Source organism: Streptomyces showdoensis, from assembly GCF_039535475.1.
Taxonomy (GTDB): Bacteria; Actinomycetota; Actinomycetes; order Streptomycetales; family Streptomycetaceae; genus Streptomyces; species Streptomyces showdoensis.
This window is the reverse complement of record NZ_BAAAXG010000026.1, coordinates 3167190-3223031: the sequence shown is the minus strand read 5'-3', so window position 1 is coordinate 3223031 and position 55842 is coordinate 3167190. Positions and strand designations below refer to the sequence as shown.

Sequence of the window (55842 nt, the reverse complement as noted above, 5' to 3'; positions counted from 1 at the left end):
GTGGACTCTGCCGCAGCTAGGCGGGTGAGGTAGCCGAAGGGCACGCCAGTCCTGTCAGCTGCTTCACGCAGCTGTTCCATGTCGTAGGGCATGCAACGGAGTTAACCACAGATAATGCCCTATTATCTGCGGTACGGCGGAAGTTGAGCTGGATGCATGCCGCCCAACGGCCGCGCGAACCCACCCTGTTATCTGCGGCAAGGAGAATCGTGGGCAACGTCGTGCAGCTCCCGACCGGCAAAGCACTCACCATCCAGGCAGCGGCAGACCGCTACCTGGACGCACTGAACAACCCCAACACGGCACGGAACTACGGCATTGGCGTCCGCAAGGCCGTCGAGCACATCGGGGCTGGCCGACCACTGGACTCCATCACCGATGACGAAGTTGGCCAAACTTTGGAGCAACTCTGGGGAACGTCTGCTGTCAACACGTGGAACGCCCGTCGCGCGGCGGTGCAGTCCTGGTTCACGTGGTGCCAGGAGCGCGGATATGGCGGCCCGTCCGTACCGCCTTGGTCGAAGCGCATCACCCCACCCGACAGCGACACCCCCGCGCGATCCAAGACGGAGATCGACCGCCTCATCGGTCGGCGCGACATCCATCTGCGCGAGAAGACGCTCTGGCGCATGCTGTACGAGACGGCAGCCCGCTCCGACGAGATCCTTGCCCTCAACATCGAAGACCTCGACTTCGCCGGCCGCCGCTGCCAGGTGAAGGCGAAGGGCGCCAAGGCCAAGACGCGCCGCCGCGGAGAAGCTCGGGACGACTTCGTCCTTGAGACGGTCTACTGGGATGCCGGGACAGCCCGCCTGCTCCCACGCCTCCTTAAGGGGCGAACCCGGGGCCCGGTCTTCGTGGCTCACCGCAAGCCGGGCCCAGGCAAGGTCGTCAGCGCCCGCGATGTCTGCCCCGACACGGGACTCGCCCGCCTCTCCTACGGCCAGGCGCGCGCTCTACTCGACGAGGCGACCGCCACCTCTGGCGAGGGCAGCGGATGGGATCTGCATGAGTACCGGCACTCGGCGCTTACTCACCTCGGCGAGCAGGGCGCATCCCTGCTGATGTTGATGGCGAAGTCACGGCACAAGAAGCCCGAGAACGTCCGCAAGTACTTCAAGCCGTCCCCTGAGGCCATTGCCGAGCTCACTAGCCTGCTCGCCCCCGGAACCATCCAGCGTTGACGTCGGCCGTGCGCGACACTCCGAACAACTTTGTAGAGGTGCGGAGTCCGACCTTCCTCGGTTCAACTGGGACACGCAAAAGCGACCTCACATAGGAGTCTCTGTGGCAGACGAAGCCCCCATCACCTCCATCTGTGGCTGCGGCCAGCCGATCGTGGTCCCGCCGCACACCCCCAGCGAGCTGCCGAAGCAGCCGCGACACATCGGGATCCCCGGCGAGCCGACGGAGTGCCCGAAGTAGGAGCCGCACGGCGAAGCCCGCCCACGGCCATACCGTCGGGGCGGGCTTCGTCATATGCCGCCGTCTCTTTCGTGCACGCCTCTAGCGCTTCGCCTGCCGACGGGTGCAGTGTGGCGGCAGCGGCTCACCCCCATTGGCGACATCCCCCAGGTGGACCGCACCGGCCCCGCCCTGCGTCGCCCGCGTGGGCGGGGCCGCGCCGCCTCCCGGCTCCCCACGGGAGGCCAGGCGCATGCCCTACGCGGCCTCATAGCGGTGGGCGCGCCCGCCTCGCCATTCGACCCACTGCGGATCGTCGAGGAGCTGCTCAGCGTCCGGCAGGCCGGCTCGCCGCAGGAATTCGAGGACGTCGCCATCGCTGTGTGCGAGGCCGAGGATTTCGTCGCCGACGGTGACGCGCCGGCCGCCGGAGGGGCTGGGGCGGTGGACGACTATCGGGGCACCCATGCCTCCAGGGTGCGCCGTGGCTAGCTGTCGAGCACGCCGAGGGTGGAGTCGGGCCGGCAGATCTCGCAGGCCCGGATCCCGCCCCCGGTGATGGCCTGGAGGGCTTGCTCGCGGGTGAGGGGCCGGGTGTGGTGGCTGACCTGCTTGCAGTCGCCGAGGTGGACGCTGTCGGCGACGGGCTGGCCGCGTTCGCGGAGGTAGGAGAGGACGTACTCGGGTTTGTCGGGGAGGGCCTGGCGGGGTGCGCTGGCGGCCTGCTGCTGCTCGATCTTTCCGATGCGGTCCCGGACGTCGCCGAGGAGCATGGCGAGGTAGGTCTCCAGGGTGCGGAGACGCGGCAGATCAGGCGGCAGGTCGTACACAAGTTCGAGTCTAGGCGCCTGCTGGCCCGCCAGTCACCCGGGACTGTCAGTGGCGGGTCGTACCCTGCTCTCATCCATCCGCGTCTTCTGGCTGGCGCGGCTACCGAACCCGCCCGTCGGGCCCCACTGGGGCACAGCGACCGACGGGCGGGGCGCTTCCCGGAGGTGACCGTGGACCTGGTGGAGTTCCTGAACGCCCGCTACAGCGAGGAAGCCGCCCCGGTCGCCATGCCCGCGTGGCATGAGCCCTGGTGCCTCGCCCCTACCGGCGGCACGTGCTTCTACTGCGGAGAGCAGGAAGACCCGACCAACGTGGACTACCTGCCGCAGTCCCCGAAGACGCTCGCCGACATCGACGCCAAACGGAGGATCGTCGAGCTGCACGGCCCGGCCGACTTCGAGTACTCCGACGAGGCCGTCTGCTCGACGTGCGATCGGGGCGGCCCGCTGCCGTACCCGTGCCCGACGCTGCGCCTGCTTGCCCTGCCGTATGCCGGCCACGCCGACTTCGACGAGGCGTGGCGCCCGTAGCCGCGCAGCACAGAGCCCCCACCTCCGCCGACGTGCGGGAGGTGGGGGCTCTGTCGTGTATACCGGAATCCGCAGCGGCCGGATGCGCCGCCTACTTGCCGGCCGCGGCCTTCTCGGCGGCCTTCCGCTCGCGCTCCGCATACTCCTCAGGGTGAAGGACCCGGAACTTGAGCTCCTTCTCGACGTCGAAGCGCAACAGGTGCTTCTCCGCGGCGTAGGCCGTAATGGCCGCCTGGAGAGCGTCCGCCGCGTCGATCCACGGCTGCCACGCCTCAGCCGAGTACGACCCGGCGGTTGCCGCCGCACGCGCGTCCACGGCCTCCTGCTGGAGCCGGATGAGTTCGTCAGAGAGTTCGATCGCCACGGCGGGATACTAGGCTGCGAGGGCCTGCTCGGCGCGCATCGCCTCGGCCCAGGCGACCACGAGTCGCTGATACTCCTCGGCGGCGGCCGGCAGCCCGCGGCGGACGAGCACGCGGATCTGCTCATTGAGCTCCGCAGCCGTCAGGCGGGGCATCTCGATCGTCTCAGGCATGAGTGCAAGCCTACGGCGAGGGTCTGACAGCGCGCCGAAGTTGGAGGGTTGCCTTCGCAGGGCAGCCGAAGTCGCGCCGGGCTTTGTCGGCAGTGCATAAATGCGGGGTGCACCCTTCCGTCAGCACCGTGTTTCGGCCAGACTCGTGACCAGTTCTTTACGGTCGGCTACCCTCCGACCGTCCACCTGTCCGCGGGGAGTACGAGATCAGCCACCTCTGTCACGGACCCCGAGGCGTCCAGGCGTGTCCGGTCCACAAGCAGCGCCAGCGCACCTGCAGGCATGCCGAGCATGTGGGCTTCCTCGGGCGCCATCCGGTGCAGGGACACCACGTACCGCATGGCTGCGTGGGGCCGGCGGCGCCCTCTCCACCACGAGGTGACAAGCATGGCGGGTCGACCGTCGGGGTCGAGCAGCTCGACCCTCTCGCGCGACACCTGCGCACCCGGTTCGCAGCGCAGCCGAAGGGCGAGCTCTGCGGAGACCCTGGGGCGCGAGCGCTCGGTCTCGCCGTGGCCGAAGGGCCACTCGGCATCGGGGTCGGCGAGGGTGCGCACACCAGGAGGATGGCGGACGGTGAGCCGGCCGCGCGGTCGCCCTTCGAGATGTCCATTCGTGCGGAGTATCTGCACGGCCCGATAGGCAGCACCGTGGCCAGCGCCGAACTCGGCGGCGAGGGCGCGGTAGGAGGGGAAGGCGGCGCCGGGCGGGTAGATACCGTCCTGGATGCGTTGCAGCAGCTGGGCGGCGAGCCGGTGCTGCTGCGCTTCTGGCATGTGCGACCCCTGAGACGATCTTGGAGACGTCACGTTAAAGGGGGCTGGCTGAGCTGCTACGTGGCAGATAGCCTCAGGTAATCACCCGGGCCCTGCGAACCGCATGGCGGCCACCGCGGGGCTAGGTGTAGTGTGCAAAATTCGAACATACGTTCACTCGAATGGGTGAACACTTCGGAGCCCCTGCATCCGTTAGTCACAGCAGGGCGTCATCCCTCACAGACGTGCCGGGTGCCAGCTTGGTTGGCCCCATAGTCGGCGCCCCGGCACACAAGGCGACCCCCCTTCCTCGGCTGAAGGGGGGTCGCCGCTTATGTGGCCTCACCTGCGGTTACGGCCCTGAGTTTTAGGAGCCATTTAGGGGCCGCGGCCCTGTAGCGAGGACGGTTGAGAGCGTAGCCAACGTGCAGTCAGGCTGTAGTGAAACGAACGAGGCCCAGGCGAGACAGTTCTCTGACCTGGGCCTTTGCCGACCTAACGCGAGGTCAACCAGGTGGGCGCGGACGGTTTCGAACCGCCGACATCTGCTTTGTAAGAGCAGCGCTCTACCCCTGAGCTACGCACCCGTGGAAGGAAGCAACAGCGTACATGGCGGACGGGTGGGGACCGCAAACCGATCCGAGCGGGGAAGTCGGGGGGCTTCCGGTGAACTGATCGGGCCGTGTCTTCGTCCCTAGCGGGTGGGAGAATGAACCGGACCGGGCAGGGCGGACACAGCACGGGAGAGGAAACGTGGCGGCGAGCGAGGACAGGGGCAGGGCTGCGCCCGGGATCACCACCACGTTTCGGCTGGGGCTCGCCCTGCCGCTGCTCGTCGTCGCGCTGGTGCCGCAGGCCTTCGCCGGGGGCGGGACGCGTCGGTGGTTCGGGGGGCGGGACGAGAGCCGGCGGGCCGAGGCGCAGGCGGCCAAGGACGCCGCCGCCGCGGCCTTCTACGAGCTGGACACCGCGCAGCGCGGGCTGCGGATCTCCATCGAGACGATCACCGCCGCCGACGACTCCGCCGAGGCCGCTCGGGCCGTGGAGGGGTTCGCCGCGCTCGGGCGGCGGATCGACGAGGTCAGCCATGTCTACATCAGTGCCGTCGACGCCCATGACCTCGACGGGGATCTGCTCGACGCCGCCGCGGCCGGGCGGGCCAAGAGCGAGCTGGAGCGGGCCCGGGACGAGCTCGTGCGGGTCAAGGGCGAGCTCGACCGGTTCGAGCAAGGGCTCGCGCCGCTACTCGGCCGGGCGGAGACCCAGCTGGCCCGGCTCGCCCCCGCCGTCGAGCGGGCGCGGCAGGCGCTGCGGGCGGCCGGCGAGGCCCTCGACGGCACCCGGGAGCGGGGCTTCCGCGCGGACGACCTGGCGCGGCGGCTCGCACTCCTCGGGCCCGAGCTGACCCGGCTCAACGAAGGGGCCGGGCGGCACGGCGTGGCCGAGACGCTGCAACGCGCCGACCGGGTGCTCCGGGAGGCCGAGGCGGTACGGGCCGAGGCCGCCCGGGTGCCCGAGCGGGCCGCCGAGATCGACAAGCGGCTCGTCTCGCTCCGTACCCGCGCCCAGGCCCTCGCCACCCGTGCCGAAGGGGTCGAGCCGGTCCTCTCCGAGCTGCGCCGCCGGTTCTCCGCGGCCTGCTGGCAGGACCTCCAGCACGTGCCCGAGCAGGCCGCCGGCGCCGCCCGGCAGGCCGAGGAGCGGCTGGCCGAGGCCGCGAAGGCGCGCGACGAACAGCGCTGGCCCGACGCCACCTCGCTGCTGGCCACCGCCCGCGCCCTGCTCGACAGCGCCGGCGAGGGCGTGGCCGCCGCCGGGGACCGGCTGAGCCGCCTGAACGCCGTCGCCAAGGACCCGCAGGCCGAGATCGACCGCACCCGCTTCGCCGTACGCGACGCCCAGCGGCTCGCCATGGCCGGGCGCAGCACCCCCGAGCCCCGGCACGCCCGGCCCCTCGACGAGGCCGTGGCGCGGATCGACCGGGCCGTGGGGACGCTGGAGGGCGGGCGGCATCCCGACTACTGGGCCTTCCTCACCGAGCTGGAGGCGATCCGGGCGAGCGCCGGGCGGGTCGTCGAACAGATCCGGGAGGAGCGGGGGAAGCCGTAGGCTTCGCCCATGCCTCGTTACGAGTACCGCTGCCGGACCTGCGGCGACACCTTCGAGCTCAGCCGTCCCATGGCCGAGTCCTCCGACCCCGCCGCCTGCCCCGCCGGGCACGACGACACCGTCAAGCTCCTCTCCGCCGTCGCCGTCGGCGGCGGCGGCGGGAAGGGCTCCGCCCCCGCCCCCAGTGGTGGTGGCGGCGGAGGCGGCTGCTGCGGGGGCGGGTGCTGCGGATAGCGGTAGAGGGATGAGGGCCGGTCAGGGCCGGGCGCCGGCGCGGCCGGTCAGGGCCGGTCCGTGACCGCCGCGGCGTCCGGCCCGGGCGCCGCGTGCGCCCTGGCCGTGGCCCGGAAGCGGCGCAGGATCTCCTCGCCCGCCGCCACGCCCCGCTCGGCCAGCGCCTCCACGTGGGGCGCCGTCCAGTCGTCGTCGGCGAGTTCGCCGTGCCCCGGGCGCCAGGCCCGGTCGGCGGCGAGCAGCAGATCGGCGTCGAGGAGCGAGTCCCCGGCGGCGAGGGTGAGCGTGGCGCCGACCCGGCGGGCGACCTCGCGGACGGCCGCGCTCTTGGTGAGCGGCTTCGGCACGGCGTACACCTTGCGGCCCTGCAACGAGACCGTCCAGCCGCGCTCCCCCGCCCACTCGGTGAAGCGGGCCAGCCACTCCTCGGGCAGTCGCTCCCGCTCGACGACGAGATAGGCGAACAGGTCCTCGGCGACGCGGTGCTTGCGCACCCAGGACAGGTCCGTGGTGGCGGTGAAGTAGGCGCGGACCTCGGCGAGCGGGGCGCAGGACTCGGCGACCCGGCGGAGCACCTCGGCGTGCCAGTCGGGGTCGGAGACGCCGTCGACGAGCAGGTGCCCGCCGTTGGCGCAGATCGCGTACTTCGGCGGGGTGTCGCCGAGCAGCCGGATGCGCTGGTACTGCTTGCGGGTGCGGGTGGTGGTCGGCACGAAGACCGTTTCGGCGGCCAGCGCCCGCAGTTCGGCGGAGGCCTTCTCGGTCAGGTACGAGAGCGGCTTCGACTCGTGGACCTCCACGCACAGCAGCCGGGGCGCCTGGGCGTCGGGCATGCCGAGGGAGAGGGCCGCGGTGGAGTAGATGAGGGTGCGGTCGAGGTCGCTGGCGACCAGGACGGTCGGCGCCGCGGCGCCCCGGCCCCGGCCCGGGCCCGGGCTCGGGGCAGCGGTGCCGGATCCGGTGCCCTCGGCGTCCTTGTACGCGGCGTTCATCGGGACACCACCGCCGTGCCGTCGGCGCCGGTCGCCCCGCGCGTGAACCGGGGGTGGATCAGTCCGACGCAGCTGTACGGCAGGTCGTCGACCTCCTCTACGGGGACGCCCCGCTGTTCGGCGAGCAGCCGTACGTGCGCCAGGTCGGCGCCCGCGCCCCGCTTGGCCAGGATCTTCCAGGGGACCCGGCGCAGCAGCACCCGGGTGGTCTCGCCGACGCCCGGCTTGACCAGGTTGACGTCGTGGATGCCGTACTCCTCGCTGATCCGCTCGACGGCGCTCCAGCCCTCCCAGGTGGGGGTGCGGTCGGCGGTGAGGAGGCGGGTGACGTCCTCGTCGACCTCGGCGGCGACCTCGTCGAAGCGGGCGGCCACGGCGTCGAGGAAGGCGACGGAGACGTCGGCGCCGGTCAGTTCCCGGTAGAACTTGGCGCCGTGGAAGTCGTGCGGGCCGACCAGGTCGGAGCGCAGGACGGTGCGCGAGATCAGGCCGGAGACGGTGGAGTTGAGGCAGGCGGAGGGGATGAGGAAGTCCTCGCGGGTGCCGTAGGTGCGGACGCAGGAGCCGGGGTCGGCGAGGACCGCGACCTCCGGGTCGAAGCCGTCGAACTCCTTGAGGGCCTCGGCGAGCTCGCGGGTGATGGCGCCCTTTCCGGTCCAGCCGTCGACGAACACGACGTCGGCCGGGTCGTGGTGGGCGGCGAGCCAGCGCAGCGCGTTGGCGTCGATGCCGCGGCCGCGCACGATGGAGACGGCGTAGTGCGCGAGCTCCAGGCCGTGCCGGTGCTGCGCCCAGCGGCGCATCAGGACGCCCACGGGGGTGCCGGCGCGGGCGAGGGAGACCAGCACGGGCTGCTTGCCGCGCTCGGCGAGGACGGTCTCGGTGACGGTGCCGACGGCACGGGCGATCCGGGCGGCGGAGCCGTCCAGGGCGGCCTGGAACAGCTCCTGGTAGCGCTCGCTGGGCTGGTACTCGACCGGGAGCGACTCGGCGTAGTGCGCGCCGCCGCTCTGGATGGCCTCCTCGCGTTCCTCGGTCGGGGCCTCCAGTTCCACGTCCGAGAGGTCCTGGAGCAGCCAGCCGACCTCCTCGGGCGCGTACGAGGAGAAGGCGGGGCCGCGGAGGGGCTCGGGCAGCATGGAGCTCCTTTCGGGAGCTTCGGTGACCTGGGGGGTGTACGAGGGGACGACGGCCAGCACGACCCTGGGTATGTGCGCCGCGAGCTGGGCGAGCAGCCCGTCCGGCGCGTGCAGCTCGGGGGTGTCGGCGACCGAGTCGACGACGGCGACGACCGCGTCGAAGCCGCCGCCGGCCACGTTGTACGCGTACCGCTCGCCGGGGCCGTCGGCGGGCTCGTCGTGCGCGGGGAAGACCAGCCGGGTCCTTATGGCGTAGCCGGGGTCGTCGACGGCGAGGACGGGCGAGCGGGTGGTGGTGGAGTAGCGGACCTCGGCGCCGCCGGTCCGCTCCAGCTCGCCGGCCAGGCGCAGCGGCGCGTACATGAGCTCCTCGAAGCCGAGGACGAGCACGCGGGGGACCCGGGACGACGGGGCCGGGACGACGGGGGCGGCCGGGGCCTGCGGGGCGCCAGGGGACTGCTCCGGGTCCACCGGGACCTCCAGTGTCTCCAAGGCCCCCGAGGCCCCCAGGACCCCGAGCCCCTCCAGGGCTCCCAGGCTCTCCAGAGCCTCCAGGCCCCCCGGGACCTCCAGGGCCTCCGGATCCTCCAGGGCCTCCGGATCCTCCTCCAGCGCCTCCGCGATCCGGGCCGCCATGCCCGGCAGGGCCTCCTCCAGGCGCTCCCGGTGCTCGGGCGTGAAGCCGTGCCGGCCGCCGTCGGGCACGCCGGACGGCCAGTCGAGCGCGACCCGGCGTATCCCGGCCCCACCGCGCCGGGCGCGGGGCGTGGGTACGGGGGCGGCGGGGGTCGCGGCCTCGTGGCGGGCCACCAGCTCCTGCCCCTTGGCGAGGACGCCGTCCGGGAGGTCCACGGTGCCGGCCGCGAGGGTGATCAGGTCGACGCGGGCGCCGAGGGCCTCGGCGAAGTCGGTGAGCCTGGCCCGGTCGGCGGGGGTGCGCATGTCGACGAGCGCGACCACCACATAGCGGTCGCGCGGGTGGCGTTCGTGCAGGTCACGGATGGTGTTGAGGACCGTGTTGCCGGTGGAGAACTCGTCGTCGACCAGGACCAGCGGGCCGAAGCCGGCGAGCAGCTTGGGGTCCTCGGGGAGCAGCAGGTGGGAGGTGGCGTGGGAGTGGGACTCCTCGAAGCCGCCGGCGGTGGCGACGCCGTCGACCGGGCGGCGGGTGGAGTGGAGGTACGGGGCGAGCGCGAGGCCGTCGGCGACACTGTGGCCGAGGCCGGTGGCGGTCTCGGCGTACCCGAGGACGACGGCCCGCGCCGCCTCCTCGTCGCCGAGCAGCCGCCGTACCCGTACGCCCAGGTCGTAGCCGGCGTCCCGGACGACCGAGGGGCGCTGCGGCACGTGCTTGCCGAGCACGTTGGAGACCAGCAGGTGCGCGCGCTTGGGGTTGCGGCGCAGGGCGAGGCCCAGCAGCCCCGGCAGCTCCTCGTCACCGGTGAGGCCGACGCCCAGTCGCTCCGCGACCCAGGTTCCCGACCACACCGTTTCCATCGGATCCATCGGAGTTCTTCAGCCTTCCGTCAGCCGGCCAGGCCGGCGGTGAGCAGCTCCACGAAGCCGACGTCCTCGCGCGCGACGCCGAAGACCTCGGCGCGCAGCAGGGTCCGTTCGGCCCACGCGCGGTGCGGCTTCACCTCGTTCATCTTGTTCGTGTACGCGGAGCGGAGCACCCCGCCGCCGCCGCGTTCCGGCCGCAGGATGTCCTGGGCGTCGCTGAACTCCTCGTGGCTGACCACGGAGAGTGCGTGCACCGGCAGGACGTGGGTGGGGTGGATGCAGGTCTTGCCGAGCAGGCCGTTGGCGCGGTCGAGCTCGATCTCGCGCAGCAGCCCGTCGAGGTCGTGCTCGATGAGCGCGGTCCGCAGGTCCTCGGCGCGGCCCTCCAGGAAGGGGCTGCGGCGCAGCTGGGGCTTGAACATGCGCTCGCCGGGCCGGAAGTACTCCCAGACGGGTCCGGTGATGGTGAAGCCGGTGCCGTCGGAGCGGCCGAGGACGTTGACGACGTCGGCGATGACGTTCGCGACGAGTTTGACGTCGTACGCGGTCATGTCGGGCGAGCGGCGCAGGCCGTAGTTCGAGCAGAAGTCGGTGACGCCGAGGCGCAGCGCGAGGACGCGGTCGCGGTGCTTGCCGGTGATCGAGGCGATGCCGGCCAGGGTCTCGGCCCGGGTCTCCAGGTGGAGCAGCTCGGGGGACTCCAGGACGGGCATGGCGAAGAGCCGGCGGCCGCAGTCCCGCTCGGCGACCGCGAGCGCTTCGAGGAAGGCGCGGCCGCGGGTCTCGGTGAATTTGGGGAGTACGAATCCGGACAGCAGCCGGACCGTTTCGCCGAGGCGCTCGACGAGGTCGGTGATCTGCCGGGGCTCGCGGACCCGGATGAAGAGCAGGGGCACATCGGCGCCGTCCGGCCCGCTGCCGGCGGCGAGCTCGGCGAACTGGTGGACGAGGTTGGCCTCGCCGGCCTCCACCTCGGCGTCGCTGATGGAGTCCTCCAGGCAGAGCACCATGGAGGCGACTCCCCGCGCGGCCTGTTTGCGCACGTCGTCGGCGAGCCGCGGCCGGGTGGCCGGGCTGTAGAGCGTGGCGCCCAGGGCCACGGCGAGCGTGCGCGCGGGAGAGTCGGCCGTGAAGGCGGCCGGCTCCTGGTGGAACAGCCTGGTCCGCGATGCGGCCGGGATGTGCCCGAAATGACGCATGTATCTCCCCCGACTGGCCCGGGAGGCCCTGATGAGATGTGGCCGGTAATAGTACGTAGATGTGGGTGTCCGTAGTTCCCCACGTGCGTGAAGTTCAGGTAACTCGTCCGCATCCGGCCCCCCGCGTTGTCCGGAAGGCGGCCGGGCAGGAATGATGACGGGCATGACGCACGCGATGCTGAAGGGCTCCAACGTCCCTCTCGACACCGCGGCCGTACGGGCCGTGCTCCGCTGGACTCCGGGCCCCGGGGTGCCCGACGTGGACGCCTCGGCCCTGCTCCTCGGTGCGGGCGGCCGCGTGCGGTCGGACGAGGACTTCGTCTTCTACAACCAGCTCCGGCATCCCTCGGGGCTGGTCCGCAGGCTGCCCCACAAGAAGCGGGAGCCGGAGGGCCTCACGGACGTCGTGGAGGCCGACCTGGGGGCGCTCGACGCCTCGGTCGACCGGGTGGTCCTCGCGGCCTCATCGGACGGTGACACCTTCCGTTCGGTCTCCGACCTGCGGATCCTGCTGTACGACGCGGCGCCGGGCTCGGGCGACCGTGACCCGCTCGCGGTCTTCGACGTGTCGGCGGAGACCGGCGAGGAGACCGCGATCATCTGCGGCGAGCTGTACCGGCGCGGGGAGGGCTGGAAGTTCCGGGCGGTGGGTCAGGGCTATCCGACCGGCCTGGTGGGCCTCGCGACGGACTTCGGGGTGTCCGTGGACGAATCCGCCGACTCCGCCGACTCCTCGGGCTCGGTCGGCTCCGCGGTGGAGGACGGCGGACCCCGGGACGCCGCGGCGCCGGGGCACGATCCCGACGCGACGATGGTGCAGCCGGTCGGTGAGGGCCCGGCCCCGGTGGGCCCGGTGACCCCGCCGCCGGTCCCGTCCGTGCCGCCGCAGCCGGCCGCTCCCCCGCTTCCTGCGACGGCTCCAGCCGCGGCGCCCGGGTACGGGTATCCGCAGCCGGTCCGCGAGTTCCGGATGCCTCCGATGGGGCCGCAGTTCGTCCGGTGACCCCGGGGCCCCGGCGGGCGGGCCGGGCGCACGGGTCCGGCCCGGCGGGCGTCAGGTCTTGGTCTTGTAGCCGCGGCCCCACTGCAGGCCCCAGCCGTACAGCCGGTCCAGCTCGGCCTGGAAGCCGTAGACGAAGCGCACCTCGCGGCGGACGGTCAGCTCGCCCTTGACGTTCTCCACGCTGAAGACGGCGCAGGAGCGGGCCTGCGGGGCGTGCTCGTCCAGCTCGATCTCGATCCGCGGGCCGTTGCTCGGGTAGAGCGTGACCTTGGCGTGGGTGCGGTCGAAGGCCGGCGTCTGGTCGTAGATGTAGACGAAGAAGAGCAGGCGCTTGATCTCGTCCTTGTGGTCCAGGTTGACGAAGATCGTCTCGCCGGAGGGCGCCCCGAAGCGGTCGTCGCCGCTGAGCTTCACGTACGGCGGCTCGTTGGTGTGCCCGAGGAAGCCGCCGAGCGGCTGCACCACGCCCTTGCTGCCGTCGGCCAGCTCGTAGAGGCAGCCGAGGTCCAGGTCGACGTTGACGACGCCCTGGGTGTGGGCCTGGACCTCCTCGGGCTTGAACAGCCGCGTCGGGTGGCGCAGCAGGCCGCCGGTCTGGCGGCGGCGGCCCTCGATGTCGGAGGTGCGCATGCGCCAGGAGAGGTTGACCCGGAGGTTGCCGGTGGCGGCGCCCTGCTTGGTGAGGGAGACCGTGGGACGGCGTCTGGTCAGGTCGATGGAGTTGGCGGCGCTGCCGAAGTCGAAGTCGTCCCCCCTGCCGGGAAACAGGTTGTCCCAGAAGGCCATGCGCCCCCACCCCCACTCGTCGCCCACCCCGGTCACGCGCCGCGGGGCGGCCGGGTGCACCGGCCGCCCCGCAGGAAGCGTTCCTCATTGTCGGGGGTGTCACACCCCGGACGGCACCCCGGTCTTGTCGTCCGAGGAGTCGGATTCCCCGCCGGCCGCCGCGAGCGCCTTGTTGCGCCGGACGGAGGACCAGAAGGAGAGGCCGATGAGGGCGACGCCGATGCCGCCGGTGACGATCTCGGGGATCTCGTACTGGATGGTGACCATGAGGACCACGGCCAGGGCGCCGATGGCGTAGTGGGCGCCGTGCTCCAGGTAGACGTAGTCGTCGAGGGTGCCCTCGCGGACCAGGTAGACCGTGAGCGAACGGACGTACATGGCGCCGACGCCGAGGCCGAGGGCCATCAGGACGATGTCGTTGGTGATGGCGAAGGCGCCGATGACACCGTCGAAGGAGAAGGAGGCGTCGAGGACCTCCAGGTAGAGGAACATGAAGAAGGCGGCCTTGCCGGCCAGCTGGACCGCGGAAACCTTCTTGCCGCTGCGCTTGGCCGCTTCCTCGGCCTCGTGCTCGCGCTCCTCTTCCTCCTCCAGCTTGTTCTCGAAGTAGCCGGAGAGACCGCCGACGACGAGGTACGTGATGAGGCCGGCGATGCCGGAGATCAGCACGGTCTGGGCCTTGTCGACGTGGGCGCCGCCGTGCTGGTGGGCCTGGGTCGCGAAGGTCATCGCGGTGATCAGCAGGATGATCAGGGCGATGCAGACCGACAGCATGTCGACCTTGCCCAGCTTGGCCAGCGGGCGCTCGATCCAGCGCAGCCACTGGATGTCACGGTCCTCGAAGATGAAGTCCAGGAAGATCATCAGCAGGAACATGCCACCGAAGGCGGCGATCGACGGGTGTGCGTCGGTGACCAGTTCCTGGTACCTGTCGGCGTCGTTCAGCGCGAGGTTGACGGCCTCGATGGGGCCGATCTTGGCGCTGACCGCGACGATCACCACGGGGAAGACGAGCCGCATGCCGAAGACGGCGATGAGGACACCGATCGTGAGGAAGATCTTCTGCCAGAAGGCGTTCATCTTCTTCAGGATTCCGGCGTTGACCACCGCGTTGTCGAAGGAGAGCGAGATCTCCAGGACGCAGAGGATCGCGACGACCCCGAACGCCTCCCACCCCCCGTAGACCACGGCCGCGGCCAGGCCGAGCACAGTGATCGCGAACGACCAGCCGAAGGTTTTCAGAACCACTGTCTACCCCATCGTGTTATTACGCGGCTTTACGAAACGTTGACCCCGAAGTCTAGAGCGATGCCCCGCAGGCCGGACGCGTACCCCTGTCCGACCGCTCGGAACTTCCATTCGCCGTTGTAGCGGTAGAGCTCGCCGAAGATCATCGCCGTCTCCGTGGAGGCGTCCTCGGAGAGGTCGTAGCGGGCGAGTTCCTGGCCGTCCGTCCGGTTCACGACCCGGATGAAGGCGTTCGCCACCTGGCCGAACGACTGGCCGCGGTTGTCGGCCTCGTGGATCGAGACCGGGAAGATGATCTTGTCGCAGTGGGCCGGCACCCGGGTCAGGTCCACGATGAGCGACTCGTCGTCGCCGTCACCCTCTCCGGTGAGGTTGTCACCGGTGTGTTCGACGGAGCCCTCGGGGCTCCGGAGGTTGTTGTAGAAGACGAAGTACTCGTCACCGAGCACCCGGCCCGACCGGCACAGCAGTGCGCTGGCGTCGAGGTCGAAGGGGGCTCCGGTGGTGGAGCGCGCGTCCCAGCCGAGCCCCACCAGCACCTGGGTGAGATTGGGTGCGGCCTTCGAGAGGGAGACATTGCCTCCCTTGGCGAGCGTGACGCCCATGACGGTGGTTCCTCCCCGGTGATGACTGCTGATGAGGCACGTCCGGCGCCGCACGGAGGGTGCGGCGCCGGACGGGATGCGGTGGCGTCGGTCAGACGTTGACGCCGAAGTCCTGCGCGATGCCGCGCAGGCCCGAGGCGTAGCCCTGGCCGACGGCGCGGAACTTCCACTCCTCGCCGTTGCGGTACAGCTCGCCGAAGACCATGGCGGTCTCGGTCGAGGCGTCCTCGGACAGGTCGTACCGCGCGATCTCGGCGCCGCCGGCCTGGTTCACGACGCGGATAAACGCGTTGCGGACCTGGCCGAAGGACTGCTGGCGGTTGTCCGCGTCGTAGATCGAGACCGGGAAGACGATCTTGGCGACATCGGCGGGGACCCCGGCCAGGTTGACCTTGACCTGCTCGTCGTCACCCTCGCCCTCGCCGGTGAGGTTGTCACCGGTGTGCTCGACGGAGCCGTCGGCGCTCTTCAGGTTGTTGAAGAACACGAAGTCCTGGTCGTTGCGGACCTTGCCCTCCGCGTTCACCAGGATGGCGCTGGCGTCGAGGTCGAAGTCCGTACCGGTGGTGGTGCGGACGTCCCAGCCCAGACCGACGGTGACGGCGGTCAGGCCAGGGGCCTCCTTGGTCAGCGAGACGTTGCCGCCCTTGCTGAGGCTGACTCCCACGAGTCCCTCCATTGGTTTCCAGGGGCAGCGCCCCCAGTCGTGCGTTGGCATCGGATCAACGTCTGGATCCTAGTGACGGGTTCCCAGTCGAAACAGACGTTTCGCCCGAGTGTTGGCCGGGGAGCCCCCGGCCGGAGTCCCGGAGCGGCCGCCCGGGGCTCTCAGAGGGCCGCGAGCGCCTTCACGTAGTCGTCCAGGTCACGGGCGTCCGGCAGCCCGTTGACGACCGACCAGCGGACCGTGCCGGCCCGGTCGATGACGAAGGTGCCGCGCACCGCGCAGCCCTTGTCCTCGTCGAACACGCCGTAGGCGCGGGAGGCCGCGCCGTGCGGCCAGAAGTCGGAGAGCAGCGGGAACTCCAGCCCCTCCTGCTCGCCGAAGACGCGCAGGGTGTGGATCGAGTCGGCGGAGACGGCCAGCAGCTGGGTGTCCTCGTTGACGAAGGTGTCCAGGTGGTCGCGGAGCTCGCGCAGCTCGCCGGTGCACACGCCGGTGAAGGCGAAGGGGTAGAAGAACAGCACCACGTTGCGGCCGTCCTCGGAGTCCCCGGAGAAGTCGGAGAGCCGCACGGTGCGCCCGTGGTTGTCCTTCAGCTCGAAGTCCGGGGCCTGGGCGCCGATCTCGATCGCCATCGCGTACGCATCCCTTCGCCCGGCGGCCCAGCCCTTGGGCCGATCCGGTGAAACCCACCCTAATGGGCGACGGGTACGCGCAGAGCCCCCGCCGGTCGTGACCGGCGGGGGCTCGTTGCAGCGTGGGGATCAGCGCTTGGGGGCGGCCAGGCGGGTGCCCGTCCAGTCCTTGGCGACGCTGATGCTCTTGGTCTGGGAGAGACCGGCGGTCTGCGCGGCATCGTTGATGTCGCTCGGCTCGATGTAGCCGTCGCGGCCGGTCTTCGGGGTCAGCAGCCAGATGTTGCCGCCGTCCTCCAGAAGACCGATGGCATCCACCAGGGCGTCGGTGAGGTCACCGTCCTCGTCGCGGAACCACAGCACGACGACGTCCGCGACGTCGTCGTAGTCCTCGTCGACGAGCTCCTGGTTGATGAGGGACTCGATGCCTTCACGGAGATCGTGGTCGACGTCGTCGTCGTAGCCGATCTCCTGGACCACCTGTCCGGGCTCGAACCCCAGCCTCGCTGCCGGGTTGGTCCGCTCCTCCGCGTGGTCCGCGGTCGCGCTCACGGCTTGCCTCCTGATCGTTTGGAAAAATGCTTCGGCCGCGCGCGTACGCGCGGCGCTGGCCGTAGTCCACACGGGCCGGGGCGGATCGCGCAAGTACCCGGCCGTGGAGACCGCCGAAACGGTGACGTTTGGGGCCGTCTCGCCGCAACTTCCGGCGAGCGCCCGTCGCGCTCCGTGACGAGGCGTGCACTCTTCGCCCCGCATTGCGGGACTCTGCGGCTTCAGTCTGCCGAACGTGCTGACGAAACGCATGCGCGGGATGGGCGTAAGGTTGCGATTTGACCGAACACGGCACCTCGGGAGGGTTACCCCACGGTAAAGATGACGTTTGCCGTAGGCGGGGTACACGATGGTCATCCCGGCCTCCGCGGGCCCTCCCCGTGGGCCCCACCGACCAGCGAAGGAACAGCGTGGCTTCCGCATCCGATCGCAACCCGATCATCATTGGCGGCCTTCCCAGCCAGGTCCCGGATTTCGATCCCGAAGAGACCCAGGAATGGCTCGACTCCCTGGACGCCGCCGTCGACGAGCGGGGCCGGGAGCGGGCCCGCTACCTCATGCTGAGGCTGATCGAGCGGGCCCGTGAGAAGCGCGTCGCGGTGCCCGAGATGCGCAGCACGGACTACGTGAACACCATCGCGACCAAGGACGAGCCGTTCTTCCCCGGCAACGAGGAGATCGAGCGCAAGGTCCTCAACGCCACCCGGTGGAACGCGGCCGTGATGGTCTCGCGCGCCCAGCGTCCCGGGATCGGCGTCGGCGGCCACATCGCGACCTTCGCCTCCTCCGCCTCGCTGTACGACGTCGGCTTCAACCACTTCTTCCGCGGCAAGGACGAGGGCGACGGCGGCGACCAGATCTTCTTCCAGGGGCACGCCTCCCCCGGCATCTACGCCCGCGCCTTCCTGCTCGACCGGCTGAACGAGACCCAGCTCGACGCCTTCCGCCAGGAGAAGTCGAAGTACCCCAACGGGCTGTCCTCGTACCCGCACCCGCGGCTGATGCCGGACTTCTGGGAGTTCCCGACGGTCTCGATGGGCCTCGGCCCGCTCGGCGCGATCTACCAGGCCCGGATGAACCGCTACATGGCGGCCCGCGGCATCGCCGACACCTCCAAGTCGCACGTGTGGGCCTTCCTCGGCGACGGCGAGATGGACGAGCCGGAGTCGCTCGGCCAGCTGACCATCGCGGCCCGGGAGAACCTGGACAACCTCACCTTCGTCGTCAACTGCAACCTGCAGCGCCTCGACGGCCCGGTGCGCGGCAACGGCAAGGTCATCCAGGAGCTGGAGTCGGTCTTCCGCGGCGCCGGCTGGAACGTCATCAAGCTGGTCTGGGACCGCTCCTGGGACCCGCTGCTCGCGCAGGACCGCGACGGCGTGCTGGTCAACCGGATGAACACCACGCCGGACGGCCAGTACCAGACGTACGCGACGGAGACCGGCGCGTACATCCGCGACCACTTCTTCGGCGACGACCAGCGGCTGCGGGCCATGGTCGAGAACATGACCGACGACCAGATCCTGCACCTGGGCCGCGGCGGTCACGACCACAAGAAGATCTTCGCCGCGTTCTCGGCGGCCAAGGCCCACAAGGGCCAGCCGACGGTGATCCTGGCCAAGACGGTCAAGGGCTGGACGCTGGGCCCCAACTTCGAGGGCCGCAACGCCACCCACCAGATGAAGAAGCTGACGGTCGACGACCTCAAGCGCTTCCGCGACCGGCTGCACATCCCGGTCACGGACAGGCAGCTGGAGGAGGGCCTGCCGCCGTACTACCACCCGGGCCGGAACTCCGAGGAGATCCAGTACATGCACGACCGCCGCAAGGCGCTCGGCGGGTACGTCCCGACGCGGGTGGTCCGCGCCAAGCCGCTGGTCCTGCCCGAGGACAAGACCTACGCCCCGGTGAAGAAGGGCTCGGGCCAGCAGTCGATCGCCACCACGATGGCCTTCGTCCGGCTGCTCAAGGACCTGATGCGGGACAAGGAGATCGGCAAGCGCTTCGTGCTGATCGCGCCCGACGAGTACCGCACCTTCGGCATGGACTCCTTCTTCCCGAGCGCCAAGATCTACAACCCGCTCGGGCAGCAGTACGAGGCCGTGGACCGCGAACTGCTGCTGGCCTACAAGGAGTCTCCGACCGGCCAGATGCTGCACGACGGCATCTCGGAGGCCGGCTGCACGGCCTCGCTGATCGCCGCCGGCTCGGCCTACGCGACGCACGGCGAGCCGCTCATCCCGGTCTACGTCTTCTACTCGATGTTCGGCTTCCAGCGCACCGGCGACCAGTTCTGGCAGATGGCCGACCAGCTCGCGCGCGGCTTCGTGCTCGGCGCCACCGCCGGCCGCACCACGCTGACCGGCGAGGGCCTCCAGCACGCCGACGGGCACTCGCACCTGCTGGCCTCCACCAACCCGGGCTGCGTCGCCTACGACCCGGCCTTCGGCTTCGAGATCGCGCACATCGTGCAGGACGGTCTGCGGCGGATGTACGGCCCCCAGGCCGAGGACGTCTTCTACTACCTGACGGTCTACAACGAGCCGATCCAGCACCCGGCCGAGCCCGAGAACGTGGACGCCGAGGGCATCCTCAAGGGCATCTACCGCTACAAGGCCGGCGAGTCCGGCGCCATCCCGGCGCAGATCATGGCCTCCGGCGTCGGCGTGCCGTGGGCCCTGGAGGCCCAGCGGATCCTCGCCGAGGAGTGGAACGTGCGCGCCGACGTCTGGTCGGCCACCTCCTGGAACGAGCTGCGCCGCGAGGCAGTGGCCGTCGAGGAGCACAACCTGCTCCACCCGGACGAGGAGCAGCGCGTCCCGTACGTGACGCGCAAGCTCCAGGACGCCCAGGGCCCGTTCGTGGCGGTCTCGGACTGGATGCGCTCGGTGCCGGACCAGATCTCCCGCTGGGTGCCGGGCCGTTACACCTCGCTGGGCGCGGACGGCTTCGGCTTCGCGGACACCCGTGGCGCGGCCCGTCGCTACTTCCACATCGACGCCCAGTCGATCGTGCTCGCGGTCCTCACCGAGCTGGCCCACGAGGGCAAGGTCGACCGGTCGGTCCTGAAGCAGGCCGTGGACCGCTACCAGCTACTGGACGTGGCGGCGGCGGACCCGGGCGCCGCGGGCGGCGACGCCTGACCCGTATCCCCTGGTGAAGGGCGGTGGGACCGACGGTCCCGCCGCCCTTCCGCGTTCCTTACGATGCCGGGCATGAAGGATCACCCGTCATGAAGGACCGCTGGGAAGAGCGCACCCAGACACCGCTCCTGGTGCTGGCCGTGGCGTTCGGCCTCGCCTATGCCGTGCCCATCGTGGCGCCCGGCGCCGACCCGTGGGTGCACCGGCTGTGCACCCACGTGGAGTGGGCGGTGTGGGCCGCGTTCGCCCTGGACTACCTCGTGCGCCTCGCGCTCGCCCCGGCCAGGTGGGCGTTCGTGCGGGGGCATCCGCTGGACCTGCTCGCGGTGATACTGCCGATGGTGCAGCCGCTGCGGCTGCTGCGGGTGGTGTCGACGCTCCTCCTGGTCGGCCGGCGGGCCCGGATGGCCCCGCAGATAACGCTCACCACCTATGTGGCGGGCTCGGTGGTCGGGCTGATGATGTTCGGCTCGCTGGCCGTGCTCCACGTGGAGCGGGACGCGCCGAACGGCAACATCAAGACGCTGGGCGACGCGGTCTGGTGGTCCTTCACCACGATGACCACCGTCGGCTACGGCGACCACGCCCCGACCACGGGTCTGGGCCGGGTGCTCGCGGTGGGCCTGATGCTGTCGGGCATCGCCCTGCTCGGTGTGGTGACGGCCAACATCGCCGCCTGGTTCATCGCCCGCTTCGAGCGGGACGACGAGACCGAGCGCCGGCAGCTGGAACTCCTGGAGGCGCTGACCGTCGAGGTGCGGGAGCTGCGGGCCGAGGTGGCCCGGCTGGCCGCCCCGCCGCCCGGCGCCCCGGAGGTCCCGGCGCCGGCCCCTACCTCTCCCAGATCTTGAAGGCTCTGACCTGGTAGGGCGTCTGGGGCACCCAGGTCCCTCGGCCCGGATAGGTCTCGAACTCGCCGGTCTCCGCGCAGACGGCGGACTGGTAGGTGGTGACCGGCCGCCCGGTCCGGTTGGCGAGGGCCTGGGCGGTCGTCCCGGCGGGCAGGGCGACGCAGCTCTCGATGTCGACCGAGGCCAGCTCGTGGGTCTGGGCCCTGCCCTTGAACTCGGCCTTCGGCCACAGGCACAGCTGCCCCGGCCCGCAGGGCCCCAGCGCCGTGCCGCCCGCCGCGGCCGCCGGGCGGGCCGGAGCCGCGGCCGTCGGCACCGCCGCCGGGGCCGCCACCGGGACCGCCGCTTCGGCAGGGATCGTCAGGAGGGTGGTCAGGACCGCTCCGACGGCCAGCATCGTCTTCGTATACATGCAGGTGAACCCCCGTTTCGTCACTCTCTGTAATCAAGAGCTTGGCGGAAGCCACCCGGGAAAGGAAGAGGGGCCGCCCCCGTTCACGCGAACGGGTGACGACCCCCTGCGGGACCCCTGAGGAGCCCTCGGGCCCACCGGCTCAGATGTGGGCCGCGCCCGCGCCCGCCTCCGCGTTGGCGCCGCGCTTGGTGAGCGTGGCGACGACGGCGGCCACGACCGCCACGACGCCGGCGACGGTGAAGGCGAGCCCCATGCCGTCCATGAACGTGTCGTGGATGACCTTGCCGATCACCTGGAACATGTCGGGCGTCATGCCCGGGGCCTTGGCCAGCTCCGGCGGCACCATGCCGAACTCGGCGGCCTGCTCCAGGCGCGGGTCCGGCGGCGTCGGGATGCCCGCGGCCTTCCAGTTCTCCGCGAAGGCGCTGGAGACCTTGGAGGACATCACCGCGCCCAGCACGGCCGTGCCGAGGGCACCGCCGACCTGCATGGCGGCCTGCTGCAGACCGCCGGCCACGCCGGAGAGCTCCAGCGGCGCGTTGCCGACGATGACCTCGGTGGCGCCGACCATGACCGGGGCGAGACCCAGGCCGAGCAGGGCGAACCAGAGGGACATCGCGAGGGTGCCCGTACCGGAGGTGAGGGTGATCATGCCGAACATCGCGACGGCGGTGCAGACCATGCCGCCGACCAGCGGGACCCGCGGGCCGAACTTGGTGATCAGCGCGCCGGCCAGCGGCGAGGAGACGATCATCATGCCGGTCAGCGGCAGCAGGTGCATGCCGCTGTCGACCGGGCTGAGGCCCTTCACGCCCTGGAGGTAGAAGGTCACGAAGAACAGGCCGCCCATGAAGGCGAAGGCCATCAGGACCATCAGCACCACACCGGCCGAGAGCGGCACGGAGCGGAACATCGCCAGCGGGATGAGCGGCTCCTTGACCCGGGTCTCCCAGAAGGCGAAGACGACGAAGAGCAGCAGGGCGCCGATCAGACAGCCCCAGGTCTTGCCGCTCGACCAGCCCCAGGACTCGCCGGCCTTGATGATGCCCCAGATGAGGGAGGCCATCGCGCCGGAGAGCAGCAGGATGCCGAGGACGTCGAAGGAGCGCGGGGCGTTCTCGGCGCGGTGGTCCTTGAGGATCACCAGGCCGAGGACGAGCGCGAGGACGCCGACCGGCACGTTGATGAAGAAGACGGACTGCCAGCTGACGTGCTCGACGAGCAGGCCGCCGACGATCGGACCGCCCGCGGTCGAGGCGCCGATGACCATGCCCCAGATGCCGATGGCCATGTTGAGCTTCTCGGCCGGGAAGGTGGCCCGCAGCAGGCCGAGCGCGGCCGGCATCAGCAGGGCGCCGAAGAGGCCCTGGAGGACGCGGAAGCCGACCACGAGGCCGATCGAGCTCGACAGCCCGATCGCGCCGGAGGAGGCGGCGAAGCCCGCGATGCCGATGATGAAGGTCTGCCGGTGGCCGAAGCGGTCGCCCAGCTTGCCGGCCGTGATCAGCGCGACGGCCAGCGCGAGGAGGTAGCCGTTGGTGATCCACTGGACCTCGGCCAGCGAGGCCTGGAGGTCGTCCTTGATGGCGGGGTTGGCGATGGCGACGATCGTGCCGTCGAGCGCGACCATCATGACGCCCACGGCGACGGCGAACAGGGTCAGCCACGGGTGGCCGCGCAGCCCCTTCGCCTGAGCCGGAGCCGGGCTCCCGTCGGGCGTCCGGCCACCCCCCTGCCCCTGCGGGGCCTTTTCCACGGTGGTCTGACTAGTCATGCGGTGAGGCTAATGTCAGTCACTGACAATTGACTAATCAGTTCACGCGACGGTAACTGTCATGTTGCTCACAGGTACGCTGAGCTGGACGAAACAGCCGAAACGAGACGCGGGAAGGGGGCCGGACGGTGACGCTTCCCGGTCTGCGCGAGCGGAAGAAGCAGCGCACCCGTGACGCGCTGATCCGGGTGGCCCTGGAGCTCTTCACCACCCAGGGGTACGAGGGGACCACCGTCGACGAGATCGCCGACGCGGTCGAGGTCTCGCAGCGCACCTTCTTCCGCTACTTCGCCTCCAAGGAGGAGGTGGCCTTCGCCGTCCAGCAGATGGTGGAGGAGCGGTTCATGCGCGCGCTCACCGAACGGCCCCCCGAGGAGGGCCCGTTCGACGCCATGCGCAACGCGGTCCTGAGCGCCTGGGACACCATCGGCGAGGCCATCGCCGAGGTCGTCCCGGTCGAGCTGTACGTCCGCAGCTTCCAGGTCATCGAGTCCACGCCCGCCCTGCTCGCGGTCCACCTGCGGCGCTCCACGGAGATGGAGGAGTCCATCGCGCGGGTGATCGCCGAGCGCGAGGGGCTCGACGTGGACGCGGACCCGCGCCCGCGGATCGCCGTGGCGGCGTTCAGCGGCGTGATGCGGGTGACAGGCCAGCTGTGGGGGCGGGGCGAGGACCCGACCCTGGAGGCGATCCGCGCGCTCACCGAGCGGTACCTGGACCACCTGGGCCCGGCCCTCGCGCCGGACTGGAGGGCGTGAGCCCGACCGGCCCGAGCCCGCACCCGCTCCGCGGGCCCACCGCGCACCGGTGCGAACCCCACGACCCCGCCCCGGGCCCGTACGAGCTCCGCGTGCGCCCGCGCACACGGAACGTCACCACACCCCGTCCGCCAGGTGATCCGCGTCACTCGCCCGCCCGGGCGTACGACCGCGCCCCCTAGGGTGGCGCCCAATGCCTTCCTTCGATTCCTCCCCCACCCTCTCCGTCTGGCGCATGCTGCTCGCGCTGGCCGTGGTGTTCGTGTTCCTCGCGACCACGGGGTGGACCACGATCCGGCATCAGAGCACGCCAGGAGAGACCCGCGAGAGCGCGCTCGCCGCGTGGGCGCACGGCAGGGTCGGGCACCGTCCGCTGCCCGACGCGGCGGCCCCGGCCCGTACGATCGCCTCCTTCTTCGCCTCCCTCTCCCCCGCGCAGCGCTCCCGGCTCGCCGACCGCTACCCGCTCGTCGTCGGCAACCTCAACGGCGTCCCCGTCACCCTCCGCTACCGCGCCAACCGGGTCTCCCTGGCCCGCACGCTCGACGCCGAGCGGGGCAGGGTCGACGACCCGCGGCTGAACGCCGAGGGGCTGCACGAGGCCCGCCGCCGGGTGGACCGCTTCCGGTCGCTGATGCGCCCGGGCCGCCAGATCCTCGCCTTCGACCCGAGCGGTACGGGACGGACCGCGGAGGTCCTCGGCGACCTGGACCGGGCCCGCCGGGTGTCCGTGGTCGTGCCGGGCGTCGACACCAACCTGCTGACCTTCCAGAAGACCGCCCGGATGTACTCGGCGCCCGCCGGCATGGCCGCCTCCCTGTACGCCGCCGAGCACCGCGCCGACCCGCGCACCCCGACCGCCGTCATCGCCTGGGCCGACTACACCGCGCCCGTCGGCGTCGGCATCGACGCGGCCATCGGGCGGCTCGCCGAGAACGGCGCCGTGCGGCTGGTCGACCTGACCGCCGCGCTGCCCGGGGACGCGCCGGTCAGCCTGTTCTGCCACAGCTACGGCTCCGTCCTGTGCGGGGTCGCCGCGCCCCGGCTGCCCGAGCGGGTGACGGACGTGGTGGTCGCGGGCAGCCCCGGCATGCGCGCCGAGCACGCCGCCGACCTGGCCACCCCGGCCCGCATCTGGGCCATGCGGGACGCGGACGACTGGATCGCGGACGTCCCGCACCTGGAGCTCGGCGGGGTGGGCCACGGGGCCGACCCGGTGGCCCCGGAGTTCGGCGCGCGGCTGCTCTCGGCGGCCGGGGCGACCGGCCACGCGGGCTACTTCGAGCCCGGCACGGGGAGCCTCGCGAACTTCGCCGCGATAGGCGTCGGCGCGTACGGCGAGCTGACCTGCGCTCCCGCGGACAGCGCTTGCCGCAGGGGAATCTCCGGTGCCGAAGCCGCCTGACGCGCGTAGATCACGGCAGATTTCGGGCGTTCCCACAGGGGCGACGCCGGGGCATACGCCGCATACGATGAGGCGTATGGGTGATGTGCTGGCCGGAATACATGCCACCTGGCAGTTCGAGAGCGACGCCATCGTCATCCGTTTCGAACGGGGGATCCGCACGCCGAGGCTCTTCGGCGTGCTGCGCGAACGGCGCATCCCGCACGAGGCGCTGGCGTCCGTGACGCTGGCCCCGGGCAAGCGGGGCACCGTCGTGCTGCACGCCGTGCCGAGGGCCGGGGCCGATCCACTGGTCGAGGCGGCGGCGGGGCAGTTGCAGGAAGGGGGCGACCCCTACCGGATCGCGCTGCCCGTCGAGCGCGAGGCGCAGGCCGCGTACTACCGCGACGAGCTGCGCGCGCTGCTCCCGGCGGACGCGACGGAGCCGACGGACGGCTTCCTGGTCGCGGCGCCCGAGGGGCCGCAGTCCTTCAAGGCGTACGACGGGAAGGCCAGCTTCGACGGGTCGGCCGAGGTCGCCTTCCGCTGGTCCCGGACCGGGGCGTCCTCCGAGAAGTGGCGGGCGGGCGACAAGTTCTACTCCGTGCAGGAGCTGAGCGGGGTCGAGTGGCACTCGCCGGAGGCCCCGAACGGCTGCCTGCGGCTGCTGGAGCGCGACGGCCACGGGTCCCGCGCGGCCCATCCGGAGCAGGACCCGGCCTCGGTGGTCTTCGGGCTCGGCTACGGGCCGGTGCACGAGTCGCTGCCCTTCGCCGCCGCCGTCCTGGCCGCGATCCGCGGCTCCGCGCGGGTCCCCGCCCTCCCCGGCGCGGCCCGGCCCTACGACCCGGCGGGCGTCGCGGAAAGGATTCGCCACCTCGGGGAGCTGCACCAGGCGGGCCTGGTGACCGACGAGGAGTTCTCCTGCCGCAAGGCGGAGCTGCTCGCCGAGCTGTAGCCGGGCCGACGACGCCGGGCTTCAGGGGACGCGGGCACGGGCACGGGCACGGCGTGCGAGCCCCGGCGCGGGCGCCGGGCCCAAGGCGCGGGCACGGGCCCCGGGGCCACGGCCACGGGCGGGGTCTCGTACCCCGGTATGACCCCGCGGCCCGCACCCCGGTATGACGTGCGGCCTGGGCGGGCCCGCCTACCCTGGGCGGGCCATGAAGGACGAACAGCGGCGTCGGCCGCGCATGCGACAGGCCGGGGACCGCGCGGGTGCGGTGCTCCGGGGGACCCGGACCGGGGCGAGCAGCGCCGTCCGCACGGCCGGGGCCCGGGCCGGCGGGCTGCTCCGCACGGTCGGGACCGGGGCGAGCGGGCCGCTCCGCGCGGTCGGGACCCGGGCGAACGGGCTGCTCCGCGCGGTCTGGGCCTGGGCGAGCGGGCTGCTCCAGGGGATCGGGGTGGCCCTCACCACGCCGACCGGTCCCGGCGAGGCGCTGGGCGCGCGGGCGGCCTCCCCGTGGGTGCGGCTGCTGCCGTACGGGATCGCGCTGGCGTTCGTCGCCCCGCTGCTGCCCGTCACGATCACCGTGCTCGTCCAGGACTACCAGGTCAACGGCGCCGTCGCCGGGGCGCTGGCCACCGCGCAGACCGCGCCCCTGGTGCTCGCCGTCACCCGGCCCCTCCAGGCCTGGTGGGTGATCTTCACGGCGGACGTCGCCGGCGGCTTCGTCATGCTCGGCGCCGACGGGGTCGACGGGCGGCCCTGGCCGTGGACGCCGATGGTCGTGGTCGGCTACCTCGCGCTGATGCTCGCCCTCGGCCTGCGCGAGTCCCGGCGCGCCCTCATCGGGGTGTGGCTGATGACCGGGGCCGCCGCGACCGTCTTCGAGATCGTCTCGCCGAAGCGGGCGGGCGGCATCACGCTGCTGCTCTTCGTGCTCAGCGGCGCCGTGCTGATGATCACCGCGACCCTGCGCGGTCGCGGCGAGGCCGAGCGGCGGCTGGTCGAGCAGGAGACCATCAGCGAGGCCGAACGCGCCCGCCGCACCCTCCTGGAGGAGCGGGCCAGGATCGCCCGCGAGCTGCACGACGTGGTCGCCCACCACATGTCGGTGATCACCGTGCAGGCGGACTCCGCCCCGTACCGCATCCCCGAACTGCCGGACGCGGCCCGCGAGGAGTTCGCCTCGATCGCGGCCGGGGCCCGCGAGTCGCTCGCCGAGATGCGGCGGCTGCTCGTGGTGCTGCGCAGCGAGGGCGCGGAGGGCGAGCGGGCCCCGCAGCCGGGGCTCGACCGGGTGCAGCAGCTGATCGAGGCGACGGTGCGGGCCGGGGTGCCGGCCGAGCTGTCCCTCGCCGCCGACCTGGGGGACGTGCCGCAGGCGGTGGACCTCTCGGCGTACCGGATCGTGCAGGAGGCCCTGGCCAACGTCGTCCGGCACGCCCCGGGCGCCGCCACCCGGGTGTCCGTCCGCCCGGACGGCGAGGGCTGGCTGAACGTGCTGGTCGTCAACGGGCCCGCCGCGGAACGGGGTGCGCCCGTCGAGGGCGGTTCCGGCACCGGGCACGGACTCGTCGGGATGCGCGAGCGCGTACGGTTGACCGGCGGCTCGCTCGACACCGGGCCGCTGCCGGACGGGGGCTTCCGGGTCGCCGCCCGGCTGCCGCTGGGTACGACCGACAGCTGAGGAAGCCCGTGACCATTCGCGTGATCATCGTCGACGACCAGGCCATGGTGCGGGCGGGGTTCGCCGCGCTGCTCGCCGCGCAGCCCGACATCGACGTGGTGGGCGAGGCGCCGGACGGCCGGCAGGGCGTGGACGTGGCCCGCTCCACCCACCCGGACGTGGTCCTCATGGACGTGCGGATGCCGGAGCTCGACGGGCTCGCGGCGGCGCGCGAGATCCTGAACCCCCCGCCGGGCGTGGTCCACCGCCCCAAGGTGCTCATGCTCACCACCTTCGACGTGGACGACTACGTGTACGAGGCGCTGCGCGCCGGCGCCTCCGGCTTCCTCCTGAAGGACGCGCCGCCGGCCGACCTGATCGCGGCGGTCCGGATCGTGGCGGCCGGCGAGGCGCTGCTGGCGCCCTCCGTGACCCGGCGGCTGATCGCCGACTTCGCCGCCTCGAAGCCCGCTCCCCGCGCCGACCGGGCCGCGCTGCGGCTCAACGGGCTGACCCCGCGCGAGACGGAGGTCCTGGAGCTGATCGCCCGGGGCCTGTCGAACCAGGAGATCGCCGACCACCTGGTGCTCGCCGAGCAGACCGTGAAGACCCACATCGGCCGGGTGCTGGCCAAGCTGGACCTGCGCGACCGGGCGCAGGCGGTCGTCTTCGCTTACGAGTCGGGGCTCGTGACCCCGGGCCAGGGACGCTAGGGGCCCGACGCCCCGGGGACCCACCGGACCGGACCGCGGGACCCCCGGGCCCGGAGACCCACCGGACCGGACCGCGGGACCCCCAGGCCCGGAGACCCACCGGACCGGACCGCGGGACCCCCAGGCCCGGAGACCCACCGGACCGGACCGGACCGCGGGACCCCCAGGCCGGGACCCCGGACCGGGGGGAAAACCCCACCCCTGACCTGGGGTTGGCTGCTCGTCCGCCCCCTACCCCGGTATCACTCCACGGTTGGCGCCCTGGTGTGACGCCCGGTCACCCGTCCCCTTCCTACCTTCCTCTCGCCAACGACGAGAGAGAGGAAGGGCCGCCCCATGCGCCGCTTCACGAGGACCCTGGTCGCCGCCGCGCTCACCGCGACCGTGGTGGCCGGGACCGCAGGCTGGGCTTCCGGCAGCAGCCAGCAGCCCGTGACGGGGGTGCCGGTCGGCACCGTGGAGTGGCGGGCCGACGGGCTGCCCGACCCGGCGCGCATGACACCCGGTCAGACGGCGGCGTACTTCGGCTCCCTGAGCCCCCGTCGGCAGCGCGAGCTGGCGGCCGCCCACCCCACCGTCGTGGGCAACCTCGACGGCGCCCCGCTCGCGCTGCGCTACGCCGCCAACGCCCGCACCACCGGCACCCGGTTCGCCGGGCAGCAGGTCCTCGCCTACGACCCGCGGGGGCGCGGCCAGGCGGTCCTGGTCTACGGGGACCTGGCGAAGGCCGCGCACGTGGCCGTGCTCGTACCGGGGTCCGACATCGACGCCGGGAACCTCGCGCCGCTCACCCGCAAGGCCACCGCCCTGCGCGAGGCGACCGGCGGCCGGACCGCCGTCGTCGCCTGGGCCGGCTACACCACCCCCGTCGGGGTCGGCCTGGACGCCGCCACCGGGGACCTGGCCGAGGCCGGGGCCGGGCGGCTCAGCCGCTTCACCGAGGGGCTCGCCGCCGTCGGCGCCGCCGAGCCCTCGGTCTTCTGCCACAGCTACGGCTCCGTCGTCTGCGGCATCGCGGCGCCCGCGATCGAGGCCCGCGACCTCGTCGTCCTCGGCTCCCCCGGGATGCGCGCCGACACCGCGTCCGCCCTGGGCACCACCGCCCGGGTGTGGGCCGCCAAGGACCCCACCGACTGGATCGACCGGGTCCCCCACGTCCGGGTGGCCGGCCTCGGCCACGGCACCGACCCCACCGCCCCCGAGTTCGGCGCCCGCCGGATCGCCGCCGGCGACGCCCTGGGCCACGACGGCTACTTCGCCCCCGGGACCGAGTCCCTCCGCGCGTTCGCCGCCATCGCCGAGGGGGATGTCCGATGAAGCGGCTCGCCGAGAGGATCGAGGCCCGCACCCCCGCCCACCGCGACCGCGCGATCGACGGGCTGCGCGCCCTCGCCCTGCTCGCCGTGCCCACCGGGCACTGGCTGCTCGGCGGGTTCACGCTCTCCGACGACGGCGCGATCCACAACGCCAGCCCGCTGTCCGCCTTCGGCGGGCTCGCCCCGGCCAGCTGGATCCTCCAGATGCTGGGCATCTTCTTCCTGGTCGGCGGCTACGCCTCGGTGCTCTCCTTCCGCCGCCACGAGGGGCCGGTCCGCGACTGGCTCAAGGGCCGGCTGGCCCGGCTCGGCCGACCGGTGCTCGGCGTGACCGCCGTGTGGGCGGCGCTGCTGCCACTGCTGCACTACGGGTTCGGGGTGCCGGGCGACACCCTGCGGACCGCGTCCACGCTGGTCGTCCAGCCGCTGTGGTTCGTCGGCGTGTACACGGTCGTCACCGCGCTCACCCCGTACTGCGTCCGGGCCGCCCGCCGGCTCGGGGTGTGGGCCGCGGCCCCGCTGCTCGGCTCCGTCGCCGTCGTCGACCTGCTGCGCTACGGGCCGTACGCCGACGCCGTGCCGTCCTGGCTGAGCGTGCTCAACATCCTGCCCGGCTGGCTCTTCGCCTATCAGCTCGGCGTCTCCTGGGGCGAGGGCCGGGTCACCCGGCGGCACGCCTGGGGGCTGCTGATCGGCGGCGCCGCGCTCTTCGCCGCGCTGCTGGTCTGGTTCGGCTACCCCGCCTCGATGGTCGGCGTCCCCGGCGAGGCCCGCACCAACTCGCACCCGCCGTCGCTGCTCGTGCTCGCCCTGGCCGCCACCCAGAGCGGCGCCGCGATCCTGCTGCGGGACCGGCTCGGGAAGCTGCTGCGGCGGCCCGCGCTCTGGGCGCCGGTGGTCGTGGTCAACCTGTCCGCGATGACGATCCTGTGCTGGCACCAGACGGCGATGCTGGCGGCCGCGATCCCCGCCTCGTACGCCGGTGAGATCACCGGCCTGGTCGGCGCGCCCGACTCGGTCGGCTGGATCCTGGCCCGGTTGGCCTGGATGCCGCTCTTCGCCGGGCTGCTCGTCCTGATCGGGCGGTACGCACGGGGCTTCGAGTCGCCGTGGACGGGGACGGGAACCGCCAGGCGCGCCCTCGCGGGCGTCCTGGCGGCGGGGTTCGCGGTCTTCGCGCTGGGCCTGGCGTGAGGGCGGGCGGGACCGGCGCCGCCGACGTGCCCTCAGACCTCCCGGGACGCCGCGGTGAAGGTCATGTCCGGGTAGCGGTCGCCCGCGACCCGGGCGGCGATCGGCTCCAGGGCGGCGAGCTGGTCGGCGGTCAGGGTGATCCGGGTGGCGGCCGCGTTCTCCCGCAGGCGGGAGCGCTTGCGGGTGCCCGGGATGGGGACGACGTCCAGGCCGTGCACGGCGGCGCGCTGCTGGACCCAGGCGAGGGCGATCTGCGCGGGGCTCGCCCCGTGTTCCTCGGCGATCGTCCGGACCGGGTCGAGCAGGGCCGCGTTGCGGGCCGCGTTCTCGCCGCTGAAGCGGGGCTGCCCGCGGCGGAAGTCCGCGGCGGACAGCTCCTTGGAGGCGTCGGCGAACGCGCCGGTGAGGAAGCCGCGGCCGAGCGGCGAGTAGGGCACCAGGGTGACGCCGAGCTCGGCCGCCGCGCCGACCGCGCTGCGCTCCACGTCGCGGGAGAAGAGCGACCACTCGGACTGGAGCGCGGCGATCGGGTGCACCGCGTACGCCTCGCGCAGCTCGGGTCCGGTCACCTCGCTCAGGCCCAGGTGGCGGACCTTGCCCTCCTGGACGAGCTCGGCCATCGCGCCGACGGACTCGGCGAACGGGACGTCCGGGTCGCGGCGGTGCATGTAGTAGAGGTCCAGCGTCTCGACGCCCAGGCGGCGCAGGCTCGCCTCCACGGAGCTCCGGACGTACGCGCGGTCGTTGCGGACGCCCCGGTGGACCGGGTCGTCGGCCCGGCGCTCGATGCCGAACTTGGTGGCGAGGACCAGCTCGTCGCGGTGCGCGGCGACGAACGGGGCGAGGAACTCCTCGTTGGCGCCCTGCCCGTAGACGTCGGCGGTGTCGATGAGGGTGACGCCGTACTCCAGGGCCGCTTCGAGGGTGTCGCGGGCGGCCTTCTCGTCGGTGTCCCCGTAGAACTCGCTGATGCCCATGGCGCCGAAGCCCTGGACGCCGATCTCCGGTCCGTCCTGGCCGGCGCCGAGACGGACGGTGCCGATCCTGTCGTTGCTGCTGCTCATGAGGTGGCCTCTCCGCATGTGGTCGTCTGGTCGCCGTAGTAGCCGATCTTGAGGTCGAGCACCGCGAGGGTGTCCTGCAGCTCGGCGATCCGGACCAGGACGTCGCGCCGGGTGGTCTCCAGGAGCTCACGGCGCTCGGGGTGGGTGTGCTCGCCCTCCCGCACCAGCTCCGCGTACCGCACCATGTCCGCCACCGACATCCCGGTCAGCCGCAGCTTGCCCACGAACGCCAGCCAGTCCAGGTCCCGCCCGGTGAAACGGCGCTGGCCGGTGTGCGAGCGGTCGACGTGCGGCATGAGGCCGATCCGCTCGTACCAGCGCAGGGTGTGCGCCGAGAGTCCGGTCAGGGCGGCCACCTCACTGATCGTGTAGCGGTCCTTCCGCACCTGCGGTGTCGTGCTCTCGATCAAGCTCATGGCCCCCACGCTAGAAGGTTGGAGTGCACTCGAAGCAAGCAGGCGAAGTACGCTCGGCACCATGCCGAACAGCCTGCAGACCCTGGCGTCGATCGAGAACTGGCCCGTCCCCACCGCGGCCGCCGCCGTCGTCCGCGCGGACGGCACCCTGGCCGGCGCGCACGGCCCCACCGACCGCCGCTTCCCGCTCGCCTCCGTCACCAAGCCGCTCGCGGCGTACGCCGTCCTCGTCGCGTACGAGGAGGGGGCCATCGACCTCGACGAGCCGGCCGGTCCCGAGGGCGCGACCGTGCGCCATCTGCTCGCCCACACCTCCGGGCTCGCCTTCGACGAGAACCGGGTCATGGCGGCCCCCGGCGCCCGCCGGATCTACTCCAACACCGGCTTCGAGGCGCTCGGCGACCACCTCGCCAAGGCCACCGACATCCCCTTCGCCGAATACCTGCACCAGGCGGTGCTGGAGCCGCTCGGCATGACCGCCACGACCCTGGAGGGCTCGCCCGCCAAGGACGGCGTGTCGACCGTGGACGACCTGGTGCGCTTCGCCGCCGAGGTGCAGGCGCCGCGGCTGCTCGACGCGCGGACCGTGCTGGACGCGATGACCGTGACGTACCCGGGTCTCACCGGCATCCTGCCCGGCTACGGGCACCAGAGGCCGAACGACTGGGGCCTCGGCTTCGAGATCCGCGACGGCAAGTCGCCGCACTGGACCGGCGCCTCCTCCTCGCCCCGCACCTTCGGGCACTTCGGCCAGTCCGGGACCTTCCTGTGGGTCGACCCGGACGCGGGGGCCGCCTGCGTGGCGCTGACCGACCGGCCCTTCGGGGCCTGGGCGGTCGAGGCCTGGCCGCCGTTCACGGACGCGGTCCTCGCGGAGCTGCGCGGCGCCTGAGCCGGGGCGCGCAGGTGGGGCCCCGGTCGGTCAGTCCGTCTCGCAGCGGGTCGCGGGCAGGGCCCCGTCCGTCCCCGAGATGACGACCGGGGCCGCCTGGCCGAGGTCCTCCGCGTAGGAGGCCGTGCAGACCAACTGGCGCACGGCGATCGGGTCGAGGTCCTTGACCCGGACCTGGAGCCGGAGGCTCAGCTCGGGGCGCAGGTCGGAGCCGGTCTGCCGCTGGGTGTGGGTCTCGCGCGCGCCGTGGAAGTCGATCTGTGTCGTGAGGCCGGCGGCGCGTTCCTTCTCGTCCGGGCCCTCGATGAGGGCGCCGAGCACCTTGTCGGTGGCGATCCGGTAGGCGGGCGGGTGGGTGATCTCGGTCCGGGCGCCCGCGCCGGAGCCGTCCTCGATGATCCGGCTGAAGCCGAGGTCGCGGGCGACCGGCATCAGCCGGCCGTCCCGGCTCACGAAGAACAGCAGCATCCGCGGGCTGCCGGTCGGGTTCACGGTGACCGGCGCCGCGCCCCCGGCCTCCACGACGTCGCTCTTCTGCACGCCGCAGCCGGCCAGCGTCAGCAGGGCCAGCAGGGCGGCTGCGGCTCCTCGCCGGAAGCGGCTCGCGGCGGGAGTCACAACGGGATCCTGACGGTGAAGACGGCGCCGCCGTCGGGTCGATTGGCGGCGACGACCGTACCACCGTGCAGCCGGACGTTCTCCAGGGTGATCGCGAGGCCGAGGCCGCTGCCCGCCGAGCGGGTACGGGCCGCGTCGGCCTTGTAGAAGCGGTCGAAGACGTGCGGGAGGACGTCCTGCGGGATGCCGGGCCCCCGGTCGGCGACCTCGGTGACGAGCCGGTCGTCCTCGGCGTAGACCCGGACCGTCACCGGCGGGCGGCCGTGCCGCAGCGCGTTGCCGACCAGGTTGGCGACGACGACGTCGAAGCGGCGCGGGTCGAGGGAGGCGCGGACGCCGTCGGTGAGCTCGGTGACGATCTGCTCCGGATCGGTCCAGTGCCGGTTCCGGAGGGTGTTGCGGACCGAGTCGGCCACGTCGACCTCGTCGGTGTGGAGCTCGGCCGCGCGGGCGTCGAAGCGGGAGATCTCCATCAGGTCCTCGACGAGGACGGCGAGTTTGCCCGTCTCGGCGCTGATCAGGCGGACGGCGCGGGCGGTGTCGGTGTCGAGGGTGCCGGCGTCCTCGTCGAGCACCTCGGTGACGGCGAGCATCCCGGCGAGCGGGGTGCGCAGCTCGTGGGAGACGTCGGAGGCGAAACGGCGGGCGCGGGCCTCGGCGTTCCGCAGCTCCGTGACGGAACGTTCCAGCTCGGCGGCCGACTCGTTGAACGTACGCGCCAGGTCGGCGAGTTCGTCGCTGCCCTTGGCGTGGATCCGGGTGTCCAGGCGGCCCCGGCCCATGCTGTGCGCGGCCAGCCGCAGCTCGCGCACCGGCCGCAGCACGCCCCGCGAGGCCACCAGGGCCGGGATCAGGGCGACCAGCAGGGCGGGCAGGGCACCGTCGCGGGCGGCGGCGACCATGGCCTCGATGTTGGCCTCCTCCTCGCCGAGGTCCATCACCGCGTACAGGACGAGTCCGGTGGGCCTGCCCTCCGGGAAGCCCCGGTAGTAGTTCCCGAAGACGGCGGGGACGGCGATGGTGAGGTACGGGGTGCCGTCCTTGACCACGCGCTGGAAGCTGCCGTGGGTGGCGCCGATCGCGGTGGCCCTGCGCCGCAGTTCGGGGGTGAGGACGCTCGACTCGGGCCGGTCGGTGGAGGAGACGCGCAGGTCGCCGTACTCCGCGTACACCCGCCAGGGCCGCGGCTTGCCCTGCCGGGCGATGCTCTGCAGGGCGGTGCGCAGCCCGTCGGGGTTGACGGGCAGCTGGGTGTTGAGGGTCTCGACCTGCTGGCGGAAGGCGGTGACGGCGGTGTCCTGGGTCTGCTCCAGGATCGCGTTGCGGGCGGCCCGGTAGGTGAGGGCGGCGGTGGTGCCGCAGCCGACGGCGGCGACCAGCAGGAAGGCGAGGACGAGCCGGGTGCGCAGCCCGAAGGGGCGCAGGCGTCTTCGACGGGCCTCGGCGTGCCGCCCGCCGCCCGGCACGTGGGCTCTCACAGCGGTCCGAAGCGGTAGCCGAAGCCCCGCAGGGTCTGGATGTAGCGGGGGTCGCCGGGGGTGTCCTCGATCTTGTTGCGGAGCCGGCGGACGCAGGCGTCGACGAGCCGGGCGTCGCCGTGGAAGCTGTGCTCCCAGACGTGTTCGAGGAGCTGCTGGCGGCTGAAGACCTGCTCGGGGGCGGCGGTGAGGTGGAGCAGCAGTTTCAGCTCGGAGGGGGCGAGGGCGATGCGTTCGCCGTTCTTGGCGACGGTGAGTCCGGCCCGGTCGACGGCGAGCTCCCCGTGGAACTCCACGGACGGGCGGCCGCCGCCGGGCTCCTCGATCCGGCGCAGCACGGCGCGGATCCGGGCCTCGATGACCTCGGTGCGGGCGGGCTTGACGATGTAGTCGTCGGCGCCCGCCTCCAGGCCGATGACGACATCGAAGTCGTCGCCGCGCGCGGTGAGCATGATGATCGGCAGCTGGCTGGTCTGGCGGACCTGGCGGCAGACCTGGACGCCGTTCATGCCGGGCAGCATGAGGTCGAGCAGCAGCAGGTCGGGGCGGAACTCCCCGAGCGCGTCGAGCCCGGCCTCCCCGGTCGCGGCGGTCCGCACCTCGTGCCCGCGGCGCCGGAGCCCGAGCTCGACGCCTTCACGGACGGAGGGGTCGTCTTCGATCAGCAGCACGCGTGGCATTCGTGGAGTATCCCAAGGTCGGTCGGGTGCGCTCCCCGCCGGGGAGGGGATCCGGCGGGGAGCGGGTCTGCGGAGGGGCGGGCGGGACGGGTGTGGAGGGGCGGCGCGGGCGGGTGGGCTCAGCGCCGTCGGGTGAGCCGGGCGGTGGCGCCCGTGAGGAGGGACTGGACCTCGGTGAGCCGCAGCGGCCGGGCCAGCAGGGCGAAGACGGCGAGGACGGCGGCCGCGCCGGCCAGGCCGGAGAGCAGCGACCCGGCCCCGGTGGTCCGGTCCGCGACGAGCAGCCCGAGCCCGGCGGCGGGCACGGCGGCGGCCAGGAGGCGCAGCAGCGCGCCGCCGGCACCGGTCGCGGGCGCCGACCCGGCTCCGGTCGCCCCGGCCCCGGCGCGTCCGGTCCCGGTGGATCCGGTCCCGGTCCCGGTGGATCCGGTCCCGGTCCCGGTGGATCCGGTCCCGGTGCCGGTGGGTCCGGCGCCGGTGGGTCCGGCCCGCCTCAGCCTGCGCCCGAGCACGTACGCCGTGAGGCCCCAGCCCGCCCAGAGGGCGAACGAGTAGCCCGCGGCCATGCCCGTCACGGCCCAGTGGGCGGGCAGGAAGGCGTGGGCGCAGACGGCGAGCAGGGCGTTGAGGCCCGCGATGACCAGGTTGAGGAAGAAGGGGGTGCGGGTGTCGCGCAGGGCGTAGAAGGCGCGGGTGCACACGTACTGGCCGGAGAGCGCGATCAGGCCGGGCGCGAGGGCCATCAGGATCCAGGCCATCGAGCGGACCGCGTCCGCGTCGGTGCGGCCGTAGCCGAAGACCAGGCCCATCAGCGGGACGGCCAGGGCGAACAGCCCGCAGGCGGCGGGGACGATCGCGGCCGCGCTGGTGCGCTGCGCGTAGGCCACGTCGCGGCGCACGCCCGCGAGGTCGGCCTCGGCCGCCGCGGCGCTCATCCGCGGCAGCAGGGCGGTGACCAGGGCGACGGTCACGATGCCGTGCGGGACGGCCCACAGCAGGTAGGCGTTGTTGTACGCGCTGAGGCCGGCGCCCTCGGCCCGCTGGCCGGCCGCCGTGGCGACCTTGGTGGTCACCCAGTACGCGGCCTGGTTGGTGAGGACCAGCAGGACCAGCCAGCCCGCCGCCTTCAGGGGTGCGGTCAGGCCGCTGCCCCGCCAGTCGAACCGGGGGCGCCAGCGGAAGCCGGCCGCCTTGAGGGAGGGCAGCAGGGCGAGGGCCTGGAGGGCGATGCCCGCGGTGGTGCCCCAGCCGAGCAGCGCGGTCTCGCCGGGGGTGAGCTCCCCGCCCGCCGAGACGGCGAGGAACAGGCCGAAGACGGCGACCACGACGAGGTTGTTGAGGACCGGGGTCCACATCATCGCGCCGAACCGGCCGCGCGCGTTGAGCACCTGGCCGAGCAGCGTGAACAGGCCCAGGAAGAAGATCTGCGGCAGGCAGGAGCGGGCGAAGGCGACGGTCGTGTCCCGCTGCGCGCCGGTGTAGTCGGTGTACGCGTCGACGATCGCGGGTGCCGCGAGCACGGCGACGGCGGTCAGGACGGTGAGGGCGAGCACGCAGATCGTGAGCAGCCGGTCGGTGTAGGCCGCGCCGCCGTCCTCGTGCTCCTTGGCGGCCTTCACCAGTTCGGGGACGAAGACCGCGTTGAGCGCGCCGCCGAGCAGCAGCATGTAGACGATCGTGGGGACGGAGTTGCCGACCGCGTAGCCGTCGGCGACGAAGCCGGTGCCGATGGCCCCCGCCACGACGGCGGAGCGGACGAAGCCGGTGGCGCGGGAGACGAGCGAGCCGGCCGCCATCAGGGCGCCGCTGCGCAGGACGGAGGGCGATCCGGTCTCCGTCAGGGTGGCCGTCATCGGCGGGCCAGATACGCCTGGAAGGCGCGGTACAGCGTGTGGTTGGTCGTGCCCTGCAACGGAATCTCCCACTCCCCCAGCGTCTCGACGACCCGCCCGCCCGTACCGAGCTTCCAGCGGAGCAGCCCGTGGGCGCGGTCGTCCGGATCGAGGGTGGAGGGTACCCCGCGCATGTCGTAGACGTCGGCCCCGACCGCGTGGGCGTCGAGCATCATGCGCCACTGGAGGGCGTTGGAGGGGCGCACCTCGCGGCGGTGGTCGGCGGAGGCGCCGGTCTGGTACCAGACCCGACGGCCGACGGTGATCATGGTGTGGGCGGCGAGGACCTCGCCCTCGTGGCGGGCCAGGTACAGCTTCATCCGCCCCGGGTACTCGGCGTTGAGGACGGCGTACTGGCGCTCGTAGTACGCGAGGGAGCGGCCGAGCCGGAAGCCGTCGCGCTCCTCGGTGATCCGCAGCAGCCGGAAGAACTCGGGCAGGTCGGCGGCGGAGCCGAGGACGACCTCGACGCCGGACTTGCGGGCCTTGCGGATGTTGCGGCGCCACTCCTGGTTGAGCCCGGACCACAGGTCGTCGGAGCTGCGGCCGGCGAGCGGCACCTGGTAGACGAAGCGCGGCTGGGCGTCGGCGCCGTCGTCGGACTCGCCGCCGCAGCGCTTCCATCCCCGGGCCCGCAGCCGTTCGGCGACGGCCGAGCCCAGCGGGTCGACCTCGCTGGCGAGGACGTCGGAGAGCCGCCGCCCCGGCCCGGTGTGCGCCTTGAGCGTGGTCGCGGACCAGCGGCGGTAGTCGGGCCCGGGCCCCATCCGCACGGCGAAGACGCCGGCCGCGCGCAGGTGCCGCAGCAGCGGGTCGAGCCAGCCGTCGAGATCGGGGTCGGCCCAGTCGGCGACGGGCCCCTCGGGGAGGTAGGCGAAGTACTTGCGGGTGCCGGGGAAGGCCCGCAGGAGCACGAGCGCGACCCCGGTGAGCTCACCGGACTCGGGTCCCCAGCCTATGAGCTGGTGGCTCCAGCCGTCCTTGACCGCGGCCCAGGAGGGGAGTTGGAGGAAGCTGGGCCCGCCCGGCCCGGTGGAGCGGGCGGCGAGGAAGGCGCGGTACGTCTCCGGGGTGACGGGTCCGAGCCGCAGCGCGGGGCGGGTGGGCGCGGGCGTCACGAGCAGCGCTGACACAACGAGGGCCTCCTTGTTCCGCCCCGTCGGTGGTGGGGCGCACAGCAGGCTCACAGCCGGTATTGACCGCTCCGCGCGAGGAATGTGACCGGACGATGACCGTTTCTCACCAGGCCCCGTCACATGGCCCCGGGGCCGGGCACGGCCCCCCCGGCCGCGGCCTACAGTCCGGTGCATCCCACTCCTTCCACCCTCGCGGAGGCCGTGCCGTGCTGCGCACCCACATACGCATCCCCCTGTTCCTGATCGCGGCCGCGTCGCTGACCGCCTGCTCCACGGCGGCCGCCGACCCGCAGGCCGCCTCGCCGAAGGCGCCCGCCGACGGCACCCCCGCGAAGGTGACCGTGACGCCCCCGGCGGCCGGGCAGCCGGTCAGGGTGACGGCCGCCGGCGGCACCCTGGCGACGGTGAAGGTGGTCGACGAGGACGGCACCGAGCTCGCGGGCCGCACCGCCGCGGGCGGCACCTCCTGGGCCTCGGACCGCAAGGCCGCGCCCGGCACCACGTACACGGTGGAGGTGACCTCCCGCGGCGCCGGCGGCAAGGAGACGAAGGACCGGAAGTCCTTCTCGACCCCCGACGCGGACAAGGTCAACAAGCTGACGCTGGCCCCCGGCAAGAACACGACGGTGGGCATCGCGCACCCCCTGTCGATCGTCTTCGACCGCCCCGTCACCAACAAGGCGGACGTGGAGCGCCAGTTGAAGGTCACCACCTCCAACGGCACCGAGGGCTCGTGGGGCTGGCTCAAGGACTACTCGGGCAGGGACCGCGCGGACTGGCGGCCCCGCGCGTACTGGAAGCCCGGCACGAAGGTGACCCTGGACGCGACGCTGAACGGCACGGACTCGGGCGACGGCTGGTTCGTCCGCGACTACCGCACCGGCTTCACCGTCGCCTCCCAGGCCCAGGTGATCAAGGTCGACCTGGACCGCAAGAAGCTCTCCGTCGTCCGGGACGGGCGCACCGTCCGCACCATCCCGGTCTCCGGCGGCACCCCCGGCGGCGACAAGCGCTCCTGGCGGGGCACGGCCGTCCTGATGGCGAAGGAGGGCACGATCAACATGAACTCCGAGACGGTCGGCCTCGGCGACGCCTACGACAAGGACGTCGACTACTCGATGCGGCTGACCTGGTCCGGCATGTACGCCCACGCCGCCCCGTGGAACGCGCGCTGGTTCGGCAACGCCAACAAGAGCTCCGGCTGCATCGGCATGAGCGACGAGAACGCCGCCTCCTTCTACGCCTCCGTCCGGGTCGGCGACCCCTTCGAGATCACCGGCGAGGACACCAAGGGCGTCGTCGCCGAGGGCAACGGCTACGGCGCCTGGAACCTGGACTGGACCGCCTGGCAGGCGAAGAGCGCGCTGCGCGGCTGACCCCGGCCGGGTCACCCACAGGAGTGGCCGTACGGGATTCCCGCCTCCGGCCCGCGACGCGCTGGTTACGCTCGGCGGCACAGCGAGTCGACACGCCGTGCGCGTCCGGGCCGGAGGTTTCCGCCATGGTCAACATCGTCCAACTCGACCCCAGCGCCTCCCCCCTGGACTACTACGGCTGGGAGCTGCGCCGCTTACGCGAGGCGCACGGGCTGAGGCAGCAGCAGCTCGGGGACATCATCTTCTGCTCGGGCTCCCTGGTCGGGCAGGTCGAGTGCGCGAAGAAGATCCCCACCCGCGAGTTCTCCGAACGGCTGGACGCCGCACTGGGCACGGACGGGCTGTTCAGCCGGCTCATCGGGCTGGTGCTGCGGAGCCAGTTGCCGACGTGGTTCCAGCCGTTCGCGCAGATGGAGGCCATCGCGACGTACATCTCCACGTTCCAGACGCAGCTGGTGTACGGGCTGCTGCAGACCGAGGAGTACGCGCGGGCGGTGCTGGCCACCGGCATGCCGGACGACCTGGAGGGCCTGCTCGCGGCGCGGATGGAGCGCCAGCGCATCCTGGCCCGGGAGCGCCCGCCGCTCGCCTGGGCGGTGCTCGACGAGGCGGTGCTGCACCGGCCGATCGGCGGCCGCGAGGTGATGCGGCGGCAACTGGCGCATCTGCTGACGTTCGCCGACCACCGCTGGATGCGCATCCAGGTCCTGCCCTTCGAGGCGGGCGAACACGCCAGCCTCGAAGGGTCGTTCACCGCCCTCCGGTTCGACGACGACCCGGACATCGTCTACACGGAGGACCTGATCTCCGGCCACATGACCGCCAACCCTGACACCGTCAGGGAAGGTGCGCTCCGTTACTCTCACGTGCAGGCCACCGCCCTCTCCGTAGAGGATTCGGCGGCACTGATCACCCGCGTGATGGAGGAACGTTATGGAGACCCGTCCTGAACTGACCGGCGCGCGGTGGCGGAAGTCCTCGTACAGCGGAAACACCGGCGGCGAGTGCGTCGAGGTCGCCGACGGCTTCCCCGGCGCCGTCCCGGTCCGTGACAGCAAGGACCCCGCCGGCCCCGCCCTGATCGTCGGCGCCGCCGCCTGGCAGGCCTTCGTGGACGGCGTCCGCTAGAACGCCCGCCGCATCTCCCACAGCAGCACCTCCGCATCGCCGGTCGCGAGCAGGGCCAGGCCCTCCGCGCCGGTGACGCGGGCCGCGTCACCCTCCGCCAGTTCCTCGCCGTCGAGGCGGACCGTGCCGCGCGCCACGTGGACGTAGACGAAGTCCGCGTCCGGGACGGCCGCCCGCTCGCCCGCCTCCAGGCGCCGCACGTGCAGCATCGAGCCCGCCGCCGGGAGGGCGTACGGGGTGGCGTCGGCGATGCCGCGGACCACGTCGTACGCGGGGTCGCCGCCGGGGGCCAGCGGGGCCAGCCACATCTGGACGAAGACCAGCGGGTCCGGGCCGTCGTTGCGCTCCACGTGCCGGACGCCCTCGGCGGCGCTCAGGTGCTGGAGGTCGCCGGGGCGCACCACGGTCGCGTGGCCGGCCGAGTCGCGGTGGGTCAGCTCGCCCTCGACGACCCAGGTCACGATCTCGGTGTGACTGTGCGGGTGCTCGTCGAAACCGGCGCCCGGGGCGAGCCGCTCCTCGTTGACCGCGAGCAGCGCGCCGAAGCGGAGGTTGTCGGGGTCGTAGTAACGGCCGAAGGAAAGGGCGTGCCGGGTCTCGATCCCGGCCCCGGGCTCACCTCCGGGGTACCGCTCCCCGGCGCGCTGGATGCGTATCACGGGTTCACGGTAGCGGCGCCGGGCGGCTGGGCGGCCACGAAGCCGGCCGACGAGTGGTGGCTCTTCGTGGCGTGCGCACCGGAACGCGTCACCGTCCCTTCCGCGGCGCACGCCACCGTGCGACTCTCCGTGGCCCGGAACCGGCCGTAGGCGGCCAGCGGCTTCCGGCGCTGTCGGATCTCCACAGCCCCCGACGGGCCGGGCAGGTCGGCACGACGCGGCGAAGGCATCCGGATCGGCCGGCGGACCACGTCTGTGACCTGCGCTTTCGTTCCGTGGCGCCGGTCCGTGCCAGCCGACTCCCCGACATAGGGCAGTCTTGTCCCCGTGTCTGAACCCGTGAAGCCAGCTCACCCGCATGCCGCGACCCTGAAGCGCCTCGAACAGTCTTCGGGGCGGCTCGCCGCCGGCGCCATCGCCCGCATGGACGAGACGCTGCCGTGGTACCGGGCGATGCCGCCCGAGAACCGGTCGTGGATCGGTCTGGTCGCTCAGGCCGGCATCGCCGCGTTCACCGAGTGGTTCCGGCACCCGGAGACGCCGCAGGCGATCTCCACCGACGTGTTCGGCACCGCGCCGCGCGAGCTGACCCGGGCGATCACCCTGCGCCAGACCGTCGAGATGGTCCGGACGACCATCGAGGTCATGGAGTCGGCGATCGACGAGGTCGCCGCCCCCGGCGACGAGCGCGTGCTGCGCGAGGCGCTGCTGGTCTACGCGCGGGAGATCGCCTTCGCCACCGCCCAGGTGTACGCGCAGGCCGCCGAGGCCCGCGGCGCCTGGGACGCCCGGCTGGAGTCGCTGGTCGTGAACGCGGTGCTCTCGGGCGAGGCCGACGAGGGGGCCGTGTCCCGGGCCGCCGCCCTCGGCTGGAACTCGCCGGAGAACGTGTGCGTGATCCTGGGCACGGCGCCCGACGGGGACAGCGAGCTGACCGTGGAGGCGATCCGGCGGGCCGCCCGGCACGCCAAGCTCCAGGTCCTCACGGGTGTGCTCGGGGACCGGCTCGTGGTCATCGCGGGCGGCAACGACAATCCGCTGGCCGTGGCGAAGGCCCTGATCGGGCCGTACGCGCAGGGCCCCGTCGTCGCGGGCCCCGTCGTGCCCGACCTGCTGGCCGCCACCCGCTCCGCGCAGGCCGCCGCCGCCGGGCTCAAGGCCTGCTCGGCCTGGCAGGACGCCCCGCGCCCGGTGCTCGCGGACGATCTCCTGCCCGAGCGCGCCATCGCCTCCGACCCTTCGGCCCGTGAGCAGCTGGTGGAGGAGATCTACAGACCGCTGGAAGAAGCGGGCTCGGCGCTGCTCGAAACTCTGAGTGTCTACCTGGAGCAGGCCAGCAGCCTGGAAGGCGCGGCGCGGATGCTGTTCGTCCACCCGAACACCGTGCGCTACCGGCTTCGACGTGTGACCGACGTCACCGGCTGGTCACCCTCCGACGTCCGCTCCGCCTTCACCCTGCGGATCGCGCTCATCCTCGGGCGCTTGGCCGACGCGGAGACGCAGTCCTAGACTTTTGTCGAACACCAACAATTCGACCGACGGTTCTTCGTCCTTGTCCCCACGGGCGTCCGGGACCGTCCCCAAGAGAGAGTGTGAGGGTGCTCGTACTCGTCGCTCCCGGCCAAGGCGCCCAGACGCCCGGCTTCCTGACTCCCTGGCTCGAACTCCCCGGTGCCGCCGACCGCGTCGCGGCCTGGTCCGACGCCATCGGGCTCGACCTCGCCCACTACGGCACGAAGGCGGACGCGGACGAGATCCGCGACACCGCCGTGGCCCAGCCGCTGCTGGTGGCCGCCGGTCTGCTGTCCGCCGCCGCCCTCGGTGACGTCGCCCCCGACGCCGCCTTCGGTCTCGGCGCCGTGTCCCCCGGCGCCGTCGCCGGTCACAGCGTCGGCGAGTTCACCGCCGCCGCGTTCGCGGGCGTCCTCGACGCCACCGCGGCGCTGCGCCTCGTCCGCACCCGTGGTCTCGCGATGGCCGAGGCCGCCGCGATCACCCGGACCGGCATGTCGGCGCTGCTCGGCGGCGACCCCGAGGTGACCGTCCCGCACCTGGAGAAGCTGGGCCTGACCCCGGCCAACGTCAACGGCGCCGGCCAGATCGTCGCCGCCGGCACCCTGGAGCAGCTGGCCGCCCTGGCCGAGGACAAGCCCGAGGGCGTCCGCCGGGTGGTCCCGCTGCAGGTCGCCGGCGCGTTCCACACGCACCACATGGCCCCGGCCGTGGAGAAGCTGGCCGCCGCCGCCCAGGAGCTGTCCCCGGCCGACCCGGCCGTGCGCTACGTCTCCAACAAGGACGGCCAGGTCGTCACCGGCGGCGCCGAGGTCATCGCCCGCCTGGTCGGCCAGGTCGCCAACCCGGTCCGCTGGGACCTGTGCATGGAGACCTTCAAGGAGCTCGGTGTCACCGGCCTGGTCGAGGTGTGCCCCGGCGGCACCCTGACCGGCCTCGCCAAGCGCGCCCTGCCCGGTGTCCCCACCGTGGCCCTGAAGACCCCCGACGACCTCGACGCGGCCCGCACGCTCGTCGCCGAGACGGCCACGGCCTGACAAGGAGTGTCGAGAAGCATGGCGAAGATCAAGCCCAGCAAGGGCGCCCCGTACGCGCGCATCCTCGGTGTCGGCGGCTACCGCCCCACCCGTGTGGTGCCCAACGAGGTGATCCTGGAGAAGATCGACTCCTCCGACGAGTGGATCCGCTCGCGCTCCGGCATCGCCACCCGCCACTGGGCGTCGCCCGAGGAGACCGTCACCGCGATGTCGGTGGAGGCCTCCGGCAAGGCGATCGCCGACGCCGGGATCACCCCGGAGCAGATCGGCGCGGTCGTCGTCTCCACGGTCTCGCACTTCAAGCAGACCCCGGCGGTGGCCACCGAGATCGCCGACAAGATCGGCGCCGGCAAGCCGGCCGCCTTCGACATCTCCGCCGGCTGCGCGGGCTTCGGCTACGGCCTCACGCTCGCCAAGGGCATGGTCGTCGAGGGTTCGGCCGAGTACGTGCTGGTGATCGGCGTGGAGCGGCTGAGCGACCTGACGGACCTGGAGGACCGCGCGACGGCCTTCCTGTTCGGCGACGGCGCGGGCGCCGTGGTCGTCGGCCCCTCGGACGAGCCGCACATCGGCCCCACCGTGTGGGGTTCGGAGGGCGACAAGTCCGAGACGATCAAGCAGACCGTGCCGTGGAACGAGTTCCACGTCGGCGACGTGTCGAAGCTCCCCCTCAACGAGCAGGGCGACATCAAGTTCCCGGCCATCACGCAGGAGGGCCAGGCGGTCTTCCGCTGGGCCGTCTTCGAGATGGCGAAGGTCGCCCAGCAGGCGCTGGACGCCGCCGGCATCTCGGCGGACGACCTGGACGTCTTCATCCCGCACCAGGCGAACATGCGGATCATCGACTCGATGGTGAAGACCCTCAAGCTGCCGGAGCACGTCACGGTCGCCCGTGACGTGGAGACCACCGGCAACACCTCGGCCGCCTCGATCCCGCTCGCGATGGAGCGGCTCCTGGCGACCGGCAAGGCAAAGAGCGGCGACACGGCGCTCATCATCGGCTTCGGGGCGGGTCTCGTCTTCGCCGCGACGGTCGTTACTCTCCCCTAGGCACTCCGGATCATCCGGAAGCCCATTTCTTCAGAACACCACAAGGAGCGCCACCATGGCCTACACCCAGGACGAGATCGTCAAGGGCCTCGCCGAGATCGTCAACGAGATCGCCGGCATCCCGGCGGAGGACGTCGAGCTCGACAAGTCCTTCACCGACGACCTGGACGTCGACTCCCTGTCCATGGTCGAGGTCGTCGTGGCCGCCGAAGAGCGCTTCGACGTCAAGATCCCCGACGAGGACGTCAAGAACCTCAAGACGGTCGGCGACGCGACCGAGTACATCCTGAAGCACCAGGCCTGATCTCGGGCCTAGCTGACCCGGTTCGCCACCCAGCGGTGGCGCCGCTTTTCGACCATCACACACATGGAGAAAGAATTCCTGTGAGCTCGACCAATCGCACCGTGGTCGTCACCGGTATCGGCGCAACCACTCCGCTGGGTGGCGACTCCGCTTCCACCTGGGAGGGCCTCCTCGCCGGCCGCTCCGGCGTCAAGCCCCTGGAGGGCGAGCGCTTCGAGGAGCTGCCCGTACGGATCGCCGCGCGCGTCGCGGTGGAGCCGTCCGAGGTGCTGCCCCGCCCGCTGGCCCGCAAGCTGGACCGCTCGGCGCAGTTCGCGCTGATCGCGGCCCGCGAGGCGTGGGCCGACGCGGGCTACACCGCGCCCGCCGGCGAGGACGAGAAGATCGTGCCCGAGCGGCTCGGTTCCGTCATCGCCTCCGGCATCGGCGGTGTCACCACGCTGCTCGACCAGTACGACGTGCTGAAGGAGTCCGGCGTCCGCCGCGTCTCCCCGCACACCGTGCCGATGCTGATGCCCAACAGCCCCTCCGCCAACGTCGGCCTGGAGGTGAACGCCCGGGCGGGCGTCCACACCCCGGTCTCCGCGTGCGCGTCGGGTGCCGAGGCGATCGGCTACGCCGTCGAGATGATCCGCACCGGCCGTGCCGACGTGGTCGTCGCGGGCGGCACCGAGGCGGCGATCCACCCGCTGCCGATCGCGGCCTTCGCCAACATGATGGCGATGTCCAAGAACAACGACGAGCCCCAGCAGGCCTCGCGCCCCTACGACAAGGGCCGGGACGGCTTCGTCCTCGGCGAGGGCGCCGGCGTGGTCGTGCTGGAGTCCGAGGAGCACGCGAAGGCGCGCGGCGCGAAGATCTACTGCGAGGTGCTGGGCCAGGGCCTGTCGGCCGACAGCCACCACATCGCGCAGCCCGAGCCGACCGGCCGGGGCATCGCCGCGGCGCTGCAGAACCTCCTCGACGCGACGGACCTGAAGCCGTCCGAGGTCGTCCACCTCAACGCCCACGCCACGTCCACCCCGCAGGGCGACGTCGCCGAGATCAAGGCGCTGCGCAAGGTCCTGGGCGACGAGCTGGACCACGTGGCGGTCTCCGCGACCAAGTCGATGACCGGCCACCTCCTGGGCGGCGCGGGCGGCATCGAGACCGTCGCGACGGTCCTGGCCCTCCACCACCGGCTGGCCCCGCCGACCATCAACGTCACCGACCTCGACCCCGAGGTCGACGCCGACATCGTCCGCGACGAGCCGCGCGAGCTGCCCCAGGGCACGATCGCCGCGATCAACAACTCGTTCGGCTTCGGCGGCCACAACGTGGTGCTGGCGTTCCGTACGGTCTGACGCCTCCGGACGGAGTACGGCACAGCGCTCCGAAGCCCGCGAAGCGGTGCGAGGGGCGCACGGAGGAGGGGCCGACTCGTTCGGCTTCGGCGGCCACGATGTGGTGCCGGCGTTCCGTACGGTCCGATCCGTGCCGTGACGTTCCGTCATGCGTGAGGCCCACCCCCGACGGGGGTGGGCCTCCGTCGTTCCCGGGGGTCAGCGGATCGCGAACAGGCCCGGTTCGCCGTTCATCGTGATGTGGTTGACGACGACGTGGCCGCCGGGGACCGGGATGAGCTCGGGGTAGATCGACAGGGGCTGCTCCTCGGTCCTGGGGGTGCGTTCCCCGCGGACCCTTCCCGTGGCGGGGTCCAGCAGGAGCACCTGGAGCCGGCCGCGGACGAGCACGGCGACGGTGCCGTCGGGCTGGCGGGCCAGGGACTCGAACATGCCCGCGTCGGTCCTGTGCTGCCAGACCTTCCGGCCGTCCTTCAGGGAGTACGCGACCACCGACGTGGCCACGGACGAACTGCGCTCCACGCGGGTGACGAGCAGGTCCCCGAAGACCAGCGGGCGTTCGTCGTCGAAGGCGGTCACGGTCCCGTCCGCGCCCGTGAGGGGCACGGTGGCCTTGGGCGTGCCGGTGGCGTCGAATCCGAGCAGGGCGTGGGAGCCGCGCTTGTCGCGTTCGTCGAGGGCGATGACCGCGGGGGTCACCGACACGACCCGGGCCCGGACGGCGGACTCGACGGGCAGCGCGCGGTTCCACCGCTCCTTGCCGGTGGCCGTGTCCAGCGCGAGCAACCGCGCACCCTCGCCGCACTGTTCGACGAGGAGCGTGCGGTCCCCGTCCGCGTCCAGGGCCCGGACCTCGCACTCCCGGCCGAGGGCCCGCTGCCAGCGCTGCTCGCCGCTCTCGGCCGAGCGGCCCCGGACGGCGCGGTCCTCGACGGCGACGGTGGTGGTGTCCGCGACGGCGACCCCGCCCACACCGGCACCGCCGACGGGCTCGCGCCACAGGACCTCGCCCGTGGTGGTGTGGACGGCGAGGAGCGTCGCGCAGGGCTTCCCGTCGCGTCCGTACGCGATGAGCCCGATGTTCCGCCCGACGCGCGGGCTCATCGCGCAGACGGCCTCCCGCGCCGGCGCGGAAACGTTCCAGCGCGCCTTTCCGTCGCGGGCGCCGTACGCGTACAGCCCGTCGATCCGTCCGTCGACCACGACGTCGCCGAGCCCCCAGGCCCCGGGCCGCCGGTCCGCGCCGGCCACCGGCACCCGCCAGGCCAGGGCCGGCCGCGCGGGCGGCTTCGCCTGCGGCCGCCCCGCCTCGGCGGCCCCCTCCTCGCCGGCCGGCCACACGCCCCACGCCCCGGCCAGCAGGCCGAGGCAGACGCCGACGGCGAGGGCGGCGCGCCCGGCCGTGCCGAGCGCGGCCGGTTCCGGCTCGGCGGCGGCCGGCCGGTCGTGCTTGTTCAGGACGGCGGCCCGCACCCGGGACTCCTCCCCGGTGGGCCCCCAGGCCTTGGCGCCCTCGGGGACCGCGTCGCGGGGCTCCTCCTCCACGGCCGTCGGGGCGTGCCGGCCGAGGGCGTAGCCGAGCCCTCCCACCGCGAGCAGCCCCGCCCCGGCGAGCAGCCACCACCAGACGGTGACGCCCTCGGGCCAGGAGCCCTCGCACTCGTAGCTCATCTCGCCGAGGCCCCGGACGACGAAGCCGCCGAGCAGCACCGCCGCGGCGCCGAAGGCGGCCCCGGACAGCAGAACGGCGGCCGTCGAGGCCGCCGTACGTCCACGCATCGCTTACCCCCCACATCGCGGGACCCGCCCCTGCGGGTCCCGGCGGGGAATCTAGACCACCTGGTGCAGCCAGCGCACGGGAGCGCCCTCGCCCGCGTAGCGGAAGGGTTCCAGCTCGTCGTCCCAGGGCTTGCCGAGCAGCTTGGCGATCTCCGCCTCGAGCACCGTCTCGCCCTGGGCCGCGCGGGCCAGGGCGGCGCGCAGGCGGTCCTCGGGGACCAGGATGTCGCCGTGGATGCCGGTGACCGCGTGGAAGATGCCCAGCGCGGGGGTGGCGCTGTAGCGCTCGCCCTCGGCGGTGGGGCAGGGCTCCGCGGTGACCTCGAAGCGGAGCATCTGCCAGCCGCGCAGGGCGGAGGCGAGTTCGGAGGCGGTGCCGGTCCGCCCCTTCCAGGAGAGCTCGGCTCTCCAGGTGCCGGGGGACGCCGGCTGGCGGATCCAGTCGAGCTGGACCCTCGCACCGAGGACACCCGCGACCGCCCATTCGACGTGCGGGCAGAGCGCGCGCGGTGCGGAGTGTACGTACAGGACTCCACGTGTCGTCACCGGGACCTCCAGTGTGGGACGAGGTTCGCCTTGCCCAGCGGCCTCAGTAAACACATCAGGAGTAGATCTTCGCAAACCCCCAAAAAGGGGACAGCATGTGACGTGATGTAATTTACCGGACCCGATCGGCCGAGGCGCCTCTGGTTCGACGGGGGAAAAGCTACCGTGCCTCACCCACATCGGGGTGACGTACGGTCGCTCAGGGGCGGGTGGACACGAAGCTTTCACCCGCCAGGACGCCGAGGAGGGGCCCCGGGATGCGCGGGCGACGTCGATTCCGTACCACCGCCGCCGCGGTCGCGCTGCTGTGCGGCGCGGTGCTGCCGGGCTGCTCGGCGGACGGCCCGGGCGACGCGGCGGGCCCGGCGGCCACGGCGCCGAAGCCGAAGCCCAGCCCGAAGCCGACGCCCCTGTGGGACCCCTCCCCCGGCTCCGTGGCCGCCGTCGGCGACTCGATCACCCGCGCCTTCGACGCCTGCGCGGTCCTGGCGGACTGCCCCGAGGTGTCCTGGGCGACCGGCACGGACGCGGGCGTCAACAGCCTGGCCCTGCGGCTGCTCGGGCCGAAGGGCGTGGCGGGGCGGAGCTGGAACCTGGCGCGGACCGGGGCGCGGATGGCGGAGCTGCCGGAGCAGATGGCCGCGGCGGCGGCCGAACGCCCCGAGCTGGTCACGGTCATGATGGGCGCGAACGACGCCTGCCGGGCGCGGCCCGAGCTGATGACCCCGGTCGGGGAGTTCCGCGCCTCGTTCACGACGGCGCTCGCCCGACTGCGGGCCGGGGCGCCGAAGGCGCAGGTGTACGTGTCGAGCCTGCCGGACCTGAAGCGGCTGTGGGCGACCGGGCGGGTCAGCCCGATGGGCCGTCAGGTGTGGGGCCTGGGGGTGTGCGGGTCGATGCTGGCGGACCCGGAGGACCTGGGCCCGGCGGCCGAGGAGCGCAGGAACCGGGTGCGGGACCGGGTGGTGGCCTACAACCGGGTGCTCCAGGAGGTGTGCGCGAAGGACGTGCGCTGCCGCTACGACGGCGGGGCGGTCTTCGGCTTCCGCTTCGAGGACGGGCAGCTGAGCCCGTGGGACTGGTTCCACCCGAGCCGGGACGGCCAGGCGCGGCTGGCGGAGATCGCGTACCGGCGGATCAGCGCGGCGTAGTTCCCGGAGGGACGCGCGGGCCCCGGGGCGGGAGTCGGGTTCCGCCCCGGGGCCGGTCCGTGGGACCGCGGAGCTCAGAGCTCCAGGGTCGCGGTCAGGCGCGCGTCGGCCAGCGAGTGCGCGGCGAGCACCTGGTAGCCGCCGGTGACGAGGGTCCAGGCGTTCTTCTCCTCGTCCCAGATCTCGAAGGCGCGGCGGGGCAGTTCGACGGTCGCCTCGACGGTCTCGCCCGCGCCGGCCTCGACGCTCGCGAAGGCGGCCAGCCAGCGGGCCGGGCGCTCGACGGAATCGGTGACGGGCGCGAGGTAGATCTGGACGGTCTCGCGGCCGGGGCGCGCACCGGTGTTGGTGACGCGCACGGTGGCGCTGTCCGGGGTGACGACGAGGGAGTCGTAGGTCCAGGTGGTGTAGCCGAGGCCGTGGCCGAAGGCGTACGCGGGGTCGGCGCCGGCCTTGTCCCAGGCGCGGTACCCGATGAACACGCCCTCGTCGTAGTGGAGTTCGCCGTCGGTCGGGGTGACCTCGGTGACGGGCACGTCGGCGAGGGCGACGGGCCAGGTGGTGGGGAGCCGGCCGCCGGGCTCCTCGGCGCCGGTGAGGACGTCGGCGAGCGCGGCGCCGCCCTCCTGGCCGGGGAACCAGCTGAGCAGGACGGCGGCGACCTCCTCGCGCCAGGGCATCTCGACCGGGGAGCCGGCGTTGACGACGACCACGGTGTTCGGGTTGGCGGCGGCGACGGCCCGGACGAGGTCGTCCTGGCGTCCGGGCAGGGCGAGGTCCTTGCGGTCGAAGCCCTCGGACTCGACGCGCTCGGTGGTGGCGACGACCACGACGGCGGTGTCGGCGGCGCGGGCGGCCTCGACGGCTTCGGCGATCAGTTCGTCGGGGTCACGGCGCGGACCGAGGTGGACGAAGGAGAACATGACGGCCGGGAGCGGGGCCGCGAACTCCTTGTCCAGGGTGTGCAGCAGGGAGACCTCGACGGTCTCGCCGGCGGTGAGGGCGACCCGGCCGCGCTCGACGGGCGAGCCGAAGAACGCCTCGAAGGGGTCGGTCTCGGGGCCCATCGCCTGGACGCCTTCGAACAGCGTCTCGCCGGCGACGGCGAGCGCGAAGGCGCCGAGGCCGCGGGTGCCGAAGGAGTGCTCGCCGGTCTCGCGGGGCGTGAAGCTGCCGATGACCTCGATGGAGGCGAGGGCCTCGTGGGTGACGCCGGCCGGGAGGTCGTCGCCGATCCACTGGACCTGGCCGTTGGGGAGGGTGCCCTCGCCGAGGACGGTGCCGTCGGCGTCGCGGCAGACCGCGCGGAGGGTGAAGCCCTGGTCGGCGGGGGCGAGCTCCTCGCTGGGGTCGGCGCCGACGTGGAAGGTGAGCGCGCCCTCGGGCAGCGCGGCGGCGAGGCCGTCGAGCGGGGAGACGGTGTGGGCGGGGAAGACCTGGGCGGAGCCGCCGCCGAGGACGCGGGCGTCGCGGGCGGCGGCGCCGGAGAGGGCGACGCTGCCGGGCCGGAGCGGCAGGGCGCCGTCCTCGTTGCGGACGAGGACGAAGCCGCGGCGGGCGACCTCGCGGGCGAGGGCGTCGCCGTCGATCGCGGCGGGCGGCTCGGCGACGACCGGCGGGGCGCCTTCGAGGGCGCCGACGCGGGCGGCGAGCCGCAGCACGTTGCGGACGGCGGCGTCGACGGCGGACTCCTCGACGTCGCCGGTGCGGACGGCGGCGGCGAGCGCCGCGCCGTACACGGTGTGCGGGCCGGGCATGGCGACGTCCATGCCGCCCTCGATGTCGCCCTTGGTGTCGCGGGCGGCCATCCAGTCGGAGACGTTGTAGCCGTCGAAGCCCCATTCGCCGCGCAGGACCTCGTTGACGAGGTACCGGTGCTCGGTCATGGTCGTGCCGTTGACCCGGTTGTAGGCGGTCATGATGCCCCAGGGGTGGGCGTTCCTGACGATGGCCTCGAAGGGCGCGAGGTAGAGCTCGCGGAGCGGGCGCGGGGCGATCCTGCTGTCGACGGTGAAGCGGTCGGTCTCCGCGTCGTTGCCGACGTAGTGCTTGACGGTGGTGCCGACGCCGCCGTCCTGGACGCCCCGGACGTAGCCGGTGCCGATGGCGCCGGTGAGGTACGGGTCCTCGCTGTAGGCCTCGAAGTGCCGGCCGCCCAGCGGCGTGCGGTGCAGGTTGACGGTGGGGGCGAGGAGGACGTGGACGCCCTTGCGGCGGGCCTCCTGGGCGAGAAGCCGGCCGGCCCGGCGGGCGAGCTCCGGGTCCCAGGTGGCGGCGAGGGCGGTCGGCGAGGGCAGGGCGACGGACGGGTCGTCGGCGGTCCAGCGGACGCCGCGGACGCCGATCGGGCCGTCGGACATGACCAGGGAGGCCAGACCGATCTCGGGCAGGGCCGGCAGCGACCACATGTCCTGGCCGGCGAGCAGCCGGGCCTTGGTGTCCAGGTCGAGCTTGGCCAGGGCCGCCTCGACGGCCGCCTCGCGCACGGCGTCCGCGCTCGTGGGGCTCGTGGCGTCCGTCGGGTCCGTCGCGTTCGTCTCCGGCACGGCCGTACCTCCTCGTTGAAGTGCTGGTGCGGCCATGATGACTCGCCTACCTGTAGATCGGTAGGTTACGTTACGATTTAGTTATCAACGGCATGCCGTACGGTCCTCCTGACGAGGACCTTCGGAAGGGGGACGCGGGGATGGCGCGGGCCAGGAGCGAGGAGCGGCGGGCGGAGATCGTCCGCGCCGCCCTCGAGGTGATCGCCGAGCGCGGCTACCGGGGCGCCTCCCTCGGCGCGGTCGCCGAGCGGGTCGGGCTCACCCAGCAGGGGCTGCTGCACTACTTCCCGACCAAGGAGGCGCTGCTCGTCGCCGTCCTGGAGGAGCGCGACCGCTGGGACACCAGCGGCGGCCGGGACCGCGAGCGCTGGCGGCTGGACCTCATGGAGTCGCTGGTGGAGTACAACGCGATGCGCCCCGGCATCGTGCAGACCTTCTCCGCCCTGCTCGGCGAGAGCGTCACCGAGGACCACCCGGCGCGGGCCTTCTTCACCGAGCGCTACACCCAGGTGCGGGAGAACATGGCCGAGGTCCTGCGCGCCGAGTTCGGCGACGAGCTCCCCGGCGGCCTCACCCCGGAGCGGGTGGCGCCGCTGCTCACGGCGGTCATGGACGGGCTGCAGTACCAGTGGCTGCTGGACCCGGACGCGGTGGACATGGGGGCGTCCTTCCGGGACTTCCTGGCGCTGCTCAGGGAGGACTCGAAGCGATCGGCCTGAGGTCCCCACGGGGCGGCCCAACGGGCTTTACCGGACCGATGGTTGGCCGAGGACTCCGTAGCGGGAGCGACGGACGGGACGGGATACTTCCGCCGGCCCGTCACCGCCGTACGGAAGGACCTTCGTGCCCCCGATACGCAGCATGCTCGCCCTCGCCCTCACCGCCGCCTCGCTCGCCGTGGGGGCCCCGCCCGCCCACGCGGCGCAGGCGCCGGCCGTCACCGTGGAGGAGGCCAGACTCGACCGGGCCGCACCCCAGGAGATCCTGCGGCGCGGCGGATTCGACGGCCTGGCGCCGGAGTTCGCCGACGCGCTCGCGCACGCCCGCACGATCCGGCAGGCCGAGCGGACCGTCGTGCGGTACGGATCGGGGCTGTGGCGGCAGGCGGTCGACCGGGCGCAGGGGCGCGGACCGCTGCGCGGAGACCTCTCCCGGGACGACGACCGGCCGCTGTACTGGGCGCGGCTCGCGCTCACCCGCGAACTGCGCGGCTGGCAGCCCCGGTTCGGGGTCACCGAGGAGGGCCGGGCCCGGCTCCTGGACCGGCTGGAGCGCTCCTCCCGCGGCCAGGACTCGATCCGCTACCCGGCGGGCAGGGGCGTCAAGCGGATCCTGCTGACCGGCTTCGACCCCTTCACCCTCGACCGGGACGTGCGGATCAGCAACCCCTCCGGGGCCACCGCGCTCGCCCTGGACGGCACCTGGCTGCGCACCGCCGACGGCTCCCTCGCCCGGGTCGAGACGGCCGTCTTCCCGGTCCGCTGGGAGGACTTCGCGGACGGCACGGTCGAGCGGACGCTGCGCCCGCACCTGCCGGAGGTCGACCTGTTCACCACGGTGAGCCAGGGCCGCCCCGGCCGCTTCGACATCGAGCGCACCAACGGCGCCTGGCGCGGCGGCTTCCCGGACAACGAGAACCTGTCCAGGACCGGGACGGTGCCCGTGCCGCCCGACCCGGCGGACGGTCCCGCGGCGCAGCCCCAGTGGACGTCGACGACCCTCCCGTACGCGGCGATCACGGCGGCCGCCACCGGACGCTTCCCCGTGTACGACAACACCTCGGTGACCGAGCTCCCCGCCGGGACGGACACCCCCGTGGTCCGCCCCGCCGGGCCGACGCCGGGCTCGCTGGCCCGGGCGGGCGGCGGCGGGAACTACCTCTCCAACGAGATCGCCTACCGGGCCACCCTGCTGCGCGACCGGCTCGGCCTGACCCGGCTGCCCGGCGGCCATGTGCACACCCCGGTGCTCCAGTTCGGCGCCGACAACGCGGACCCGGCGACGGGCACGGTCACCGATCCGGAGTTCGTGCGCAACCGGCTGGACATCATCGCCCAGGTGCGGGCCGTCGTGGCGGTGGCCGCCGGCTCCTGATCAGCGGGCGAGCGCGGCCAGGTCCTCGCCCGCGAGGGCCGGGTCGCGGGTCAGGGCGGCGTGCACGGCCGCGAGGACGGGCAGCTCGGCCGCCCGGGTCGCCAGGTCCACGTCCTTCGCGGCGAGGGCGACCGGGAAGTGCGAGCCGGTCGCCGTGGCCCGGCCGACGGCGCCCGCGAGGGGGCCCGCGGCGAGGGTGCGCAGGGCGAGTTCGCGGGGCAGGCCCAGCGCGTCGGCGAGGGTCAGCGACTCGG

56 protein-coding genes and 1 tRNA gene (2 of these 57 running past the window's edge) are annotated in these 55842 nt (G+C 72.9%); 27 read left to right on the top strand and 30 right to left on the bottom strand.

Annotated elements, in window-relative coordinates:
• A protein-coding gene (locus ABD981_RS27555; protein WP_131723834.1) for a hypothetical protein crosses the window boundary here: on the bottom strand, positions 1-92 show its beginning. It extends 163 nt beyond the left edge of the window; 92 of the gene's 255 nt are visible here — the first part of the coding sequence; the start codon lies at positions 90-92; the stop codon falls past the left edge of the window.
• A 117-nt stretch (positions 93-209) separates the two neighbouring features.
• Here ABD981_RS27555 and ABD981_RS27550 point away from each other — a divergent pair, with 117 nt between their 5' ends.
• Together ABD981_RS27550 and ABD981_RS27545 are read left to right on the top strand one after the other, a co-directional pair.
• Positions 210-1184 carry a tyrosine-type recombinase/integrase gene (locus ABD981_RS27550; protein WP_123954245.1) on the top strand — a complete coding sequence of 325 codons (975 nt, stop codon included), beginning with the start codon at positions 210-212 and terminating at the stop codon, positions 1182-1184.
• Between the two features lie 103 nt (positions 1185-1287).
• Entirely contained in the window at positions 1288-1425 is a 138-nt protein-coding gene (locus ABD981_RS27545; protein ID WP_165590901.1) for a hypothetical protein, read from the top strand.
• 237 nt (positions 1426-1662) lie between these two features.
• Here ABD981_RS27545 and ABD981_RS27540 read toward each other — a convergent pair whose 3' ends face one another.
• Both ABD981_RS27540 and ABD981_RS27535 read right to left on the bottom strand, forming a co-directional pair.
• Entirely contained in the window at positions 1663-1872 is a 210-nt protein-coding gene (locus ABD981_RS27540; RefSeq protein ID WP_046906320.1) for a hypothetical protein, read from the bottom strand.
• 20 nt (positions 1873-1892) lie between these two features.
• A complete protein-coding gene (locus ABD981_RS27535; RefSeq protein ID WP_046906319.1) occupies positions 1893-2234 on the bottom strand; it encodes a DUF6233 domain-containing protein in 342 nt (113 codons plus the stop codon).
• 171 nt (positions 2235-2405) lie between these two features.
• On the opposite strand from ABD981_RS27535, the gene ABD981_RS27530 reads away from it, so the two are divergent.
• On the top strand, positions 2406-2765 hold the full coding sequence (locus ABD981_RS27530; RefSeq protein WP_046906318.1) for a DUF6221 family protein: 360 nt from the start codon (positions 2406-2408) through the stop codon (positions 2763-2765).
• A 91-nt stretch (positions 2766-2856) separates the two neighbouring features.
• Here ABD981_RS27530 and ABD981_RS27525 read toward each other — a convergent pair whose 3' ends face one another.
• The 4 genes from ABD981_RS27525 to ABD981_RS27510 form a co-directional block, all read right to left on the bottom strand.
• Positions 2857-3129, bottom strand: a complete 273-nt coding sequence (locus ABD981_RS27525; protein WP_046906317.1) for a hypothetical protein — start codon at positions 3127-3129, stop codon at positions 2857-2859.
• Positions 3130-3138: 9 nt separating this feature from the next.
• A complete protein-coding gene (locus ABD981_RS27520; RefSeq protein WP_165590900.1) occupies positions 3139-3300 on the bottom strand; it encodes a hypothetical protein in 162 nt (53 codons plus the stop codon).
• 167 nt (positions 3301-3467) lie between these two features.
• Positions 3468-4076 carry a GntR family transcriptional regulator gene (locus tag ABD981_RS27515; RefSeq protein WP_046906316.1) on the bottom strand — a complete coding sequence of 203 codons (609 nt, stop codon included), beginning with the start codon at positions 4074-4076 and terminating at the stop codon, positions 3468-3470.
• 494 nt (positions 4077-4570) lie between these two features.
• A tRNA-Val gene (locus ABD981_RS27510) sits at positions 4571-4642 on the bottom strand.
• Between the two features lie 205 nt (positions 4643-4847).
• Between ABD981_RS27510 and ABD981_RS27505 the strand changes: the two genes are divergently transcribed.
• Together ABD981_RS27505 and ABD981_RS27500 are read left to right on the top strand one after the other, a co-directional pair.
• On the top strand, positions 4848-6164 hold the full coding sequence (locus ABD981_RS27505; protein WP_123954275.1) for a coiled-coil domain-containing protein: 1317 nt from the start codon (positions 4848-4850) through the stop codon (positions 6162-6164).
• A 9-nt stretch (positions 6165-6173) separates the two neighbouring features.
• Complete coding sequence (locus ABD981_RS27500) at positions 6174-6398, top strand: FmdB family zinc ribbon protein (protein ID WP_046906314.1); 225 nt, start codon at positions 6174-6176, stop codon at positions 6396-6398.
• 47 nt (positions 6399-6445) lie between these two features.
• Here ABD981_RS27500 and ABD981_RS27495 read toward each other — a convergent pair whose 3' ends face one another.
• From ABD981_RS27495 to ABD981_RS27485, 3 genes are read right to left on the bottom strand one after another with little or no spacing between them, the layout of a single operon-like run.
• Positions 6446-7390, bottom strand: coding sequence for an HAD family hydrolase (locus tag ABD981_RS27495; protein WP_240495119.1), 945 nt, complete (start codon positions 7388-7390; stop codon positions 6446-6448).
• On the bottom strand, positions 7387-10026 hold the full coding sequence (locus ABD981_RS27490; protein ID WP_123954274.1) for a phosphoribosyltransferase: 2640 nt from the start codon (positions 10024-10026) through the stop codon (positions 7387-7389). The genes ABD981_RS27495 and ABD981_RS27490 overlap by 4 nt, the downstream gene beginning before the upstream one ends.
• 29 nt (positions 10027-10055) lie before the next feature.
• Positions 10056-11231, bottom strand: coding sequence for an HpcH/HpaI aldolase/citrate lyase family protein (locus ABD981_RS27485; protein WP_046906312.1), 1176 nt, complete (start codon positions 11229-11231; stop codon positions 10056-10058).
• Between the two features lie 154 nt (positions 11232-11385).
• On the opposite strand from ABD981_RS27485, the gene ABD981_RS27480 reads away from it, so the two are divergent.
• Positions 11386-12234 (top strand): TerD family protein, encoded by an 849-nt coding sequence (locus ABD981_RS27480; protein WP_046906311.1) that lies wholly within the window; start codon positions 11386-11388, stop codon positions 12232-12234.
• Between the two features lie 51 nt (positions 12235-12285).
• On the opposite strand, the gene ABD981_RS27475 is transcribed toward ABD981_RS27480, so the two are convergent.
• The 6 genes from ABD981_RS27475 to ABD981_RS27450 form a co-directional block, all read right to left on the bottom strand.
• Positions 12286-13020: a TerD family protein gene (locus ABD981_RS27475; RefSeq protein ID WP_046906464.1), complete on the bottom strand. Its 735-nt coding sequence runs from the start codon at positions 13018-13020 to the stop codon at positions 12286-12288.
• 99 nt (positions 13021-13119) lie between these two features.
• Positions 13120-14268: a DUF475 domain-containing protein gene (locus tag ABD981_RS27470; protein ID WP_046906310.1), complete on the bottom strand. Its 1149-nt coding sequence runs from the start codon at positions 14266-14268 to the stop codon at positions 13120-13122.
• A 29-nt stretch (positions 14269-14297) separates the two neighbouring features.
• A complete protein-coding gene (locus ABD981_RS27465) occupies positions 14298-14873 on the bottom strand; it encodes a TerD family protein (protein WP_046906309.1) in 576 nt (191 codons plus the stop codon).
• A gap of 91 nt (positions 14874-14964) precedes the next feature.
• Positions 14965-15540, bottom strand: a complete 576-nt coding sequence (locus tag ABD981_RS27460) for a TerD family protein (protein WP_046906463.1) — start codon at positions 15538-15540, stop codon at positions 14965-14967.
• 161 nt (positions 15541-15701) lie between these two features.
• A complete protein-coding gene (locus ABD981_RS27455; protein WP_046906308.1) occupies positions 15702-16172 on the bottom strand; it encodes a peroxiredoxin in 471 nt (156 codons plus the stop codon).
• Between the two features lie 129 nt (positions 16173-16301).
• Positions 16302-16724 carry a DUF3052 domain-containing protein gene (locus tag ABD981_RS27450; RefSeq protein ID WP_046906307.1) on the bottom strand — a complete coding sequence of 141 codons (423 nt, stop codon included), beginning with the start codon at positions 16722-16724 and terminating at the stop codon, positions 16302-16304.
• A gap of 410 nt (positions 16725-17134) precedes the next feature.
• On the opposite strand from ABD981_RS27450, the gene aceE reads away from it, so the two are divergent.
• Positions 17135-19867 (top strand): pyruvate dehydrogenase (acetyl-transferring), homodimeric type, encoded by a 2733-nt coding sequence (gene aceE / locus ABD981_RS27445; RefSeq protein WP_046906306.1) that lies wholly within the window; start codon positions 17135-17137, stop codon positions 19865-19867.
• An 89-nt stretch (positions 19868-19956) separates the two neighbouring features.
• Positions 19957-20718, top strand: a complete 762-nt coding sequence (locus ABD981_RS27440) for a potassium channel family protein (protein ID WP_046906305.1) — start codon at positions 19957-19959, stop codon at positions 20716-20718.
• Here the strand turns inward: ABD981_RS27440 and ABD981_RS27435 are convergent.
• Together ABD981_RS27435 and ABD981_RS27430 are read right to left on the bottom strand one after the other, a co-directional pair.
• Entirely contained in the window at positions 20699-21130 is a 432-nt protein-coding gene (locus tag ABD981_RS27435) for a peptidase inhibitor family I36 protein (protein WP_123954244.1), read from the bottom strand. The two genes, ABD981_RS27440 and ABD981_RS27435, sit on opposite strands and share 20 nt — an antisense overlap.
• 142 nt (positions 21131-21272) lie before the next feature.
• Positions 21273-22907 (bottom strand): MFS transporter, encoded by a 1635-nt coding sequence (locus tag ABD981_RS27430; protein WP_046906303.1) that lies wholly within the window; start codon positions 22905-22907, stop codon positions 21273-21275.
• A 128-nt stretch (positions 22908-23035) separates the two neighbouring features.
• Here ABD981_RS27430 and ABD981_RS27425 point away from each other — a divergent pair, with 128 nt between their 5' ends.
• The 7 genes from ABD981_RS27425 to ABD981_RS27395 all read left to right on the top strand — a co-directional run bounded on the left by ABD981_RS27425 (position 23036) and on the right by ABD981_RS27395 (position 30887).
• Entirely contained in the window at positions 23036-23665 is a 630-nt protein-coding gene (locus ABD981_RS27425) for a TetR/AcrR family transcriptional regulator (RefSeq protein WP_046906302.1), read from the top strand.
• Between the two features lie 193 nt (positions 23666-23858).
• Positions 23859-25070: an alpha/beta hydrolase gene (locus ABD981_RS27420; RefSeq protein ID WP_046906301.1), complete on the top strand. Its 1212-nt coding sequence runs from the start codon at positions 23859-23861 to the stop codon at positions 25068-25070.
• 76 nt (positions 25071-25146) lie between these two features.
• Positions 25147-26007, top strand: coding sequence for a DUF4429 domain-containing protein (locus tag ABD981_RS27415; protein WP_046906300.1), 861 nt, complete (start codon positions 25147-25149; stop codon positions 26005-26007).
• A gap of 205 nt (positions 26008-26212) precedes the next feature.
• A complete protein-coding gene (locus tag ABD981_RS27410; protein WP_240495118.1) occupies positions 26213-27685 on the top strand; it encodes a sensor histidine kinase in 1473 nt (490 codons plus the stop codon).
• Between the two features lie 8 nt (positions 27686-27693).
• Entirely contained in the window at positions 27694-28377 is a 684-nt protein-coding gene (locus ABD981_RS27405) for a response regulator (protein ID WP_046906299.1), read from the top strand.
• 336 nt (positions 28378-28713) lie between these two features.
• A complete protein-coding gene (locus tag ABD981_RS27400; protein ID WP_046906298.1) occupies positions 28714-29694 on the top strand; it encodes an alpha/beta hydrolase in 981 nt (326 codons plus the stop codon).
• Positions 29691-30887, top strand: coding sequence for an acyltransferase family protein (locus ABD981_RS27395; protein ID WP_046906297.1), 1197 nt, complete (start codon positions 29691-29693; stop codon positions 30885-30887). The genes ABD981_RS27400 and ABD981_RS27395 overlap by 4 nt, the downstream gene beginning before the upstream one ends.
• Positions 30888-30919: 32 nt before the next feature.
• On the opposite strand, the gene ABD981_RS27390 is transcribed toward ABD981_RS27395, so the two are convergent.
• Positions 30920-31951: an aldo/keto reductase gene (locus tag ABD981_RS27390; protein WP_046906296.1), complete on the bottom strand. Its 1032-nt coding sequence runs from the start codon at positions 31949-31951 to the stop codon at positions 30920-30922.
• On the bottom strand, positions 31948-32367 hold the full coding sequence (locus ABD981_RS27385; protein ID WP_046906295.1) for a MerR family transcriptional regulator: 420 nt from the start codon (positions 32365-32367) through the stop codon (positions 31948-31950). Before ABD981_RS27385 ends, ABD981_RS27390 begins: the two co-directional genes overlap by 4 nt.
• 73 nt (positions 32368-32440) lie before the next feature.
• On the opposite strand from ABD981_RS27385, the gene ABD981_RS27380 reads away from it, so the two are divergent.
• Positions 32441-33259, top strand: coding sequence for a serine hydrolase domain-containing protein (locus ABD981_RS27380; RefSeq protein ID WP_046906461.1), 819 nt, complete (start codon positions 32441-32443; stop codon positions 33257-33259).
• A gap of 30 nt (positions 33260-33289) precedes the next feature.
• On the opposite strand, the gene ABD981_RS27375 is transcribed toward ABD981_RS27380, so the two are convergent.
• The 5 genes from ABD981_RS27375 to ABD981_RS27355 form a co-directional block, all read right to left on the bottom strand.
• Positions 33290-33877: a hypothetical protein gene (locus ABD981_RS27375; protein ID WP_123954242.1), complete on the bottom strand. Its 588-nt coding sequence runs from the start codon at positions 33875-33877 to the stop codon at positions 33290-33292.
• Positions 33874-35355 carry a sensor histidine kinase gene (locus ABD981_RS27370; protein ID WP_046906294.1) on the bottom strand — a complete coding sequence of 494 codons (1482 nt, stop codon included), beginning with the start codon at positions 35353-35355 and terminating at the stop codon, positions 33874-33876. Before ABD981_RS27370 ends, ABD981_RS27375 begins: the two co-directional genes overlap by 4 nt.
• A complete protein-coding gene (locus ABD981_RS27365) occupies positions 35352-36035 on the bottom strand; it encodes a response regulator transcription factor (RefSeq protein ID WP_046906293.1) in 684 nt (227 codons plus the stop codon). Before ABD981_RS27365 ends, ABD981_RS27370 begins: the two co-directional genes overlap by 4 nt.
• 119 nt (positions 36036-36154) lie before the next feature.
• Positions 36155-37888 (bottom strand): murein biosynthesis integral membrane protein MurJ, encoded by a 1734-nt coding sequence (gene murJ, locus ABD981_RS27360; protein WP_046906292.1) that lies wholly within the window; start codon positions 37886-37888, stop codon positions 36155-36157.
• Positions 37885-39060 carry a lipid II:glycine glycyltransferase FemX gene (locus ABD981_RS27355; protein ID WP_046906291.1) on the bottom strand — a complete coding sequence of 392 codons (1176 nt, stop codon included), beginning with the start codon at positions 39058-39060 and terminating at the stop codon, positions 37885-37887. The genes murJ and ABD981_RS27355 overlap by 4 nt, the downstream gene beginning before the upstream one ends.
• Positions 39061-39269: 209 nt before the next feature.
• On the opposite strand from ABD981_RS27355, the gene ABD981_RS27350 reads away from it, so the two are divergent.
• The 3 genes from ABD981_RS27350 (at position 39270) to ABD981_RS27340 (ending at position 41567) form a co-directional block, all read left to right on the top strand.
• Positions 39270-40439 carry a L,D-transpeptidase family protein gene (locus ABD981_RS27350; RefSeq protein WP_046906290.1) on the top strand — a complete coding sequence of 390 codons (1170 nt, stop codon included), beginning with the start codon at positions 39270-39272 and terminating at the stop codon, positions 40437-40439.
• A 125-nt stretch (positions 40440-40564) separates the two neighbouring features.
• Complete coding sequence (locus ABD981_RS27345) at positions 40565-41389, top strand: helix-turn-helix domain-containing protein (protein WP_046906289.1); 825 nt, start codon at positions 40565-40567, stop codon at positions 41387-41389.
• Positions 41373-41567, top strand: a complete 195-nt coding sequence (locus tag ABD981_RS27340) for a DUF397 domain-containing protein (protein WP_046906288.1) — start codon at positions 41373-41375, stop codon at positions 41565-41567. The genes ABD981_RS27345 and ABD981_RS27340 overlap by 17 nt, the downstream gene beginning before the upstream one ends.
• Here the strand turns inward: ABD981_RS27340 and ABD981_RS27335 are convergent.
• Positions 41564-42226 carry a pirin family protein gene (locus ABD981_RS27335; RefSeq protein ID WP_165590899.1) on the bottom strand — a complete coding sequence of 221 codons (663 nt, stop codon included), beginning with the start codon at positions 42224-42226 and terminating at the stop codon, positions 41564-41566. The genes ABD981_RS27340 and ABD981_RS27335 overlap by 4 nt on opposite strands.
• Positions 42227-42553: 327 nt before the next feature.
• On the opposite strand from ABD981_RS27335, the gene fasR reads away from it, so the two are divergent.
• From fasR to fabF, 5 genes are all read left to right on the top strand, one after another.
• Positions 42554-43735 (top strand): fatty acid biosynthesis transcriptional regulator FasR, encoded by a 1182-nt coding sequence (fasR, locus tag ABD981_RS27330; RefSeq protein ID WP_046906286.1) that lies wholly within the window; start codon positions 42554-42556, stop codon positions 43733-43735.
• Positions 43736-43824: 89 nt separating this feature from the next.
• Complete coding sequence (locus tag ABD981_RS27325; RefSeq protein WP_046906285.1) at positions 43825-44775, top strand: ACP S-malonyltransferase; 951 nt, start codon at positions 43825-43827, stop codon at positions 44773-44775.
• An 18-nt stretch (positions 44776-44793) separates the two neighbouring features.
• Positions 44794-45825: a ketoacyl-ACP synthase III gene (locus ABD981_RS27320; protein ID WP_046906284.1), complete on the top strand. Its 1032-nt coding sequence runs from the start codon at positions 44794-44796 to the stop codon at positions 45823-45825.
• A 55-nt stretch (positions 45826-45880) separates the two neighbouring features.
• The gene (locus ABD981_RS27315; protein WP_046906283.1) at positions 45881-46129 is read left to right on the top strand and encodes an acyl carrier protein; all 249 of its coding nucleotides are present in this window, start codon (positions 45881-45883) and stop codon (positions 46127-46129) included.
• Positions 46130-46209: 80 nt separating this feature from the next.
• Positions 46210-47472: a beta-ketoacyl-ACP synthase II gene (gene fabF / locus ABD981_RS27310; RefSeq protein WP_046906282.1), complete on the top strand. Its 1263-nt coding sequence runs from the start codon at positions 46210-46212 to the stop codon at positions 47470-47472.
• 198 nt (positions 47473-47670) lie between these two features.
• On the opposite strand, the gene ABD981_RS27305 is transcribed toward fabF, so the two are convergent.
• Together ABD981_RS27305 and ABD981_RS27300 are read right to left on the bottom strand one after the other, a co-directional pair.
• On the bottom strand, positions 47671-49251 hold the full coding sequence (locus ABD981_RS27305) for an outer membrane protein assembly factor BamB family protein (protein ID WP_345530392.1): 1581 nt from the start codon (positions 49249-49251) through the stop codon (positions 47671-47673).
• Between the two features lie 51 nt (positions 49252-49302).
• Positions 49303-49797: a DUF3145 domain-containing protein gene (locus ABD981_RS27300; RefSeq protein WP_046911612.1), complete on the bottom strand. Its 495-nt coding sequence runs from the start codon at positions 49795-49797 to the stop codon at positions 49303-49305.
• Between the two features lie 257 nt (positions 49798-50054).
• On the opposite strand from ABD981_RS27300, the gene ABD981_RS27295 reads away from it, so the two are divergent.
• A complete protein-coding gene (locus ABD981_RS27295; protein ID WP_046911611.1) occupies positions 50055-50948 on the top strand; it encodes an SGNH/GDSL hydrolase family protein in 894 nt (297 codons plus the stop codon).
• Between the two features lie 74 nt (positions 50949-51022).
• Here ABD981_RS27295 and ABD981_RS27290 read toward each other — a convergent pair whose 3' ends face one another.
• Positions 51023-53494: a beta-glucosidase family protein gene (locus ABD981_RS27290; RefSeq protein WP_046911610.1), complete on the bottom strand. Its 2472-nt coding sequence runs from the start codon at positions 53492-53494 to the stop codon at positions 51023-51025.
• A gap of 140 nt (positions 53495-53634) precedes the next feature.
• Here ABD981_RS27290 and ABD981_RS27285 point away from each other — a divergent pair, with 140 nt between their 5' ends.
• Both ABD981_RS27285 and ABD981_RS27280 read left to right on the top strand, forming a co-directional pair.
• Positions 53635-54213: a TetR/AcrR family transcriptional regulator gene (locus tag ABD981_RS27285; RefSeq protein WP_046911609.1), complete on the top strand. Its 579-nt coding sequence runs from the start codon at positions 53635-53637 to the stop codon at positions 54211-54213.
• 142 nt (positions 54214-54355) lie between these two features.
• Complete coding sequence (locus ABD981_RS27280) at positions 54356-55588, top strand: pyroglutamyl-peptidase I (RefSeq protein WP_046911608.1); 1233 nt, start codon at positions 54356-54358, stop codon at positions 55586-55588.
• Here ABD981_RS27280 and ABD981_RS27275 read toward each other — a convergent pair whose 3' ends face one another.
• Positions 55589-55842, bottom strand: the 3' portion of a protein-coding gene (locus ABD981_RS27275; protein WP_123955159.1) for an NAD(P)-dependent oxidoreductase. Its footprint extends 589 nt past the window's final position; the window shows 254 of its 843 coding nt (coding positions 590-843); the start codon falls outside the window, past its right edge — the gene reads right to left on this strand; its stop codon occupies positions 55589-55591.

Bases quoted from the DNA above. Each gene is read 5' to 3' on its own strand.
- ABD981_RS27540 (WP_046906320.1), bottom strand. From the start codon at position 1,872: ATGGGTGCCCCGATAGTCGTCCACCGCCCCAGCCCCTCCGGCGGCCGG.
- ABD981_RS27520 (WP_165590900.1), bottom strand. From the start codon at position 3,300: ATGCCTGAGACGATCGAGATGCCCCGCCTGACGGCTGCGGAGCTCAAT.
- ABD981_RS27515 (WP_046906316.1), bottom strand. From the start codon at position 4,076: ATGCCAGAAGCGCAGCAGCACCGGCTCGCCGCCCAGCTGCTGCAACGC.
- ABD981_RS27500 (WP_046906314.1), top strand. From the start codon at position 6,174: ATGCCTCGTTACGAGTACCGCTGCCGGACCTGCGGCGACACCTTCGAG.
- ABD981_RS27495 (WP_240495119.1), bottom strand. From the start codon at position 7,390: ATGAACGCCGCGTACAAGGACGCCGAGGGCACCGGATCCGGCACCGCT.
- ABD981_RS27490 (WP_123954274.1), bottom strand. From the start codon at position 10,026: ATGGAAACGGTGTGGTCGGGAACCTGGGTCGCGGAGCGACTGGGCGTC.
- ABD981_RS27485 (WP_046906312.1), bottom strand. From the start codon at position 11,231: ATGCGTCATTTCGGGCACATCCCGGCCGCATCGCGGACCAGGCTGTTC.
- ABD981_RS27480 (WP_046906311.1), top strand. From the start codon at position 11,386: ATGACGGGCATGACGCACGCGATGCTGAAGGGCTCCAACGTCCCTCTC.
- ABD981_RS27475 (WP_046906464.1), bottom strand. From the start codon at position 13,020: ATGGCCTTCTGGGACAACCTGTTTCCCGGCAGGGGGGACGACTTCGAC.
- ABD981_RS27465 (WP_046906309.1), bottom strand. From the start codon at position 14,873: ATGGGCGTCACGCTCGCCAAGGGAGGCAATGTCTCCCTCTCGAAGGCC.
- ABD981_RS27455 (WP_046906308.1), bottom strand. From the start codon at position 16,172: ATGGCGATCGAGATCGGCGCCCAGGCCCCGGACTTCGAGCTGAAGGAC.
- ABD981_RS27440 (WP_046906305.1), top strand. From the start codon at position 19,957: ATGAAGGACCGCTGGGAAGAGCGCACCCAGACACCGCTCCTGGTGCTG.
- ABD981_RS27435 (WP_123954244.1), bottom strand. From the start codon at position 21,130: ATGTATACGAAGACGATGCTGGCCGTCGGAGCGGTCCTGACCACCCTC.
- ABD981_RS27430 (WP_046906303.1), bottom strand. From the start codon at position 22,907: ATGACTAGTCAGACCACCGTGGAAAAGGCCCCGCAGGGGCAGGGGGGT.
- ABD981_RS27420 (WP_046906301.1), top strand. From the start codon at position 23,859: ATGCCTTCCTTCGATTCCTCCCCCACCCTCTCCGTCTGGCGCATGCTG.
- ABD981_RS27415 (WP_046906300.1), top strand. From the start codon at position 25,147: ATGGGTGATGTGCTGGCCGGAATACATGCCACCTGGCAGTTCGAGAGC.
- ABD981_RS27410 (WP_240495118.1), top strand. From the start codon at position 26,213: ATGAAGGACGAACAGCGGCGTCGGCCGCGCATGCGACAGGCCGGGGAC.
- ABD981_RS27400 (WP_046906298.1), top strand. From the start codon at position 28,714: ATGCGCCGCTTCACGAGGACCCTGGTCGCCGCCGCGCTCACCGCGACC.
- ABD981_RS27395 (WP_046906297.1), top strand. From the start codon at position 29,691: ATGAAGCGGCTCGCCGAGAGGATCGAGGCCCGCACCCCCGCCCACCGC.
- ABD981_RS27390 (WP_046906296.1), bottom strand. From the start codon at position 31,951: ATGAGCAGCAGCAACGACAGGATCGGCACCGTCCGTCTCGGCGCCGGC.
- ABD981_RS27385 (WP_046906295.1), bottom strand. From the start codon at position 32,367: ATGAGCTTGATCGAGAGCACGACACCGCAGGTGCGGAAGGACCGCTAC.
- ABD981_RS27365 (WP_046906293.1), bottom strand. From the start codon at position 36,035: ATGCCACGCGTGCTGCTGATCGAAGACGACCCCTCCGTCCGTGAAGGC.
- murJ (WP_046906292.1), bottom strand. From the start codon at position 37,888: ATGACGGCCACCCTGACGGAGACCGGATCGCCCTCCGTCCTGCGCAGC.
- ABD981_RS27345 (WP_046906289.1), top strand. From the start codon at position 40,565: ATGGTCAACATCGTCCAACTCGACCCCAGCGCCTCCCCCCTGGACTAC.
- ABD981_RS27340 (WP_046906288.1), top strand. From the start codon at position 41,373: ATGGAGACCCGTCCTGAACTGACCGGCGCGCGGTGGCGGAAGTCCTCG.
- ABD981_RS27320 (WP_046906284.1), top strand. From the start codon at position 44,794: ATGGCGAAGATCAAGCCCAGCAAGGGCGCCCCGTACGCGCGCATCCTC.
- ABD981_RS27315 (WP_046906283.1), top strand. From the start codon at position 45,881: ATGGCCTACACCCAGGACGAGATCGTCAAGGGCCTCGCCGAGATCGTC.
- ABD981_RS27305 (WP_345530392.1), bottom strand. From the start codon at position 49,251: ATGCGTGGACGTACGGCGGCCTCGACGGCCGCCGTTCTGCTGTCCGGG.
- ABD981_RS27295 (WP_046911611.1), top strand. From the start codon at position 50,055: ATGCGCGGGCGACGTCGATTCCGTACCACCGCCGCCGCGGTCGCGCTG.
- ABD981_RS27285 (WP_046911609.1), top strand. From the start codon at position 53,635: ATGGCGCGGGCCAGGAGCGAGGAGCGGCGGGCGGAGATCGTCCGCGCC.
- ABD981_RS27280 (WP_046911608.1), top strand. From the start codon at position 54,356: ATGCTCGCCCTCGCCCTCACCGCCGCCTCGCTCGCCGTGGGGGCCCCG.